Annotated in this window: 50 protein-coding genes and 1 tRNA gene (1 of these 51 running past the window's edge); 16 read left to right on the top strand and 35 right to left on the bottom strand. The window is 72.0% G+C overall.

What is annotated here, in order from left to right:
- Positions 1-943: the 5' portion of an SMI1/KNR4 family protein gene (locus tag ACIQV3_RS37190; RefSeq protein ID WP_403720765.1), read on the bottom strand. The gene continues 107 nt to the left of window position 1, outside the view; 943 of the gene's 1,050 nt are visible here — the first part of the coding sequence; the start codon lies at positions 941-943; its stop codon lies beyond the left edge, outside the window.
- A gap of 48 nt (positions 944-991) precedes the next feature.
- The gene (locus tag ACIQV3_RS37185; RefSeq protein WP_403720763.1) at positions 992-2,944 is read right to left on the bottom strand and encodes a zinc ribbon domain-containing protein; all 1,953 of its coding nucleotides are present in this window, start codon (positions 2,942-2,944) and stop codon (positions 992-994) included.
- 446 nt (positions 2,945-3,390) lie between these two features.
- Here ACIQV3_RS37185 and ACIQV3_RS37180 point away from each other — a divergent pair, with 446 nt between their 5' ends.
- Positions 3,391-3,858: a YwqJ-related putative deaminase gene (locus ACIQV3_RS37180; protein ID WP_403720786.1), complete on the top strand. Its 468-nt coding sequence runs from the start codon at positions 3,391-3,393 to the stop codon at positions 3,856-3,858.
- 5 nt (positions 3,859-3,863) lie between these two features.
- Positions 3,864-4,388, top strand: a complete 525-nt coding sequence (locus ACIQV3_RS37175) for an SUKH-3 domain-containing protein (RefSeq protein WP_403720762.1) — start codon at positions 3,864-3,866, stop codon at positions 4,386-4,388.
- Positions 4,389-4,395: 7 nt separating this feature from the next.
- Here the strand turns inward: ACIQV3_RS37175 and ACIQV3_RS37170 are convergent, their stop codons facing one another.
- From ACIQV3_RS37170 to ACIQV3_RS37160, 3 genes are read right to left on the bottom strand one after another with little or no spacing between them, the layout of a single operon-like run.
- Positions 4,396-4,944 carry a hypothetical protein gene (locus ACIQV3_RS37170; RefSeq protein ID WP_403720760.1) on the bottom strand — a complete coding sequence of 183 codons (549 nt, stop codon included), beginning with the start codon at positions 4,942-4,944 and terminating at the stop codon, positions 4,396-4,398.
- A 28-nt stretch (positions 4,945-4,972) separates the two neighbouring features.
- Complete coding sequence (locus ACIQV3_RS37165) at positions 4,973-5,518, bottom strand: hypothetical protein (RefSeq protein WP_403720758.1); 546 nt, start codon at positions 5,516-5,518, stop codon at positions 4,973-4,975.
- Positions 5,519-5,524: 6 nt separating this feature from the next.
- Positions 5,525-6,790, bottom strand: coding sequence for a sensor histidine kinase (locus ACIQV3_RS37160; RefSeq protein WP_403720752.1), 1,266 nt, complete (start codon positions 6,788-6,790; stop codon positions 5,525-5,527).
- A gap of 154 nt (positions 6,791-6,944) precedes the next feature.
- On the opposite strand from ACIQV3_RS37160, the gene ACIQV3_RS37155 reads away from it, so the two are divergent.
- The 5 genes from ACIQV3_RS37155 to pth all read left to right on the top strand — a co-directional run bounded on the left by ACIQV3_RS37155 (position 6,945) and on the right by pth (position 11,155).
- Positions 6,945-7,016: transfer RNA gene (locus tag ACIQV3_RS37155), tRNA-Gln, on the top strand.
- Positions 7,017-7,125: 109 nt separating this feature from the next.
- The gene (gene glmU, locus ACIQV3_RS37150; protein ID WP_403720751.1) at positions 7,126-8,574 is read left to right on the top strand and encodes a bifunctional UDP-N-acetylglucosamine diphosphorylase/glucosamine-1-phosphate N-acetyltransferase GlmU; all 1,449 of its coding nucleotides are present in this window, start codon (positions 7,126-7,128) and stop codon (positions 8,572-8,574) included.
- A 133-nt stretch (positions 8,575-8,707) separates the two neighbouring features.
- Positions 8,708-9,685, top strand: a complete 978-nt coding sequence (locus tag ACIQV3_RS37145; protein WP_403720748.1) for a ribose-phosphate diphosphokinase — start codon at positions 8,708-8,710, stop codon at positions 9,683-9,685.
- Positions 9,686-9,897: 212 nt separating this feature from the next.
- A complete protein-coding gene (locus ACIQV3_RS37140) occupies positions 9,898-10,473 on the top strand; it encodes a 50S ribosomal protein L25/general stress protein Ctc (RefSeq protein ID WP_403720745.1) in 576 nt (191 codons plus the stop codon).
- Positions 10,474-10,564: 91 nt separating this feature from the next.
- Positions 10,565-11,155 (top strand): aminoacyl-tRNA hydrolase, encoded by a 591-nt coding sequence (gene pth, locus ACIQV3_RS37135; RefSeq protein ID WP_266908096.1) that lies wholly within the window; start codon positions 10,565-10,567, stop codon positions 11,153-11,155.
- A 76-nt stretch (positions 11,156-11,231) separates the two neighbouring features.
- Here the strand turns inward: pth and ppc are convergent, their stop codons facing one another.
- Positions 11,232-13,997: a phosphoenolpyruvate carboxylase gene (gene ppc, locus ACIQV3_RS37130; RefSeq protein WP_403720742.1), complete on the bottom strand. Its 2,766-nt coding sequence runs from the start codon at positions 13,995-13,997 to the stop codon at positions 11,232-11,234.
- Positions 13,998-14,360: 363 nt separating this feature from the next.
- Here ppc and ACIQV3_RS37125 point away from each other — a divergent pair, with 363 nt between their 5' ends.
- Both ACIQV3_RS37125 and ACIQV3_RS37120 read left to right on the top strand, forming a co-directional pair.
- Positions 14,361-15,341, top strand: a complete 981-nt coding sequence (locus ACIQV3_RS37125) for a fatty acid desaturase (RefSeq protein ID WP_250737447.1) — start codon at positions 14,361-14,363, stop codon at positions 15,339-15,341.
- On the top strand, positions 15,338-16,012 hold the full coding sequence (locus tag ACIQV3_RS37120) for a TetR family transcriptional regulator (RefSeq protein ID WP_403720738.1): 675 nt from the start codon (positions 15,338-15,340) through the stop codon (positions 16,010-16,012). Before ACIQV3_RS37125 ends, ACIQV3_RS37120 begins: the two co-directional genes overlap by 4 nt.
- A gap of 75 nt (positions 16,013-16,087) precedes the next feature.
- On the opposite strand, the gene ACIQV3_RS37115 is transcribed toward ACIQV3_RS37120, so the two are convergent.
- Positions 16,088-16,537: a VOC family protein gene (locus ACIQV3_RS37115; protein ID WP_403720736.1), complete on the bottom strand. Its 450-nt coding sequence runs from the start codon at positions 16,535-16,537 to the stop codon at positions 16,088-16,090.
- Positions 16,538-16,539: 2 nt separating this feature from the next.
- Positions 16,540-17,412, bottom strand: a complete 873-nt coding sequence (locus ACIQV3_RS37110; RefSeq protein ID WP_403720734.1) for a trans-aconitate 2-methyltransferase — start codon at positions 17,410-17,412, stop codon at positions 16,540-16,542.
- 161 nt (positions 17,413-17,573) lie between these two features.
- On the opposite strand from ACIQV3_RS37110, the gene ACIQV3_RS37105 reads away from it, so the two are divergent.
- Positions 17,574-18,071 carry a MarR family winged helix-turn-helix transcriptional regulator gene (locus ACIQV3_RS37105; RefSeq protein ID WP_254385882.1) on the top strand — a complete coding sequence of 166 codons (498 nt, stop codon included), beginning with the start codon at positions 17,574-17,576 and terminating at the stop codon, positions 18,069-18,071.
- Here the strand turns inward: ACIQV3_RS37105 and ACIQV3_RS37100 are convergent.
- From ACIQV3_RS37100 to rsmI, 14 genes are all read right to left on the bottom strand, one after another.
- The gene (locus tag ACIQV3_RS37100; protein WP_403720730.1) at positions 18,030-18,815 is read right to left on the bottom strand and encodes a LuxR C-terminal-related transcriptional regulator; all 786 of its coding nucleotides are present in this window, start codon (positions 18,813-18,815) and stop codon (positions 18,030-18,032) included. The genes ACIQV3_RS37105 and ACIQV3_RS37100 overlap by 42 nt on opposite strands.
- Positions 18,816-19,281: 466 nt before the next feature.
- Positions 19,282-20,229 carry a UDP-glucose 4-epimerase GalE gene (gene galE, locus ACIQV3_RS37095; protein WP_403720727.1) on the bottom strand — a complete coding sequence of 316 codons (948 nt, stop codon included), beginning with the start codon at positions 20,227-20,229 and terminating at the stop codon, positions 19,282-19,284.
- A 171-nt stretch (positions 20,230-20,400) separates the two neighbouring features.
- Positions 20,401-21,090 carry a response regulator transcription factor gene (locus ACIQV3_RS37090; RefSeq protein ID WP_403720784.1) on the bottom strand — a complete coding sequence of 230 codons (690 nt, stop codon included), beginning with the start codon at positions 21,088-21,090 and terminating at the stop codon, positions 20,401-20,403.
- A gap of 168 nt (positions 21,091-21,258) precedes the next feature.
- Positions 21,259-22,395, bottom strand: a complete 1,137-nt coding sequence (locus ACIQV3_RS37085; RefSeq protein WP_403720782.1) for a PQQ-binding-like beta-propeller repeat protein — start codon at positions 22,393-22,395, stop codon at positions 21,259-21,261.
- Between the two features lie 715 nt (positions 22,396-23,110).
- Positions 23,111-24,814, bottom strand: coding sequence for a PQQ-binding-like beta-propeller repeat protein (locus ACIQV3_RS37080; RefSeq protein ID WP_403720724.1), 1,704 nt, complete (start codon positions 24,812-24,814; stop codon positions 23,111-23,113).
- 132 nt (positions 24,815-24,946) lie between these two features.
- Positions 24,947-25,477: a GNAT family N-acetyltransferase gene (locus ACIQV3_RS37075; protein ID WP_403720722.1), complete on the bottom strand. Its 531-nt coding sequence runs from the start codon at positions 25,475-25,477 to the stop codon at positions 24,947-24,949.
- 87 nt (positions 25,478-25,564) lie between these two features.
- Positions 25,565-27,364 carry an ABC-F family ATP-binding cassette domain-containing protein gene (locus ACIQV3_RS37070; RefSeq protein ID WP_403720717.1) on the bottom strand — a complete coding sequence of 600 codons (1,800 nt, stop codon included), beginning with the start codon at positions 27,362-27,364 and terminating at the stop codon, positions 25,565-25,567.
- Positions 27,365-27,404: 40 nt separating this feature from the next.
- Positions 27,405-28,709, bottom strand: a complete 1,305-nt coding sequence (locus ACIQV3_RS37065) for an acyltransferase (RefSeq protein WP_403720715.1) — start codon at positions 28,707-28,709, stop codon at positions 27,405-27,407.
- Between the two features lie 153 nt (positions 28,710-28,862).
- Positions 28,863-29,759, bottom strand: coding sequence for a 4-(cytidine 5'-diphospho)-2-C-methyl-D-erythritol kinase (locus tag ACIQV3_RS37060; protein ID WP_403720713.1), 897 nt, complete (start codon positions 29,757-29,759; stop codon positions 28,863-28,865).
- Positions 29,756-30,595: a 16S rRNA (adenine(1518)-N(6)/adenine(1519)-N(6))-dimethyltransferase RsmA gene (gene rsmA / locus ACIQV3_RS37055; RefSeq protein ID WP_403720780.1), complete on the bottom strand. Its 840-nt coding sequence runs from the start codon at positions 30,593-30,595 to the stop codon at positions 29,756-29,758. Before rsmA ends, ACIQV3_RS37060 begins: the two co-directional genes overlap by 4 nt.
- Before the next feature lie 125 nt (positions 30,596-30,720).
- Positions 30,721-31,929, bottom strand: a complete 1,209-nt coding sequence (locus ACIQV3_RS37050) for a ubiquitin-like domain-containing protein (RefSeq protein ID WP_403720777.1) — start codon at positions 31,927-31,929, stop codon at positions 30,721-30,723.
- Positions 31,930-32,633: 704 nt separating this feature from the next.
- On the bottom strand, positions 32,634-33,512 hold the full coding sequence (locus ACIQV3_RS37045) for a TatD family hydrolase (protein ID WP_403720711.1): 879 nt from the start codon (positions 33,510-33,512) through the stop codon (positions 32,634-32,636).
- A 10-nt stretch (positions 33,513-33,522) separates the two neighbouring features.
- The gene (locus tag ACIQV3_RS37040; protein ID WP_403720775.1) at positions 33,523-33,894 is read right to left on the bottom strand and encodes a hypothetical protein; all 372 of its coding nucleotides are present in this window, start codon (positions 33,892-33,894) and stop codon (positions 33,523-33,525) included.
- A gap of 304 nt (positions 33,895-34,198) precedes the next feature.
- Entirely contained in the window at positions 34,199-35,053 is an 855-nt protein-coding gene (gene rsmI / locus ACIQV3_RS37035; protein WP_403720773.1) for a 16S rRNA (cytidine(1402)-2'-O)-methyltransferase, read from the bottom strand.
- 166 nt (positions 35,054-35,219) lie between these two features.
- Between rsmI and ACIQV3_RS37030 the strand changes: the two genes are divergently transcribed.
- Positions 35,220-37,010 carry a dolichyl-phosphate-mannose--protein mannosyltransferase gene (locus tag ACIQV3_RS37030; protein WP_403720709.1) on the top strand — a complete coding sequence of 597 codons (1,791 nt, stop codon included), beginning with the start codon at positions 35,220-35,222 and terminating at the stop codon, positions 37,008-37,010.
- Between the two features lie 232 nt (positions 37,011-37,242).
- Here ACIQV3_RS37030 and ACIQV3_RS37025 read toward each other — a convergent pair whose 3' ends face one another.
- The 5 genes from ACIQV3_RS37025 to ACIQV3_RS37005 all read right to left on the bottom strand — a co-directional run bounded on the left by ACIQV3_RS37025 (position 37,243) and on the right by ACIQV3_RS37005 (position 41,712).
- Positions 37,243-37,719 carry a YbaK/EbsC family protein gene (locus ACIQV3_RS37025; RefSeq protein ID WP_403720706.1) on the bottom strand — a complete coding sequence of 159 codons (477 nt, stop codon included), beginning with the start codon at positions 37,717-37,719 and terminating at the stop codon, positions 37,243-37,245.
- 54 nt (positions 37,720-37,773) lie between these two features.
- Positions 37,774-38,931 carry a serine hydrolase domain-containing protein gene (locus ACIQV3_RS37020; RefSeq protein WP_403720703.1) on the bottom strand — a complete coding sequence of 386 codons (1,158 nt, stop codon included), beginning with the start codon at positions 38,929-38,931 and terminating at the stop codon, positions 37,774-37,776.
- A gap of 79 nt (positions 38,932-39,010) precedes the next feature.
- Positions 39,011-39,772, bottom strand: a complete 762-nt coding sequence (locus tag ACIQV3_RS37015) for an energy-coupling factor ABC transporter ATP-binding protein (protein WP_403720701.1) — start codon at positions 39,770-39,772, stop codon at positions 39,011-39,013.
- A 118-nt stretch (positions 39,773-39,890) separates the two neighbouring features.
- Positions 39,891-40,658 (bottom strand): cobalt ECF transporter T component CbiQ, encoded by a 768-nt coding sequence (gene cbiQ / locus ACIQV3_RS37010; protein ID WP_403720699.1) that lies wholly within the window; start codon positions 40,656-40,658, stop codon positions 39,891-39,893.
- A gap of 1 nt (position 40,659) precedes the next feature.
- On the bottom strand, positions 40,660-41,712 hold the full coding sequence (locus tag ACIQV3_RS37005; RefSeq protein ID WP_403720696.1) for an energy-coupling factor ABC transporter permease: 1,053 nt from the start codon (positions 41,710-41,712) through the stop codon (positions 40,660-40,662).
- Between the two features lie 207 nt (positions 41,713-41,919).
- Between ACIQV3_RS37005 and ACIQV3_RS37000 the strand changes: the two genes are divergently transcribed.
- Positions 41,920-42,342, top strand: a complete 423-nt coding sequence (locus ACIQV3_RS37000) for an SsgA family sporulation/cell division regulator (protein ID WP_403720694.1) — start codon at positions 41,920-41,922, stop codon at positions 42,340-42,342.
- Between the two features lie 143 nt (positions 42,343-42,485).
- On the opposite strand, the gene ACIQV3_RS36995 is transcribed toward ACIQV3_RS37000, so the two are convergent.
- Together ACIQV3_RS36995 and ACIQV3_RS36990 are read right to left on the bottom strand one after the other, a co-directional pair.
- On the bottom strand, positions 42,486-44,699 hold the full coding sequence (locus ACIQV3_RS36995) for an MMPL family transporter (protein ID WP_403720691.1): 2,214 nt from the start codon (positions 44,697-44,699) through the stop codon (positions 42,486-42,488).
- A 178-nt stretch (positions 44,700-44,877) separates the two neighbouring features.
- Entirely contained in the window at positions 44,878-45,468 is a 591-nt protein-coding gene (locus ACIQV3_RS36990; RefSeq protein ID WP_383952766.1) for a TetR/AcrR family transcriptional regulator, read from the bottom strand.
- 210 nt (positions 45,469-45,678) lie between these two features.
- On the opposite strand from ACIQV3_RS36990, the gene ACIQV3_RS36985 reads away from it, so the two are divergent.
- Complete coding sequence (locus tag ACIQV3_RS36985) at positions 45,679-48,975, top strand: S41 family peptidase (protein WP_403720687.1); 3,297 nt, start codon at positions 45,679-45,681, stop codon at positions 48,973-48,975.
- A 140-nt stretch (positions 48,976-49,115) separates the two neighbouring features.
- On the opposite strand, the gene ACIQV3_RS36980 is transcribed toward ACIQV3_RS36985, so the two are convergent.
- From ACIQV3_RS36980 to ACIQV3_RS36965, 4 genes are all read right to left on the bottom strand, one after another.
- Positions 49,116-49,274 (bottom strand): hypothetical protein, encoded by a 159-nt coding sequence (locus ACIQV3_RS36980; protein WP_403720684.1) that lies wholly within the window; start codon positions 49,272-49,274, stop codon positions 49,116-49,118.
- A gap of 78 nt (positions 49,275-49,352) precedes the next feature.
- Positions 49,353-50,237 carry an SDR family oxidoreductase gene (locus tag ACIQV3_RS36975; protein ID WP_403720681.1) on the bottom strand — a complete coding sequence of 295 codons (885 nt, stop codon included), beginning with the start codon at positions 50,235-50,237 and terminating at the stop codon, positions 49,353-49,355.
- Positions 50,234-51,226 carry an alpha/beta fold hydrolase gene (locus ACIQV3_RS36970; RefSeq protein ID WP_403720677.1) on the bottom strand — a complete coding sequence of 331 codons (993 nt, stop codon included), beginning with the start codon at positions 51,224-51,226 and terminating at the stop codon, positions 50,234-50,236. The genes ACIQV3_RS36975 and ACIQV3_RS36970 overlap by 4 nt, the downstream gene beginning before the upstream one ends.
- Complete coding sequence (locus tag ACIQV3_RS36965; protein ID WP_403720674.1) at positions 51,223-52,803, bottom strand: flavin-containing monooxygenase; 1,581 nt, start codon at positions 52,801-52,803, stop codon at positions 51,223-51,225. Before ACIQV3_RS36965 ends, ACIQV3_RS36970 begins: the two co-directional genes overlap by 4 nt.
- Before the next feature lie 145 nt (positions 52,804-52,948).
- Here ACIQV3_RS36965 and ACIQV3_RS36960 point away from each other — a divergent pair, with 145 nt between their 5' ends.
- Entirely contained in the window at positions 52,949-53,671 is a 723-nt protein-coding gene (locus ACIQV3_RS36960; RefSeq protein ID WP_403720671.1) for a MerR family transcriptional regulator, read from the top strand.
- Here the strand turns inward: ACIQV3_RS36960 and ACIQV3_RS36955 are convergent.
- The gene (locus ACIQV3_RS36955; protein ID WP_403720668.1) at positions 53,653-54,456 is read right to left on the bottom strand and encodes an exodeoxyribonuclease III; all 804 of its coding nucleotides are present in this window, start codon (positions 54,454-54,456) and stop codon (positions 53,653-53,655) included. The two genes, ACIQV3_RS36960 and ACIQV3_RS36955, sit on opposite strands and share 19 nt — an antisense overlap.
- Positions 54,457-54,494: 38 nt before the next feature.
- Here ACIQV3_RS36955 and ACIQV3_RS36950 point away from each other — a divergent pair, with 38 nt between their 5' ends.
- Positions 54,495-54,995: a GNAT family N-acetyltransferase gene (locus tag ACIQV3_RS36950; RefSeq protein WP_403720665.1), complete on the top strand. Its 501-nt coding sequence runs from the start codon at positions 54,495-54,497 to the stop codon at positions 54,993-54,995.
- A gap of 381 nt (positions 54,996-55,376) precedes the next feature.
- Here ACIQV3_RS36950 and ACIQV3_RS36945 read toward each other — a convergent pair whose 3' ends face one another.
- Positions 55,377-55,778, bottom strand: a complete 402-nt coding sequence (locus tag ACIQV3_RS36945; protein ID WP_403720662.1) for a DUF4259 domain-containing protein — start codon at positions 55,776-55,778, stop codon at positions 55,377-55,379.
- Positions 55,779-55,903: 125 nt separating this feature from the next.
- Here ACIQV3_RS36945 and ACIQV3_RS36940 point away from each other — a divergent pair, with 125 nt between their 5' ends.
- The gene (locus ACIQV3_RS36940; protein WP_403720659.1) at positions 55,904-56,527 is read left to right on the top strand and encodes a DUF6461 domain-containing protein; all 624 of its coding nucleotides are present in this window, start codon (positions 55,904-55,906) and stop codon (positions 56,525-56,527) included.
- The last annotated feature ends 202 nt before the right edge of the window (positions 56,528-56,729 follow it).

Here is a 56,729-nt window from a genome sequence, read left to right as displayed (position 1 = left end):
CGTCCACCATCAGACCGGCCACCGTTTCCAGCTCCGGCGGATTGCCCGCCAGCCGTTCCAGGAAGGCGTCGAAATCCGCACCGCACGGCAGCAGCAGCCGCTCCACGCGTTCCTGCACCGACCAGCCGTCCTGGTCGCGCGCATCGTCGTACGGAGAGAACCAGACCGAGCCGATCCCCTCCCCGCGCACCTTCACCGCGAGCAGCCCGCCCTGCACGAAGGCCACGCACAGGTAGTCCTTCGTCAGGTGGTCCCGCAGGCACTTGTTCACGTAGACGAGGTCGTTGACCGCCGCCTCCTCGCGCACCGTGAAGAACGGCTGGTCCACCAGCAGTCCCAGCTCCACGTCGAGCCCCGTGCCCACGGGAGCGCAGCCGCCCGCCGCCTTCAGGAAGGAGCGGTAGGCCTCCGGGAGCCGGTAGCCGAGGTCCTCCTCGACGCCCTGGACCTGCTGCTCGGTCACCGAGACCACCGTCTTGGGCAGTCCCAGGTGCACCGGGCGCAGCTCCTGCAACGGCCGCGTGCCGCGCTTGACGTGGTCGACCGCGGCCGTCGCCAGACCGGCGTGGTGCCTCAGCAGCGACTTCACCTCGACCGGGACCAGTTCCATGCGGCGCGTGCCGGACACGTGGTGCCAGGTCCAGCCGTGCGGGGTCGACACCGGGCCGACCGTGTCCCACAGTTCGTGGCCGGTGGCCCGCATGGCCGCGTTCGCGGACACGCAGTCCGTCAGGCGCAGCTCGTCCACGCCGAAGCCCTCCGGGGGCTCGGCGATCTCGACGGCCGCGCGGGCGTACAGCGCGAAGTCGGGGTGTCCGTTCGCGCCGATGCGGACTCCGTGGGGATGGCGCGCGGCCCGGACGGGGTCCGGGAAATGCACGACCTGCCCCGAATAAGCGGCGTTGGGTGGCGCGGCCTGATGCCCGAGCCGACCTGTCGTCATGGCGGTAGCCCCCTGCTGGATCTGGCTGGTTCACCACAGCGTCTCTGATCAGCTAAGTGATCCTGAGCCGGACTGAGTGTCTGGATCGAGGATATGTTCCCACCTTGGAGGGGTGACGTGAGCGTGCAGGTGGAATCCCGCGCCCAGTGCTGCGCCTCGTGGCCGGTGTCGGCTGGTGGTGGGTGTGCTGATCGTCGTCACGTCCTGGTGCCGGTGGGCTGCGCGAGGCAGCCGGAACCGGTCCGTGTGAACGTGCCCCTCCGGACGCTTGCCCGCCGGGCCTTGCGGTCTGGTGGGGGAGGGTGCCCTGCGTCGCCTGGGCGCGGGGCGTGTTGTCTTGTGCCGGGTGGGTCCGGTCTTGGTCCGGTCCCGCCGGCTGGTCTTCGGCGTGGTGGGTGCGACGACCGCGCCCGCTTCGAGTCTGTCCACAACCGTGCGGATGACCAGGGCGTCTGTGGCGCGGTCGGTCACGGTCTTGGCCTGGTGGGTCAGTCCGCGTGCCGCGATGCGCTGCCAGGCTCCCTGGTCACGGTCGCCCTGCCAGCCGCAGCCGGGACACAGGGCCCATTTCCAGCCGGGTGTTGTGGGCCGGTCGGGGGCTTTGCGGTGTCGCAGCGGTGTGAGGCATTGCGGGCAGTGCCTGGACGTGTTGCGCGCGGGGACGGTGACCACGGCGATGCCCGTCTCGGCGGCCAGATGCCGCATACAGTCCACGATCTGCCCGCGCACCTGCTGGGACAGTCGGGTGTTGATGGTGCGGCCCATGCCACGGGCCTCCATGGAACGCAGGTCCTCGACGTAGATGACACTCGCCCCGGTGGCGATGGCCTGATCGACCGCCCAACGGGCGGCGGCCCGGGCCAAGGCGTCATTCAGATTCGACCGGCGTGCGCAGACCCGGCTGATCTCATAGCTCAGAGCGTCGTACTTGGCAGCCAGGACATGCTGCTCGTCTCCGGCAATCAGCCGCTGATAGCGGTGGGCCTTGGCATTCAGGTACTCGGACAGCCTGCGCAGGCTGTGCTGCTTGGCGAGGACGCCTGCCGCCCGGAACATGCCACCCGCCCCGAGGGTGGTGATCCGCCCGTCGTCGTGGAGCCGGGCCACGCCCGCGCTGAGCAGGGTGTTCAGACCCCAGTCCACACCCAAAGCGACCGTGTGCCCGCTGTGGGCCGCCTTCGGCACCGGGTGGGTGTAGGCGAGATCGACGCGGACGCGGCCTTGGTGCAGGCGGAGGGTGGGCAGGTGCAATACCGCACCTGTGGGGACCATCGGGGGCAGCTTGATGGGGCAAGCCACCCATGTCCAGTCCCGGTACGACCGCGGGTCGGGCCGGATGGGGAGCTGCAAACGCAGAAGCGCCCGGCCTGCCGTGTCCGCCCGCTCGATGGTGGCCTGCTGCCCGTCGCAGGCCGACAACAGCAGCATCCGCGCAGCTTTGGGCGCGCTTTCCACCTCGAACACATCAGCCGGCATCCGGTCGTGCTTGTTGGCGTACGCAGCGATCTGCCGGGTCCGGGATGTGATGACGCTGGACGGCAGATGCTGCCCGCCCGGCACCGCGGCGCGCACCGCATTCCATTCCTCGGCCGTCCGGTTGGCGGGGGCGACAGGCCAGGTCGAGATGACCGCCCCGGTCAGGTCGACGCGCCACTTCACCGACCGCAGAACGCGCCCGGCCTGCTCCTGCGCCATCCGAACGATCCGGTCATTGACCCGAAGGCCCCCTTCCGGCACGACGGTCCAGCCCAGACGGCGCAGCGCCATCCACGCGCTCGACGGCAGCTTCCGGCCCCCACCGTCCTCCTCCGATGCGAGCGCATCCACATCGACGGCATTCCAGTACGCAGCCAGCAGGTCACCAGCCATCCCGGACACCAGATCGGCTGCCCAGCCGACGCGCTCTGCCACCACGGAGACCGCCAACAGCTCACCGTTCGCCTCATCCACCCCCGACCGCAACAGGCCACGGGCGCAAGCGGTCCGGGCGGCCTCGCCCACGGCGAGCTGCACCTTCCGACTCACGCCCCCCCTTCCGCCGGTGCTGTCATCCGATCAACGACACCCCACGCGAAAGGTCACCCATTCGACCCACGAACTCACATCCGGCACCCGCGGGACGGCCGGGAAGATCCGAATTGATACGAATATTCGACCCCGCTTCCACATGCCACGGGACATTTGACAGGCTGTCCCCACAGCACGGGGGCGTGCGCGACAGCGGCCAGCACCGCGGCCACGGGAGGGAAAGCGCAACCATGCAGAACACGGCAACACGCACAGACGCGGCCGACGCCCACTCAGGAGGGGCGGGAGCCCAGGTTTCCGCGGGCCCCGCGGGCGCCCGCGGCCCCGGGGACAGCGCCGGTCCTACGGGAACCAGCGGCCCGGCGGCCGTCCCCGCGCAGGCCCGCACCGCGGCCGACCAGGGCCCCGGCGATCCCCGGCTGCGCTGGGGCGGCGGCGGGGACGCCCGTCCCGCCGTGCCGACGCTCCGCTTCCGCCGCGACGGGATCCTGCCCACCGTGGCCGCCGCCCTGTCCGTACGCGGCGAAACCCTCACCGGGACCGCCGGCAAGGCCGATCTGCCCCCCGTCCTGCACGCCCTCGTACAGGATTTCCTCGACACCCTCACGAGCGGCCAGCGCGAACGCTTCACCGGCCGGTGCCCGGAGGCGATCCTGCTCTCCCGCCACCTCGCCACCGTCGAGGGCGCCCGCAGCAAGCGCGCCTCGCGCAAGCCCCTGACGCCCAGCGAGGCGCGCCGCTCGCTGAAGCACTCCAAGATCACCGCCCGCCGCATCCGCGAGGACGGCGACCCGCTCCACGGCAGCTACGCACCTCCCTGCCGCTCCTGCGAGGCCCTCCTCGCCCACTTCGGCGTACGCCCCGTCGACCTCACGCACCCCGAGTAGCCGCCATGACCACGACCTCCGCTTCGTACGCCCGTTCCTCCGCGACCCGCTTCCCCGTCGCCGTGGACTCCGCCCTGCGCACCGCCGGCTGGGAGCCGGGCCGCTGGGACATCAAGCAGGCCGAGTACTGGGCCGACGCCCTGCGCGACCACACCACCCCCGCCGGGCACCGGCACACCGTGTTCCCGGCCGCCGTCGAAGCCTGGGCGGAGTTCGGGAACCTCACCGTCACCGCCCCGGGCCCCGGCCGCCAGATCGCGCCGACCGCGATACGCCTGGACCCCCTCACGGGCCTGCACCTGGCCCGCACCTTCGCGGACCTCGGCCGCGCCCTGTCCACCCAGCTCTGCCCGCTCGGCGTCGAGGCCGACACGGACCCGGCCGGGGGCGGCTCCCACTTCGCCCTCGACCGCGAGGGCCGCGTCTACTGCGTGGACCACACCGGCGACTGGTACCTCGGCGCGAGCCTCGACGAGGCCCTCACCCTCCTCCTGACCGGCCTCCAGCCGACCCGCCTGACGACGGCCTAGGCAGGCTTCACCCCAGCTCCGGGAGCCGCTCCCCGTCCCCGGGGTAGCGGCCCTCCTCCAACCGGAAGAGGTACGCCCGCAGATCGGTGGCGAGCCCGCCCTCCAGGTACGCCCGGAACTCCCGCGCCCCCTCGGCGGCGTCCCGGTCGGCGGGATGGACGCTGTCCGCGTACTCGGCCAGCGTGAGCGCCAGGTGCTCTTCGACCCGGCTCCGCCCGGCCCACCACCGGCGCACCGCCTCCGGGGTCCACCAGCGGTCCCCGTCGTACGCGTACTCCTGGAAGGGCTCCTCGTCCGCCGCGTTCACCACCTCGCGCACCTCGGCCGGGCTCCGCGGCTGCCGGAAGACGTACTCGAGGGTGCCCTCGGTGCTCGCCGCGTACATCACGTTGCCGGGCGCGTTCAGCCGCCCGGTCCAGCACGTGTCCGTCTCGCCCGTATAGAAGGGCCCCGGCACGTTCAGCCAGAGCCGCTTCTCCCACCGCCCCTGGAACAGCTTGCGGTCCTCGTCCGTCAGCTCCGCCACCGGATCCCAGCCCACCCTCATCCCCGTCATCCCACCCTCCCCTGTTCGCCGCCGTGCCTCAGAGCTCCGGCAGCCGCTCCCCGACCTCCGGGTACCGGCCTTCCCCCAGCCGGAAAACGTACGCCCGCAGATCAGCCGCGAGGCCGCCACTGCCCAAGTACGCGCGGTACTGCCGCACTCCGGCGGCCGCGTCCACGCTCTGCGGATCCCGCGACTTGGCGAGCTCGGCGGAGGCCGCCGCCAGATCCTCCTCGCTCCGCGCCCTGGCGGCCCACCACTCGCGCACCAGTCCGGGCGTCCACCCCACGTCCCCGTCGCACGCGTAGCCCGCGGTGACCTCGACCGCCGCGGCCCGGGCCAGCCCCCGCACCTCGGCCGGACTCCGGGGCTGCCGGAACACGTACTCGGTGAAGTGGTCACCCCCGTACAACACGTTGTCGGGCGCCTCGATCCGCCCGGTCCAGCAGTTGTCGTTCTCCCTCGTGTAGAACGGCCCGGGCACGTTTCTCCAGAGCCGCTCCTCCCAGTACGGCCAGTGCGCACCGTAGGTCCCGAAAGACCGACGCTCGTCGTCCGTCAGCTCCGCCACCGGATCCCACGCCATCCGCCCCTACCCCCGCTCGCTCGGCAGGACCGCCGAGACCTTGAAGCCGCCCCCGTCCGTCGGACCGGACACGAACACCCCGCCCAGTGCGAGCACCCGCTCGCGCATTCCGACCAGGCCGTTCCCGCCGCTCGGCAGCCCCGGCTCGGCCGCCTTGCCGTCGCAGGGGCCGTTCTCCACCTGCATGGCCACCTCCCCCTGCCGGTGCGCCAGCCGTACGACGACCCGTGCGCCCGCCGCGTGCTTGTGGCAGTTGGTCAGCGCCTCCTGCACCACCCGGTAGGCGGTCTGCTCGACCTCCGCCACGTACGCGCGGTACTCGCCTCGCACATCCAGCTCCACGACCATCCCGGCCGCCCGCGACTGTCCGACCAGCGCCTCCAGCTCGCCCAGCGTCGGCCCGTCCTCGAAGCTCCCCACCAGCGCCACCGGCACGGCCACGGCCGCCGGCTTCGGCGTCTGGGCCCGCAGCACACCGAGCATCTCGCGCAGCTCGGTCAGCGCCTGCCGTCCCATGTCCCCGACCAGCGCAGCGTTCTTCGCCGCCTTCACGGGGTCCTTGGCGGCGATCGCCTGGAGCGCCGCCGCGTGCACCACCATGAGCGACACCCGGTGCGCCACGACGTCGTGCATGTCCCGCGCGATCCGGGTCCGCTCCTCCGTACGGGCCCACTCGGCCCGTTCCTCCGCCCGGTCCGCGAGCAGTGACAGCTCCCGCTCCAGCGAGTCCGCCCGCTCCTGCAAGCTCTCCATCAGCCGTCTGCGGGCCGCCGTGTACAGCCCGAAAAGCACCGGCGGCACGGTCAGCGCCACCGCCACGAACACGGACAGGGTGATGACGAGGGTGAGGGTGACCTCGGGGTCCGCCGCCCGGGTGCGCATGTACATCGCCACGAAGGTCGCGGCGAGCGACATCGACGCCAGGGTCGCGGTGATCCGCCGGGGCACCTCGGAGGCGGCCAGCGTGTACAGCCCGACCACCCCGAGCAGGAACCCCATGGCCGCCGGCGACACCGCGATGCCGACCAGCACCACGACGATCGGCCAGCGCTGCCGCAGGACGAGCACCGACCCGACCAGTAGCCCGAACAGCACCCCGGTGAAGACCGGGATCCCCGCCTCGCGGGCGAATCCGACGCCCTCCACCCCGCACTCGACGGCGGACACCGCTCCGAGCCCCACGTCCCACAGGGCCGACCTGCGCCGATCCCACCACAAGGGCCCGTCCCGCCCGGCCCCCGCCTTTCCCTGCTCTTCCCCCGTACTGGTCATACGGTCCAGCCTACGCAGCGGCCCCGGTCCGGAGGCGACCGGAAATCCCGGTGAAGGGCTCGGATTTGTACCGTCGCATTCAGGGCGCCTGGTGCGGCATAGTAGGTCCCGTCGGCTCGACCACCAGGGCGCAATGTCTGGTTTAGTCGATTAATCCCCTGTGGTGTAATTGGCAGCACTGAGGCTTTTGGTGCCTTATGTTCGGGTTCGAGTCCTGACAGGGGAGCTTCACGGTCCGGGTCCTGGCTTTCGCAGTCGGGACCCACCCTCGTTTAGGGCCCTAAACCCCCCGGTATCCTTCACGGGTCCACCACCCGAAGCCGAAGGGCACACCCGTGAGCGCCAACCGCCCGGCAGCCGTCGTCGTACTCGCAGCGGGTGAAGGCACCCGCATGAAGTCGGCCACACCCAAGGTTCTGCACGAGATCAGCGGGCGCTCGCTCGTCGGTCACGTCGTCGCCGCCTCCCGCGAGCTGGACCCCACCCACCTCGTCGTCGTCGTCGGGCACGCCCGCGAGCAGGTCACCGCGCACCTCGCCGCGATCGACGCCGACGTCCGCACCGCGGTCCAGTACGAGCAGAACGGCACCGGGCACGCCGTCCGGATGGCCCTCGAAGAGCTCGCCGCCGACCGTCCCGCCGGCACCGTGGTCGTCGTCTGCGGCGACACCCCGCTGCTGACCGGCGAGACCCTGGCCGCGCTGACGGCCACGCACGAGACCGACGGCAACGCCGTCACCGTGCTCACCGCCGAGGTCCCCGACTCCACCGGGTACGGCCGGATCATCCGCGGCGCCGACGGGGCGGTCACCGCCATCGTCGAGCACAAGGACGCCACCGACGCCCAGCGCGCCATCCGCGAGATCAACTCCGGGGTCTTCGCCTTCGACGGCGCCCTCCTCGCGGACGCCCTCGGCAAGGTCCGCACCGACAACAGCCAGGGCGAGGAGTACCTCACCGACGTGCTCGGCATCCTGCGCGAGGCCGGCCACCGCGTCGGCGCGGCCGTGGGCGCGGACCACCGGCAGATCCTCGGGATCAACAACCGGGTCCAGCTCGCCGAGGCCCGCGCGCTGCTGAACGCCCGTCTGCTGGAGAGCGCCATGCTCGCCGGCGTGACGATCGTCGACCCGGCGAGCACCCTCGTCGACGTGACGGTGACTTTCGGCCAGGACGCGATCGTGCACCCCGGCACCCAGCTGCTCGGCACCACGCACATCGCCGAGCGGGCCGAGGTCGGCCCCAACACCCGTCTGAAGGACACGCACGTGGGCGCGGGCGCCCGCGTGGACAACACGGTGGCGGACACCGCGGTCGTCGGTGCATCGGCGAGCGTCGGCCCCTTCGCCTACCTGCGTCCGGGCACGAACCTGGGCGCGAAGGCCAAGGCCGGCACGTACGTGGAGATGAAGAACGCCACGATCGGCGAGGGCACCAAGGTCCCGCACCTGTCCTACGTCGGCGACGCGACGATCGGCGAGTACACGAACATCGGCGCGGCCAGCGTGTTCGTGAACTACGACGGCGAGCACAAGCACCACACGACCGTCGGCTCACACTGCAAGACGGGTTCGGACAACATGTTTGTGGCTCCCGTCACCATCGGGGACGGCGCCTACACCGCCGCCGGCTCCGTGATCACGAAGGACGTGCCGCCCGGCGCCCTGGCCGTGGCCCGCGGCCAGCAGCGGAATATCGAGGGCTGGGTGGCCCGCAAGCGTCCGGGAAGTGCCGCCGCGACAGCGGCTCAGTCGGCGGTCCGCGAGGACTCCGGCGAACGCTGAGGTGAACTGACCGGAAACGGCTACGCCCGATACGGCGTACCGTGATAGGTGAACGCAATTCGGCTGGCTCACCGTGTGCGGGACGGACGCACATGGGGGCGAGCAGCTTTCCCACGTCTGAGGAGACAGTGCTGTGACCGGGATCAAGACGACCGGCGAGAAGAAGCTGATGCTCTTCTCCGGCCGCGCCCACCCCGAGCTGGCCGAGGAGGTCGCGCACCAGCTCGGTGTCGGCCTCGTGCCGACCAAGGCTTTCGACTTCGCGAACGGCGAGATCTACGTCCGCTTCCAGGAGTCGGCGCGTGGCGCGGACTGCTTCCTGATCCAGAGCCACACGGCTCCGATCAACAAGTGGATCATGGAGCAGTTGATCATGATCGACGCGCTCAAGCGCGCGTCGGCACGCTCCATCACCGTGATCGTCCCGTCCTACGGGTACGCCCGCCAGGACAAGAAGCACAAGGGCCGCGAGCCGATCTCGGCCCGCCTGGTCGCCGACCTGCTGAAGACCGCGGGCGCCGACCGCATCCTCACGGTCGATCTGCACACCGACCAGATCCAGGGCTTCTTCGACGGCCCGGTCGACCACCTTTCGGCCCTGTCGGTCCTCGCGGACTACGTCGGCGCCAAGGTCGACCGCTCCAAGCTGACGATCGTCTCCCCGGACGCCGGCCGCGTACGCGTCGCCGACCGCTGGTGCGACCGCCTGGACGCCCCCCTGGCGATCGTGCACAAGCGCCGTGACAAGGACGTCGCCAACCAGGTGACGGTCCACGAGGTCGTCGGTCAGGTCAAGGGCCGCGTCTGCGTCCTGGTCGACGACATGATCGACACCGGTGGCACCATCTGCGCCGCCGCCGACGCGCTCTTCGCGCACGGCGCCGAGGACGTCATCGTGACGGCCACGCACGGCATCCTGTCGGGCCCGGCCGCCGACCGCCTGAAGAACTCCAAGGTCAGCGAGTTCGTGTTCACGAACACCCTGCCGGACCCGTCCGACCTGGAGCTCGACAAGATCACGGTGCTCTCCATCGCCCCGATGATCGCCCGCGCCGTGCGCGAGGTCTTCGAGGACGGCTCGGTCACCAGCCTGTTCGAAGAGCAGCAGTAAGAGAGCAGAGCAGCAGCAAGCACGTCCCCTGTGCGCTAGATCATTTTTGGGTACGGCCTCCCCGCCGGGTACACTCCTCGAGTTGCTCGGCGAGGGAGGCCGTACCTGTTTCAGACGGGTATGGGTGCTCCGTTATCGACGCGCTCTTCGTAGCAGGCCGTGTTCCGGCCGGGTGACTGTCGTCCATTTCCGTCACCCCACGAGGAGTGAGCATGTCCGAGATCAAGCTTGCCGCGAAGGTCCGCGAAAACTTCGGCAAGGGCTCTGCCCGCCAGGCCCGCCGTGACGCCCTGACCCCCGCGGTCATCTACGGCCACGGCACCGACCCGAAGCACGTCAACGTGGACGCCCACGCGCTCCAGCTGGCGCTGCGCACCCCGAACGTCCTGCTCTCCCTGGACATCGAGGGCGCCGGCACCGAGCTGGTCATCCCGAAGGCCGTTCAGAAGCACCCGCTGAAGCGTTCGGTCTCCCACGTCGACTTCCTGATCGTCAAGAAGGGCGAGAAGGTCACCGTCGACGTCGCGATCGTCACCGAGGGCGAGCTGGCCCCGGGCGGCAACATGCTGGAGACCCTCCAGAACACCATCTCCGTCGAGGCCGAGGCCACGCACATCCCGACCGAGGTCACCGTCTCGATCGCGGGCCTGGAGGCCGGTGCCACCATCACCGCCTCCGACCTGGTCCTGCCGGCCGGCACCACGCTGGCCGTCGACGGCGACATCGCCGTCCTGCAGGTCATCGGTGCGTCGACCGAGGAGCCGGCCGCCGAGGGCACCGAGGCCTGAGCCTCACCGCTCACCCTCAGCACTTGCTGAACGACCGCCGTCCGGCTCCACTGGAGCGGGACGGCGGTCGTCTTCGTATAAGGAGCTTTTGATGTCGGACGACGCGGCGCCCTGGCTGATCGTGGGTCTCGGGAACCCGGGTGCGGAGTACGCGGGCAACCGCCACAACATCGGTTTCATGGTCGCCGACCTGCTGGCGGAGCGGATGCGCGGCAAGTTCAAGGCGCACAAGGCCCGCGCCCAGGTGGTCGAGGGCCGGATGGGCCCGCCGGGACCGCTGAACCGGCGCGTGGTGCTGGCCAAGCCCATGTCGTTCATGAACCTGTCCGGCGGCCCGGTGACGGCGCTGCGGGACTTCTACAAGGTGCCGCTGGACCGGATCGTCGCGGTCCACGACGAGCTGGACATCGACTACCCGACGCTCCGGCTGAAGCTGGGCGGCGGGGACAACGGCCACAACGGCCTCAAGTCCATGACGAAGTCGATGGGCCCCGACTACCACCGGGTGCGCTGCGGCATCGGCCGCCCGCCCGGCCGGATGCAGGTCGCGGACTTCGTGCTGAAGGACTTCTCCTCCACGGAGCGCAAGGAGCTGGACTGGTTCGTCGACCGTTCGGCGGACGCCGTGGAGTGCCTCATCCAGGAGGGCCTGGAGCGCGCGCAGTCCACGTACAACAGTTGAAGGATCCTGATCGAAGGGGCCCGATACACGAGGGGCCCGTGCACCATCGGTGCACGGGCCCCTCACGCATGTGTCGTCAGCCGGTGTTGCGCAGACCGGCGGCGACGCCGTTGACGGTCAGGAGCAGGGCCCGGGACAGGATCGGGTCCGCCTCCTCGCCGCGCTCGGCGGCCGCCCGCTGGCGGGCCAGCAGGGAGACCTGGAGGTAGGAGATCGGGTCCAGGTAGGCGTCGCGGACCGAGAAGGTCTGCTGGAGCACCGGGTTGGAGTCGAGGAGCTTCTCGCCGCCGGTGATCCGCAGGACCTCGCGGACCGTGAGCTCGTGCTCGGCCTCGATGCGGGCGAACACGTGCTTGAGCTCGTCGGGCACCAGGGTGTCGACGTAGTGGCGGGCGATCCGCAGGTCCGTCTTGGCCAGCGTCATCTCGACGTTGGACAGGAAGTTGCGGAAGAAGTGCCAGCGCTCGCCCATCTCGGCCAGCGCGTCGCCCTGGCCCGCCTCGCGCAGGGCCTTCAGGCCCGAGCCGACCCCGTACCAGCCGGGGACGATCTGGCGGGACTGGGTCCAGCCGAAGACCCACGGGATGGCGCGCAGACCGTCGAGGCCGGCGCCCGAGTCGGGGCGGCGCGAGGGGCGCGAGCCCAGGTGCAGGTCGGCGAGCTGGTCCACGGGGGTGGCGGCGAAGAAGTACGCCGGCAGGTCCGGGTCCTCGACGAGCTCGCGGTACGCGTCGTGCGCGGCGTCCGAGACGGTGTCCATGGCCGCGTCCCAGCGGGCCAGGTCCTCGTCGGACTGGCGCGGGGCGGTGTGCAGGGCGGAGGCCTGGAGGGTGGCCGCGACGGTCAGCTCCAGGTTCTCGCGGGCCAGCGACGGTACGAGGTACTTGTCGGAGATGACCTCGCCCTGCTCGGTGACCTTGATCTCGCCCTCCAGGGTGCCCCAGGGCTGCGCGAGGATCGCGTCGTGCGAGGGGCCGCCGCCACGGCCGACGGTGCCGCCGCGGCCGTGGAAGAGGCGCAGGCGCACCCCGTAGCGGTGGGCGACGTCGCGCAGCCGGCGCTGGGCGCGGTGGATCTCCCACTGGGAGGTGGTGATGCCGCCGAACTTGGAGGAGTCGGAGTAGCCGAGCATGACCTCCTGGACGTCGCCGCGCAGCGAGACCAGGCGCCGGTACGAGGGGTCGGCGAGCATCTCGTCGAGGATGACGTCGGCGGCCTTGAGCTCGTCGGTGGTCTCCAGGAGCGGCACGATGCCGATCTTGGCCCAGCCGCCGTGCAGGTCGATGAGACCGGCCTCGCGGGCGAGGACGGCGGCGGCGAAGACGTCGTCGGCGCCCTGGCACATCGAGATGATGTAGGACTCGATGACCTCGGGGCCGAACTTCTCGAAGGCGTCCTTGATGGCGCCGAACACGCCGAGCGTCTTCTGGCCGGCCGCGTCGAGCGGGGCCGGGGTGGGCGCCAGCGGGCGGCGCGAGCGCAGCTCCTTGGCCAGGAGCCGGCCGCGGTAGTCGCGGGGCATGTCCGCGTAGCGCCAGGACTCCTCGCCGAGCCGGTCGAAGAGCTGGCCCAGCGCGTGGTGGTGGGCGTCCGCGTGCTCGCGCACGTCCATCGTGGCGAGCTGGAGGCCGAAGGCGGCCAGCGTGCGGATGGTGCGGTCCATGCGGCCGTCGGCGAAGAGCGCGCCGCGGTGCTCGCGCAGGGAGGTCTGGATGAGGGTGAGGTCGGTGAGCAGCTCGGCGGTACCGAGGTAGTCGCGGCCCTCCTCGTGCGGGATGCCCTTGGCGAGGCGCTCGCGGGTGTTGAGGAGCTTCTGCCGGATGCAGGTGGCCTTGAGGCGGTACGGCTCCTCGGCGTTCAGCCGCTTGTAGCGCGGGCTGATCTCCGGGAGGCGCTCCAGGTCGGCCTGGAGGGAGGTGAGGAGCTCCTCGGTGGCACCGGTGTAGCGGATGGAGTTCGACAGCAGTCCGCGCAGGAAGTCGATGAGTTCCAGGGCGTCGGTGATGCCGTGCTCGTGCTGGAGGATCAGCACGTCCCGGGTCACGTCGGGCGTGACGTTGGGGTTGCCGTCGCGGTCGCCGCCGATCCAGGTGCCGAAGGTGAGCGGGCGGGTGCCGGCCGGGATCTCGATGCCGACGCGCTGGAGCTCGGCGGCGAGGTCCTCGAGTACGTCGCCGACGGCGCCGGCGTGCAGCTCGTCGAGGTAGTAGATCGCGTTGCGGGCCTCGTCGGCGGGCTCGGGGCGGACCACGCGCAGTTCGTCGGTCTGCCAGACGAGGTCGATGTTCTCCGCGAGGCGCAGGTCGTGGCGGCGGCGCTCGCCGGCGCCCGAGACGGGCTCCTCCAGGAGGGCCGCGATGCGGCGCAGCTTGTTCAGGACGCTGCGGCGGGCCGCCTCGGTGGGGTGCGCGGTGAAGACGGGGCGGACGTTGAGGTTCTTGACCGTCTCGCGCAGGTGCTCGGGGTCCGCGTCCTTGAGCATGTCGGCGGTGCGGGCCAGCAGGCTCCCCTCGGCGGCGCGGTGGGCGCGCAGCTCCTTGCCGCGGTGCACCTGCTCGGTGACGTTGGCGAGGTGGAAGTACGTGGAGAAGGCGCGCACCAGCTTGGCGGCGGTCTCCAGGTCGGTGTCGCCGAGCAGCTCGGCGGCCGCGATGCCGTCGGTGCGCGTGAGGGCTCGGACGCGTTCGACCAGGTCGAGGAGGTCCTGGCCCTCCTGGCGTACGAGGGTCTCGCCGAGGAGGTCGCCGAGGCGGCGGATGTCCGCGCGCAGCTCGGCGTTGGCGGCGCCGGCGGAGGACGTCGCCGGGGCGGTGGTCGAGTGGGCCTGGTCGGCACTGCTCACAGGTGCGGCTCCTTGCAGTGTTTCGAGCGCTACTGGGAGGTGGGCTCCGGTTGCGCGCGGTGGTGCCCGTCCGGACCTTCGTCCGGCGGTGCCACCGCTCCTGATGCGCAGCTCGGGCTGCCCGTGCGGACCGCGCTGTCCGACGACACCAGGATAGGTGGCCCGTACCGGTGGCCAGGCCCCTGTGTCACCAGGCGGGACGACGACCCTGCCGGCGGGGCCGTTGGACCCGGCCGGCAGGCGCGCTCCTCTTGCCGCGCGGGGGACCTTTGCCATACTTACGTTGCCGTAGGTTACGCACCCGTAGGGATGTGTGGCCCGGCGGCGCGCCTGCCGACTCCCTCACCCTCAGGGGACACACCTATGACCATCAGTCCCGACGTGATCGAGGACGCCTCGGCGTCTTCCGGCGCGTCCGTGCCGTCCGCGACCCTCGGCGGTGAGAACAAGCGGTCCGTGGAGCAGATCGCGCTGCTGCTGTTCATCACCGTCCCCTTCCTCGCCCTGTTGGTGGCCGTTCCGCTCGCCTGGGGCTGGGGGGTGAGCTGGCTGGACGTGGGCCTGATGGTGTTCATGTACTTCCTCGCCTGCCACGGCATCACCATCGGCTTCCACCGCTACTTCACGCACGGTTCCTTCAAGGCGAAGCGGCCGCTGCGCATCGCCTTGGCGGTCATGGGGTCGATGGCGGTCGAGGGGCCGCTGGTGCGCTGGGTGGCCGACCACCGCAAGCACCACAAGTACTCCGACCACGAGGGCGACCCGCATTCGCCGTGGCGCTTCGGCGAGACGCTGCCGGCCCTGATGAAGGGCTTGTGGTGGGCGCACATCGGTTGGCTCTTCGACGAGGAGCAGACCGACCAGCAGAAGTACGCCCCGGACCTGATCAAGGACCCGGCGATCCGCCGCATCTCGCGCGACTTCATCTTCTGGACGATGTTCTCGCTGGCGCTGCCGCCGCTGGTGGGCGGTCTGGTGACCATGTCGTGGTGGGGCGCATTCACCGCGTTCTTCTGGGGCTCCCTGGTCCGGGTCGCGCTGCTGCACCACGTGACGTGGTCGATCAACTCGATCTGCCACGCGGTGGGCAAGCGCCCCTTCAAGTCCCGCGACCGCTCCGGCAACGTGTGGTGGCTGGCGGTGCTGTCCTGCGGCGAGTCCTGGCACAACCTGCACCACGCCGACCCGACCTCGGCCCGGCACGGTGTGCTGCGCGGCCAGGTCGACTCCAGTGCGCGGCTGATCCGCTGGTTCGAACAGCTGGGCTGGGCGTCCGACGTCCGCTGGCCGTCCGAGGCCCGCATCGACGCCCGGCGCAAGGAAGAAGTGTCGAACGCGGCATGATGGGGGACGTGGGAAACGACGGCAGCAGTTCCAGCAGCGAGAAGCCCAGGCGCGGCCGCCGGGTCCGGATGACGGGCGCGGAACGGCGTCAGCAACTGCTGGACATCGGCCGCACCCTGTTCGCCGAGAAGGGGTTCGAGGGCACGTCGGTGGAGGAGATCGCGGCGAAGGCCGGAGTCTCCAAGCCGGTGGTCTACGAGCACTTCGGCGGCAAGGAGGGCCTCTACGCGGTCGTCGTGGACCGCGAGATGCGCCAGCTGCTGGACGGGGTGACGGGCGCGCTGACGGCCGGGCACCCGCGGGAGCTCCTGGAGCAGGCGGCGTTCGCGCTCCTGGACTACATCGAGAACTACACGGACGGTTTCCGGATCCTGGTCCGGGACTCCCCCGTGGCCCAGTCGACGGGCACCTTCGCCTCGCTGATCAGCGATATCGCCACGCAGGTCGAGGACATCCTGGGCCTGGAGTTCAAGGCCCGCGGCTTCGACCCGAAGCTGGCCCCGCTGTACGCGCAGGCGCTGGTCGGGATGGTCGCGCTGACCGGGCAGTGGTGGCTGGAGACGCGCCAGCCGAAGAAGGCCGAGGTGGCGGCGCACCTGGTGAACCTGTCCTGGCACGGACTGGAGAACCTGGAGGCGAAGCCGCGGCTGGTGGGCCACCGCAAGAAGTGAGCCCCCGTACCGCGCGCGCGTACGACGGCGCCCCGTCACCGGAGATCCGGTGACGGGGCGCCGTCGTGTGTGGCATCAGAGGTGTTCCGGGCCGTACCGCTCCGCGCTGTGCTTCTCCGCGCTGTGCTTCTCCACGCTGTGCCGCTCCGAGCTGTCTCGCTCCAAGCTGAGCCGCTCCAAAAACTCGATCCGGTTCCCGACCGGATCCTGGGAGTAGAAGCGCCGGTGTCCCGGCAGGTCGTCGTCCCAGACGACGGTGGCGCCGCGCGCCCGAAGTCTGTCGGCGTAGGCCTCGATGCCCTCGACCCTGAGTCCCGGGTGCGCCTTGCGGGCGGGGTGGAAGTCCTCCTCCACGCCCAGGTGGAGCTGGACCGGCCCGGCGGCGAACCAGCAGCCGCCGCGCGCCGCGAGCACGGGCGGTTTGGGGATCTCGGTCATGCCGAGGACCTCGGTGTAATAGGCGCGGAGCCGGTCCTCCGAGCCGGGCGGTGCGGCGAGCTGGACGTGGTCGACTCCGGCGAGCATGCTCAGGACTCCCTGCGGGCGACGGCGAAGATGCGGCGGAACGGGAAGACGGTGCCGCGGGGGCCCGTGGGGTAGGCCGCGCGGAGCAGGGCGCGGTACTCGGCGAGGAAGGCCTCGGCGGCCTCCTCGTCATCGGCAAGCGCGGTGAGCACGGGCCGCAGGGCGGTGCCCTTCACCCAGTCCAGTACGGGGTCGGGGCCCTGGAGCAGCTGGTGGTAGGTGGTCTCCCACACGTCGGCGGCGCAGCCGAGCTCGGTGAACCGCTCCAGGTATCCGGAGGGTTCGAGGATGTGGATGTAGCGGGCTCCGTGTCCGGCGAGCCGGTTCCGCCAGCGCGGGGCGTCGCACAGGTCGGCGAGGATCCGGTGGCTGGGGGCGGTGAAGTTGCCGGGGATCTGGAACGCGAAGGTGCCGCCCGGGCGCAGTCCGTTGATCCAGGGGGCGAAGGATCCGGCGTGGCCGGGGACCCACTGGAAGGCGGCGTTGGAGACGATCAGGTCGTACGGCTCCTCCGGGAGCCAGTCGGCCAGGTTTCCGTGGCGGAATTCGAGCTTGCCCCCGCCACCGGTGGGACCTGCGTACTCGCTGTCGGCGCGGTGGAGCATCTCAGGGGAGAGGTCGTAGCCGGTGATGTGCGCTTCGGGCCAGCGGTCCGCGAGGAGCGCGGTGACGTTGCCCGGTCCGCAGCCGAGGTCTGCGATGCGGGCGGCCCGGGAGGGCAGCTCGGGTATGCGGGCCAGAAGGTCGAGAAAGGGCCTGGCCCGGTGGCCGGCGTGCCGGAGGTACTGCTGCGGGTCCCAGGTGGGGGCGTCATCCGTGGGGTTCGTGGGGGATGTCGGCGCCGGAATCCTGGCCGGCGCGGTATCGGAATGCATGTTCGAGCCTCCCTGCTGGCGGTGCGGTCGGAATCGGAAGCTGCTCCGGCCCCCTCCATGCCCCATGGTGGCGGAAAATATATCTCGATGTCAAGATACTCGAGATCGAGATACTTGATTTAAAGAGACTTCATGTCGACAGACCCTTTACACTGATCCGCATGGAGGACGAGGTCGACCGACTGGTCGCGGCATGGCGGCGGGAACGCCCTGACCTCGACGTGGAACCGCTCGAGGTGCTCAGCCGCGTCAGCAGGCTCGCGCGGCACCTCGACCGCGCCCGCCGGCTGGCCTTTTCCGAGCACGGTCTGGAGCCCTGGGAGTTCGACGTCCTGACCTCGCTGCGACGGGCCGGCGCGCCCTACCAGCTCTCCCCCGGCCAGTTGCTGACGCAGACCCTGGTGACCTCGGGCACCATGACCAACCGCATCGACCGGCTCGCCAAGAAGGGCCTCGTCGAACGGCTGCCGGACCCCAACGACCGCCGCGGGGTCTTGGTGCGCCTCAGCCCCGAGGGCCGTGACCGCGCCGACCAGGCTCTCGCCGGCCTGCTGGCCCAGGAACGGGCGATCCTGGCCCAGCTCTCGCGGACGCAGCGCGCCGACCTCGCGGGCCTGCTACGCCAGTTGACCGCTCCGTTCGACAACATCCCCGGCTAGTCCCTGCCCCGGAAGTCCGGGCAGGTCCGCGGGCCGTACGCCGGCCCGCCGGGCCAGGGCGACCGCCGCGAGCGTGGAGTGCACGCCCAGCTTGCCCAGCACGTTCTGCATGTGGGTGCGGACGGTGTGCGGGGAGAGGAACAGCCGCGCGGCCACGTCCTTGCGGCCCAGCCCCGCCACCATGCAGCGCAGCACCTCGTGCTCCCTGGGCGTGAGGGACTCCACCAGCCGTTCGCTGTCGGTACGGTGCTTGCGCGCCGCGGTCAGTTCGCGGAGCACTCCGGTGAGCAGCGCGGGCGGAAGGTGCGTCTCCTCGCGCAGGACTCCGCGGATGACGGCCAGCAGCCGCGACAGCGAGCAGTCCTTGGCCACCCAGCCCGAGGCTCCCGCCTGCAGTGCGAGCGCGGCCCGGCGTGCGTCGTCGCGCTCGGCGAGGACGACCGTACGGACCGCGGGATGGGACACCCGTACGCCCGCGACCAGCGCGATCCCGTCGGCGGCGGGCGGGGCGGAGCCGGACTCCCGCTGGGCGGGGACGCCCGCGGGGACTGCGGCCAGGTCGGCGTCGACCAGCAGCACGTCGAAGCGGCGGCCCTCGGCCACCGCGCGTTCGAGGCAGCGCAGCGCGGCGGGGCCACTGCCGGCCGCGGAGACGTCCACGTCCGGTTCGGCCGCGAGCGCGGCGGCGAGAGATTCGGCGAAGATGCGGTGATCGTCGACCACGAGTACCCGGATACGGACCACAAAACCCCCAAGGGTCGGGGAACGGACGACTGCGGGTACGACGCCCGGACCGGGTGATCCGCAGGCGCCGCGGCCGCCGCCGTGACATCTCTGCACTACCCCGGACCGGACGTCGTACCCGACTTGTCTCGACCCCTGAATCAACACCGGCCCCCACCGGTGTCACGCATCAGCGTAGGGCCGGGGTCGGCCCGTGGTTGGCCGAATTGCAGAAGTTTTCCGAGCGATTTTCCGGCGAGGCGCTTCCGTAGGGGCTCCGGTGTGGCTGGAAATCGCCCGCATGCCGCCCGGGCGGCGGCCCGATCCGTCCGGTCGCGTGCCACAGGCAGTTGCTCGGAGGGTATTTCACTCGGCGTGCGCACGCCGGGCGCCCGCGCGCAGCGCCCGCGGGCGGCGCGCCCGCGACGCACGCGCGCCCCCGCCCTGGTCGGGGCGGGGGCGCACGGGTCAGGCGCTACCGGTGGGCTCAGCCGCGCCGGGCGCGGGTGAAGTTCCAGGCGTCCGTCACGATGCCCGTGAGGTCCGAGCGGGTCGGGGTCCAGCCGAGGCGCTCGTGGGCCCTGCGGGCCGACGCGACGAGGAAGGCCGGGTCGCCCGCCCTGCGGGGAGCCACCACCTCGGGAATCTCCTTCCCGGTGACCTTGCGGACGGTCTCGATGACCTCACGGACCGAAAACCCGCTGCCGTTGCCGAGGTTGCACACCAGGTGCTCCCCCTCGGCGGCGACCCGGAGCGCGGCCAGGTGGGCCTCGGCCAGGTCGGCGACGTGGATGTAGTCCCGTACGCAGGTGCCGTCCGGGGTGGGGTAGTCCTCCCCGAACACCGAGATCGACTCCCGTTCGCCGAGGGCCACTTGCAGCACCAGCGGGATCAGGTGGGTCTCGGGGTCGTGCAGTTCGCCGAACTGCCCGTAGGCGCCGGCCACGTTGAAGTAGCGCAGCGAGACCGCCGCGAGGCCGTGCGCCGCGCACTCCCCCGCGATCATGTGGTCGACGGCCAGCTTCGAGGCCCCGTACGGGTTGGTGGGGGCGGTCACCGAGGACTCGGTCAGCGGCCCGTCGCCGGGCTCCCCGTAGGTGGCCGCGGTGGAGGAGAACACCAGGCGGCGCACGCCCGCTCCGCGCATCGCGGCGAGCAGGGCCAGGGTCCCGCCGACGTTGTTCTCCCAGTACTTGCCCGGGTTCACCACGGACTCGCCGACCTGTGAGGAGGCCGCGAAGTGCAGGACCCCGTCGTAGGAGGGGTCCAGGTGCTCGGCGGCGTCCTGGATGCGGCCCTCGATGAACGCGGCGCCGGCCGGCACCCCCGAACGGAAGCCGGTGGAGAGGTCGTCGAGGACGGTGACCTCGTGGCCCGCCCGGAGCAGGTGGGCCGCGACCACCCCGCCCACGTATCCGGCTCCGCCGGTGACCAAGTACTTGGAAGACCTGGATGTCTTGGAAGACTCGAATGTCTTGGAAGCTCGGGAAGACGCCGTCTCGCTCACGTGCCTACTGCCTCTCGCCGGGAAACGCACGCACCGTGCGCGTGCTGGTGACCGGCATACCGGAATCCGCTCCGCCGGGGAAATCCGGCCCCGCCCCGATCAGGGCCGGGCGCCCCCGGACGGCGGCAGTGCGGCCCGGTCCAGCAGACCCGTACGGGCGGCCAGCGCGGCCGCCTCCAGCCGCGAGCCCACACCCAGCTTCATCAGGACCCGCTGGACGTGCGTGCGCGCGGTGCTCGGCGCGATGGCCATGCCGGCGGCGATGAGCCGGGTGTCCTCGCCCTCGGCTACCCGGACGAGCACCTCCACCTCGCGAGGGGTGAGCAGGTGCAGCAGCCGGCTGCCCTCGTCGTCGGGCTGGGCGGCGGGGTTGAGCAACTCCGCGAAGGCCCCCTGCAACAGTTGCGGCGCGATGGCCACTTCCCCCGCCCGCGCCTTGGCCAGGGCCCGCTCCACGCCCTCGATGCGCTCGTCGTGGCGTACGTACCCCGAGGCGCCGGCCGCGAAGGCGGCGGCGATCCCGCGCGGGCTGGGCACCGGGCCGAGCACGACCACGGCGATCTGCGGACGCTCCCGCTTGATCCGGACGATCGGCTCGAAGACCCCGGGCTCGGCGGGCGTGGCCGTACCCAGCAGGCAGACCTCCGGGGCGCGGCTGATGACCAGCTCGGCGGCGCCCGCGGCCGGCGCGGCGGCCGCCAGCACCCGGTGGCCGCGCAGTTTCAGGGCCGAGGCGAGCGCCTCGGCCAGCAGCCGGTGCTCGTCGACCACCATGACCCGTACGCCCATTGAGGCACCCACCCCCGCCCTTCTGACCCGGCAAGCTACACGCTTGTTCGACGGCGCGGTGCGGTAACCGCGCAGAAGCCCCCGGAAGGACGGACCTTCCGGGGGCTTCCGGGCTCTCCTGCGGCTTCCCTGCGGCTTCCCGAGGTGCTGCGCGGGTGGCGCCGCCGGTCAGCCCGTCGTGAAGGAGACGAAGTTGTAGTACGGGTCGCTGGACACGGTGGACTTGCGGTGCACGGCGGTGCGCGCGATGAAGTACTTCCCGTTGCCGTAGAGGAACTCGGCGGAGTCCGGCAGGAACTGGGTCTCGGCGCGCTGCGACTCCTTGGTCGCCGGGTTCTGCATGAGCAAGGTCTCCTTCATCGTCTTGCCGTCGATGGAGACGACCTGGCCGCCGCCGTCGTAGGGCGGGACCTTGTGGGCGATGAGGTTGGAGCCGTCCATGCGCAGCGGGTAGATCGAGTAGCGCTCGCCGGCGTCGGCGCGGTCGGTGGTCAGCTTGCCGGTCTCCAGGTCGAAGGAGACGATCTCGTTGGTGCGGCCGACGTCGGCCGAGCCCTGGTGCTCCTGGGTCGGCAGGTAGAGCTTGCCGTTGCCGACGACCATGTTGACGCAGTCCTCGACCTCGGTGCCGCACTCGGGGTTGTAGTTTCCCGAGGTGAGCGGGATGCGCGTCTTGAGCTGGCCGCCTTCGTCGAGGACGAACAGGTCGCTGACGCCGATGGCGTTCTTGGAGGTGTCGTTGATGTCCGCCGCGACGATCAGCGGCTTGGTGGAGACGATCTGGGCGTACTCCACACCCGGGGGCAGCTTGTACGAGGACTTCTGCGCGCCGGTGACCGGGTCGAGGCTCTGGGCGGACACCACGTAGTCCGGTGACTGGCCGCAGCGGCGGATCACGGCGAGGGCCGGGCCGCCGCCGTAGCCCTGGTCCTTGCAGTCGTCCGCGTCGACCTTGGGCGTCCACAGGGGCTTGCCGTCGGCGAGGTTCCAGGCGGAGCCGCCGTACAGGCCGCCCGCGGCCACGGTCTGGCCGCTGACGGTGACCTCTGCGAATTCGATCGGCTTCTCGCCGCCGCCCTGGACCTTGGTGGAGGCCTTCCACAGGAGCTTGCCGGAGTTCAGGTCGATGACGCCGACCTGGTTGCACGGCTGGTGCTTCTTCTCGGCCGTCGGCAGCGCCGCGTCGAAGAGGATCGCCGTCTTGTTGTCCGAGACCCAGCGGCTCGCGGCGCAGACGTTGGCGCCGAGCGGGATCTCCCACTTCTTGGCGCCGTCGGCCACGTTGTAGCCGACGACCTTGCCCATGTCGGACTTGGCGTAGGTGGTGTCGGTGAGCCAGGAGCCGGGGATCTGGACGATCTCGGCCGACTCCGGCATCGGGAGGTTGACCAGGGTCTTCGACTTGGTCTTGGCCGGCACCTTCTCGGAGCCTCCGCCGCCCGGCGCCTTGTCGCCGCCGGTGCCGGGGCTCGCGCCGCCGCCGGCCACGGCCTGGCTGCCGGAGCCCTCGTCCTCGCCGACGTACCAGAAGCCGCCGCCGACGATGAGGACGATGGCCAGGAGGGCCGCGCCCACGATCATCAGCTGGGTACGGACCTCGTTGCCACCGCTGCCGGCGGGCGCCGCCGGGCCCTGGGCCGCGTACATGGGCGCGGTGACGGGCTGCGGCTGCTGCTGCGGGTAGCCGTAGGGCTCCTGCGGATAGCCGTACGAGGCCTGCCCCGCGGGGACCGTCGGCGGCATGGCGGGCGGCGTGGGCGGCATGGCCGGAGGCGGCGGAGGAGGGCCGGCCGGCATGGCCGGGGGTACCGGCGGGGGCCCGCCGAACCCGCCGGACGGCTGGTCCTTGGGCGCGCCGAAGCCGCCCGGCGGCGGGTCCTGCGGGGCGCCGAACCCGCCCGACGGCGGCTGGCTGGGGGGCGGCGGGGTACTCATCGGTGCTACTGCCTCTCGGTGGGCGGTTCGGCGGACTGCACGGCGGACTACTCGGCGGACTGCTCGTGCGCTGGGGGGCGGGCTCTCACTTGCCGAAGACCATCAGGAACTTCTCGCTCTTGTTCTTGGCCTCCAGACGGGAGGACGAGATGAACAGCCGGCCGTCCACGTAGTCCACGTTCGGGGAGTAGAAGGAGCTCTCCACCGGGGCCGCGGGTCCGGACGGGTTGCGCAGGACCGCGGTGGGCGTGCCTCCGGCGGCCGGGATCGTGAGGACCTCGCCGCCCTTGTCACTCTCCGCCTCGCGGTAGACGACGACCTGGCCGCCCGCCGCCTTCAGCGGGGTGAGGGTGCGGCCCTCGCCCGCCGGGGTGCGCCACTTGACCTTGCCGGTGCCGAGGTCGAAGGCGACGATCTCGTTCGGCTTGCCGATGTCGGCCTTGGTGGGCAGGTAGAGGGTGTTCGCGTCCACGTAGGAGGAACCGCAGCTCTGGATCGAGCGGTTGAGGCCGAAGAGGCCGCTGCAGCCGACCGGGAAGCTGCCTTCGCCGGAGACGGTGGCGCGCTGCTTGCCGTCGGATCCGAGGACCACGATGGAGCGCTCCTTGCCCTCGCTCTTGCCGAGGTCGAGGACGATCGGGTCGAGCGAGTAGACGTTCTCGACGTCGAAGCCCTTGGGGAGCTTGTAGATCCACGTGTTCTTGCCGGTGGCCGGGTCGGCGTCCATGACCTGGACGGTCTTGTCCGCGTCCTGGCAGGTCGCGATGGCAAGCATCTTGCCGTTCATCGCGACGAAGTCGCCGGGCTGGCAGCCCTCGTCCCGCTTGTTGTCGAAGAGCTTGTCCCCGGTGCTGACCTTGAACGCGCTGCTCGTGCCCATCCGGTTGACGACGAGGGCGTCACCGGTGAGGGCGAGGTCCGGGGAGGTCATGATGTCGAAGAGGCCTTCCTTCGGCACCTCCTTCGACCATCCCTCCTTGCCGGCCTTGAGGTCGATCATCCGCATCATGTTGCAGTCGGCGCCGCTGGACTCGCCGTTCTCGTACATGACGACGGTCTTGCCGTCCGCGGTCATGTCGGTGACCCCGCAGATCTTGGCGGGGAGGGTGAGGGTCCACTTCTCCTTGCCGTCCGTGACGCCGTAGCCGGTGACCGACTTCCAGACGGTCTTGACGACGGTGTCCCCGACGATCCACTGGCCCTTGGAGTCGACGCCCGAGCCGGGGCCGTCGATCTTGCTGCTCTTGAGCCAGAGGACCTTGCTCTCGCCCTGCTTGCGGCCGGCGTTGAGGTCCTCTTCCGCCTCACCGCCGTTGCCGCTGCCGTCGCCCTTGTCCACGGAGGCGGAGGGCGAGGCCTTGCCGTCGGCGGGCGGCGGAGTGGTGTCCTGCCCGATGACCTTGTCGTTGCCCTTGTCGTCGCCGGAGAAGAGCAGGAAGTAGCCGCCGGTGCCCAGGACGAGGACGCCTGCGACGGCGGCCGCGATCAGTACGGCGAGCTTCTTCTTCGGCCCGCCGGGCGGCGGCATGCCGGGCCCACCGGGGGCGCCGGGGGGCATGTGCGGGGGCGGCGGCGGGAAGCCGTAACCCCCGGGCGGCTGCTGGCCGTACGGGCCCTGCGGCTGCTGACCGTACGGGCCCTGCGGCTGGGGCTGCTGCGGCTGCTGCTGCTGCGCGTACGGGTTGTCGCCCTGCGGCGGGAACCCGTAACCGGGCTGCGGGGGACCGGGCAGGTGCCCGTAACCGGAAGGGTTCGGCGGCTGGTTCGGCGGCTGGGGCGGCTCGGTCATCAGCGCATACCTTCGGCTTCGGGTGTGGGAGGAAGCCCTTTCTATCACTGCTGGCCGGAACCACGCCGGGCCGGTCCGGCCCCTGTTCCCAAGGGAGGACCGGCCCGTGATGCCGCCGTTATCGCCCCGTCGTTATCGCCCCGTCGGGAACGCGGCGTCCGACTCACCGGGTCCGGTCCAACTCACCGCGTAGTACACCAACCGCGCGTCCTCGCCGGCCGGAAGCATGCCGGCGGCCGCCATGACGTGCTGCGAGGCCGTGTTCTCCCGGTCGGTGTCGCCCGACACCGTGACCGCCCCGTGGGCGCGGGCGTGCTCCAGCAGGGCCCGGAGGGCCTCGGCGGCGTAGCCCCGGCCCCGTACGGCGGGCACCAGCCCGTAGCCCACGGTCACCCGGCCCTCCCCGTCGGCGGGGCCGTGGAACCCGGCGCCGCCGATCAGCAGCCCGTCTGAGCGGCGCTGGATCTCGAACGCCCCGTACGGTGCCGGGTCGCCCGTGTCGGCCAGTACCCGCAGGTACCGCTGCGCCCCGGCCCGGTCCCCGGCGGCCGGATACCCCTCGGCCCAGCGGTCCGCCGGACCGGGTGATCCGGCGGCGAGCCGACGGGCCCGGCCGGCGTCGAGCGGGAGCAGGAGCAGGCGTCGGGTGCGCAGTGGTTCCATCCATCAGGAGATAGCAGCCCCGCGCCGGGGGCCGCACCCGGATTTGGCTGCGCGCCTCGGCTGTGCGCCTCAGCTGCGCGCCCTCGGCTACGCGTCCTCGGCGAGCTCCAGCCAGCGCATCTCCAACTCGTCCCGGTCCGAGATGAGTTCGCGCAGCTCGGCGTCGAGCTTGGCGACCTTGTCGAAGTCGGTGGAGTTCTCGGCGATCTGGGCGTGCAGGCTGCTCTCGCGGTCCGTCATCTTGTTGAGCTGCCGCTCGATCTTCTGCAGCTCCTTCTTCGCGGCGCGCGCGTCCCCGGAGGCCGAGGACTTTCCGGCGGCGGCCGCGGCGGGTGCCGGGGAGGCCGCGTCGATCATCTTCTGGCGGCGCTCCAGGTACTCGTCGAGGCCGCGGGGCAGCATCCGCAGGCTCGCGTCGCCCAGCAGGGCCATGACCGTGTCGGTGGTGCGCTCGATGAAGAACCGGTCGTGCGAGATCACGATCATCGACCCGGGCCAGCCGTCGAGGAGGTCCTCCAGCTGGGTCAAGGTCTCGATGTCGAGGTCGTTGGTGGGCTCGTCGAGGAACAGGACGTTGGGCTCGTCCATCAGCAGGCGCAGGATCTGCAGCCGGCGCCGCTCGCCACCGGAGAGGTCGCCGACGGGCGTCCACTGCTTCTCCTTGGTGAAGCCGAACTGCTCGCACAGCTGGCCCGCCGTCATCTCGCGGCCCTGGCCCAGGTCCACCCGGTCACGGACCCGCTGCACGGCCTCCAGCACCCGCAGGGACGGGTCGAGTTCGCCGACTTCCTGAGAGAGGTAGGCCAGCTTGACCGTCTTGCCGACGGTCACGGTGCCGGCGGCCGGCTGGACCTCGCCCTGCGTACGGGCGGCCTCGCCGAGGGCGCGCAGCAGGGAGGTCTTGCCGGCTCCGTTGACGCCGACGAGACCGACGCGGTCGCCGGGGCCCAGGTGCCAGGTGAGGTGCTTGAGGAGGGTCTTGGGGCCGGCCTGGACGGTCACGTCCTCCAGGTCGAACACCGTCTTGCCGAGGCGGGCGTTGGCGAACTTCATCAGCGCGGACTTGTCGCGCGGCGGCGGCACGTCGGCGATCAGCTCGTTGGCGGCCTCGATGCGGTAGCGCGGCTTGGAGGTACGGGCCGGGGCGCCGCGGCGCAGCCAGGCCAGCTCCTTGCGCATGAGGTTCTGCCGCTTGGACTCCTCGGTCGCGGCGATGCGGTCGCGCTCGGCGCGGGCGAAGACGTAGTCGCTGTAGCCGCCCTCGTACTCGTGGACGTCGCCGCGCTGCACGTCCCACATGCGGGTGCAGACCTGGTCAAGGAACCACCGGTCGTGGGTGACGCAGACGAGCGCGGAGCGGCGTTCCTGGAGGTGCTTGGCCAGCCAGGAGATGCCCTCGACGTCCAGGTGGTTGGTGGGCTCGTCGAGTACGAGGAGGTCCTGGTCGGCGATGAGCAGCTGGGCCAGCGCGATGCGGCGGCGCTCGCCACCGGAGAGCGGGCCGATGACCGTGTCGAGGCCCTGCCCGAAGCCGGGCAGGTCGAGCCCGCCGAAGAGGCCGGTCAGCACGTCGCGGATCTTGGAGTTGCCGGCCCACTCGTGGTCGGCCATGTCCCCGATGATCTCGTGACGGACGGTGGCCTTGGGGTCGAGGGAGTCGTGCTGGGTGAGCACGCCCATGTGCAGGCCGCTGTTCTGGGTGACCCGGCCGGTGTCGGGTTCCTCCAGCTTGGCGAGCATGCGGATGAGGGTGGTCTTGCCGTCGCCGTTGCGGCCTACGACACCGATCCGGTCCCCCTCGGATACGCCGAGGGAGATGCCGTCGAGCAGGGTACGGGTGCCGTACACCTTGCTGACTGCCTCGACATTGACCAGGTTGACGGCCATCAGGAGCGCTCCAGGGAAGGGGTGTGGATCAGCCCTCAGCCTAACTCCGCGAAGTGCCGGACCGTTCCACCAGCAGCCAGCCGCCCAGCGCCATGCCGATCGCGGCGGGCGCGGTGACCGGGAGGGCGATCAGGGTGGCGCTGTGGCCTTCCAGGAGCCCGCCGAGGCCGGTCGTGGAGAGCCCGAGGACGCCGAGCAGGCACAGTGCGGTGCCGAGGGCGGCGCGGGGGCCGGAACCGGGGTCCGCGCCACTCGCACCGGGCGCCTCGAAGCGCCGGAAGACCGCGACGAGTACGCAGGTCAGCGCGGCGGCGGCGGGGAACCGGACCGGGACCTGGGCCCACCAGGCCGCCCCCGCGGGCTCGGGCAGGGCGATGCCGAGGCCCAGCTGGGCGGCGTAGACGGCGAGCATCGCGGTGAGGTGCCAGAGGAAGGCCGTCATGGCGATCCCGTTGGCGGCGACCACCCCGCGCCAGACCCGGGGGCGGGCCAGCCAGGCGCCGGCCGGGGCCCTGAGCAGCTCCACGGCGCCCACGAGCCAGATCCCGTGCGCGAGCAGGGCGAGGGTGGGCGGGGCCATGTTGGAGACCTTCTCCCCGGGCATCCCCACCATGGACAGCGGGTACGGCCCGTACGCCACCAGCGCCACGGCCCCGGCGAGCCCGGCGGCGGCGAGGGCGCCTGGGCGGCGGATGCGCCCGTCGGCGCGCAGGAAGCCGAGCTGGTGGACGGCGAGCCAGACGAAGGCGAAGTTCAGGAACTCGGCGTACGGGACACCGCCCGCGAAGCGCAGCAGATCCACGGCGGCCGCGGCCGCGGCCAGCGCCCCGAAGGCGGCCCAGCCGTGGCGCTCGTGGAGCTTCAGCAGGGGCGGGGTCAGGGCGACCATCGCGAGGTAGATCCCGATGAACCACAGCGGCTGCGTGACCAGCCGCAGCGCCGCCCCGGACAGCCGCCCGCCGCCGGTGCCGAGGAGCTGCGCGAGGAGGGCGACGGCGGTCCAGACGGCGACGAACACGAGGGTGGGGCGCAGCAGCCGCCGCAGGCGGGCCCGCACGAAGGCGGCGTAGACGGGGCCCTCGGTGCGGCGCGCGAGGGACCGGTAGGACAGGGCGTGCGAGAACCCGCCGACGAAGAAGAACACCGGCATCACCTGCAGCGCCCAGGTGAGGACCTGGAGCGGCGGGACGACGGCGAGCAGGTTCCCGATGCCTTCGGTGCTGACGGCGGCCATCAGCCAGTGCCCCGCGATGACGGTCCCGAGGGAGGCGACCCGGAGCAGGTCGACGTAACGGTCCCGCGTGGCGGGGGTGACTGCGGCGATGTCGCTTGCGCTGGCTCCCATGGGCCCTACGCTCCCGCGCGGGCCCGCTGGGCAACAGGGCGCGGGTACTCACTCCCGCCTAGGTACCCGGGGCTCCGCCCCGGGCCCCCTCCGCTGAGCGGGGCGGCCGCCCGCAGGGCACGCCCGGGCCCGCCGGGCCCGGGGCCGGCCCGGTCAGACGACGGTCGCGCCCGGGGCCGGGCCAGTGGCCGCGTGGGTGCTGCGGCAGGTGCCCGAGGCGGCCAGGGCGGAAGCCACCTTCGCCGCCGACTCGGCATCGCGGACCAGGAAGGCCGTCGTGGGGCCGGATCCGGAGACCAGCGCGGCCAGAGCTCCGGCCGCCGTACCCGCCGCCAGGGTGTCGGCGAGCGACGGGCGCAGCGAGAGGGCCGCGGGCTGGAGGCCGTTGGCCAGGGTCGCGGCCAGCTCCGAGGGGTCCCCGGAGGCCAGCGCCGCGAGGAGGGCCGGGGAGGCCTGCGGGACGGGCACCTCCGTACCCGCGGTGAGCCGGTCGAACTCGCGGAACACCGCCGGGGTGGAGAGGCCTCCGTCGGCCACCGCGAACACCCAGTGGAAGCCGCCGGCCGCGACCGGGGTCAGGATCTCCCCGCGCCCGGTGCCGAGCGCCGCCCCGCCGACCAGGCTGAACGGCACGTCGCTGCCCAGCTCGGCGCACAGGGCGAGGAGTTCCTCCACCGGGGTCTTCAGCCCCCAGAGGGCATCGCAGGCGAGGAGGGCGCCCGCCCCGTCGGCGCTGCCGCCCGCCATGCCGCCCGCCACCGGGATCCGCTTCTCGATGTGGAGATGGACGTCGGGGCGCAGCCCGGCCCGCTCCGCCAGGAGCTCCGCCGCGCGGGCCACCAGGTTGGTGCGGTCGAGCGGCACCTTGTCGGCGTCCGGTCCGGCGCAGGTCACGGTCAGTTCGTCGGCGGCGGTCGCGGTGACCTCGTCGTAGAGGGAGACCGCGAGGAAGACGTTCGCCAGGTCGTGGAAGCCGTCGGGGCGGGCCGCGCCCACCGCCAGCTGGACGTTGACCTTCGCGGGGACCCGTACGGTGACCGACTCGCTCACAGCGCGGGCCTCTCCGCGGCGGGCTTGTGTTCGGCGATCGCCGCGAACTGCTCGACGGTGAGGGATTCGCCGCGGGCCTGCGGGGAGACCCCGGCCGCGACCAGCGCCGCCTCGGCGCCGGCCGCCGACCCGGCCCAGCCGGACAGCGCCGCGCGCAGCGTCTTGCGGCGCTGCGCGAAGGCCGCGTCGACGACCGCGAAGACCTCGGCCTTGGTCGCGGTGGTCTTGACCGGCTCCGCGCGGCGGACCAGGGAGACGAGCCCGGAGTCGACGTTCGGCGCGGGCCAGAAGACCTTGCGGCCGATGGCGCCGGCCCGCTTGACGTCGGCGTACCAGTTGGCCTTGACCGAGGGGACTCCGTAGACCTTGTTGCCGGGCTCGGCGGCCAGCCGGTCGGCGACCTCGGCCTGCACCATGACCAGGGTCCGCTCGATGCTCGGGAAGCGGTCGAGCATGGTGAGCAGGACCGGCACGGCCACGTTGTAGGGGAGGTTCGCGACGAGCGCGGTCGGCGGCGGGCCGGGCAGCTCCTTGACCAGCATCGCGTCGGAGTGGACCAGCGCGAAGCGGTCCTTGCGCTCCGGCATCCGCGCCTCGATGGTGGCGGGCAGCGCGGCGGCCAGGATGTCGTCGATCTCGACGGCGACGACCCGGTCGGCGGCCTCCAGCAGTGCGAGCGTCAGCGAGCCCAGTCCGGGGCCGACCTCGACGACCACGTCGTCCGGCCGGACCGCGGCGGTGCGCACGATGCGGCGCACCGTGTTGGCGTCGATGACGAAGTTCTGGCCCTTCTGCTTCGTCGGCCGTACACCGAGTACGGCGGCCAGCTCCCGGATGTCGGCCGCCCCGAGGAGGGCGGAGGTCTCGGGCGCGGACGTCCCGGGTGCGGACGTCTCCGGCGCGGAGGTCTCCGGCGCGGAGGTCGCCGGTACGGCGGGTTCGGGCTGCTGCTCTGCGGTGCTCACCGATAAAGGGTACGGCCGCAGTGCGGCCAGGGACTCGCCCCCCGCTGCACGTACAGCTTCTTGGCGCGGTACGTCTGTTCCGGGCCCGGAGCGTCCTGCGGGCGGCCGCTGCCGCCGAGGGCCTGCCAGGTCTGTACGTCGAACTGGTAGAGCCCCCCGTACGTGCCCGAGGGGTCCGTGGCACCGGGCCGGCCGCCCGACTCGCAGCGGGCCAGCGCGCCCCAGTCGAGGCCGTCCGCGCCCTGGACGGAGGACGGCAGCGCCTTGGTGCCGACCTTGACGAGCCGGCTGACGGGCTCGCGGACGGTCTCCTCCGCGATCCGGCGGGGCTTTTGCCGGACCCCGTTGACAGTGCGCAGGCTGTACGTGACCCTGCGCGCCCCGGGCCGCCCCGAGCGCTCGACGACTTCGGTGCCGGCGAAGACGGAGGAGTCCTTGACCCGCTCGGTCGCGTACGGGATGCGTTCCTCGCGGATCTCGCGGGTGCCGGTGATGCGGAGCACGGTAACGGTCTGGCCGTCGCGCGGGAAGGAGCCGGCGGGTACGGAGATGGCGTCCTGGCCGTGGAGGGTGATCCCGGCTTCGTCGAGGGCCTCCCGCACGGTGGCGGCGTTGGTGCGGATCGCCCGCTCCCGGCCGTCGGCCATGAAGGTGATGCTGCGTTCGGTACGGACGGCGAGGGTCATGCCGGTCCGGGGGACGGGGGCGGTGCGGGATGCGGAGAGGTAGGCGCCCTCGGCCCGGATGCCGAACTGGCGCAGTGCGCCGTCCACGGTGCGGGCGGTGGTCCACACCTCGCGCCGCTGTCCGTCGAGGGTCAGGCTCAGCGGGCGGCCGTAGCGCAGGACGATCTCGTCCCCTTCGTCGAGGACCTCCGCCCCGGCGGGGGCGACGAGGTCGTGGGGGCCGACGCCGAGTCCTTCGGCGGCCAGCAGTTCGTCCACGTCGCCGGCGAAGGTGTGCAGGGTCCGCGGGACCCCGTCGACGGTGAGGCGTACCGCCTTGTCGGCGGCGACGAAGGCGGTGGTGCCGCCCGCCAGGAACGCGACGACCAGGGCCTGCGGCACGATGCGCCGCCAGGTGTCGCGGGGAGCGGGGGCGGCCCCGCGACGCCGCCTCGGACCGGGGGCGGGGGCGACACCGGGGGCGGGGGCGACACCGGGGTCGCCGCCGACACCGGGGCCGGGGCCGCCCGGTGCGGGCACCGTGCCGAGTCCGCCTCCGCCCCGGCGCCGCCCGGTCCCCGCGGGGGGCGGTCCCGCCGGGGCGGGGGCGGCGTCCGGGGGCGCCGCCGGCGCGCCGCGGCGACGGCGGCCGGTGGCCGGGGCTTCCGGCTCGGGGTCCGGAGCGAGGGTCCGTACGGAGCCCGCGTCAGGGGCCGCCGCGGGGGCGGGGCTTCGGCCGTGCGCCCGGCGGCCCGTCCCGGACTCGGCGGCCGTCCGCCGGCGCCCGCCGCCCCGGGGCGCCGGCACCCCGGGCTCCGGGTACGGGCCCGGGGCGGGGTCCGGGTCCGGCTCCGCCCCGGGGTTCGGGAAAAGTTCCAGGCCCGCGTCCGCCGCCGGGTCCGGGAACCGGTCCGCGTCCCGGCCTGACCCCGCCGGGAAACCGTCCGCGTCCGGGCCCGCTCCCGCTCCCGAACCCGGGTACGGGTCCGCGTACGGATCAAGGTCCGGCTCCGCCCCCGGGGCCGCGTACGGGTCCGGGTAGGGCCCTGGTTCCGCGTCCGGGTGCGGGGCCGTGGCCCAGGGGTCGCGTCCACCGGCCGGCCAGGCCACATCGCTCATCGCGCTCGCTCCACTGGTCCGTCCGGCTGCTTCGGGCACGGCACCCTAGCGGAGCGGTCGTCACGCTACAAAGCGGAACGACTACGGAACGTGGCGAACGGGTGAGGGCGTCCGCGCGGGCGTGCTCAGTAGGCGAAGGCGCGGGCCGTGTTGGCCGCCAGGGCCGTCGCCATGGCGTCCTCGTCGATGCCCCGGACCGCGGCCATGGCCCGTACGGTCAGCGGGATGAGGTACGGCGCGTTGGGCCGTCCGCGGTACGGGGCCGGGGTGAGGTACGGGGCGTCCGTCTCCACCAGGACCAGTTCCAGCGGGGCCACCGCCAGGGCTTCGCGCAGCGGCGCCGCGTTCTTGAAGGTGACGGTCCCGGCGAAGGACATGTAGTAGCCGGCGGCGGCGCACTCCCGGGCCATCTCCGCGTCGCCGGAGTAGCAGTGGAAGACGGTCCGGTCGGGGGCGCCCTCCTCGCGCAGGACGCGCAGCACGTCCGCGTGCGCCTCACGGTCGTGGATGACCAGGGCCTTGCCCTGCCGCTTGGCGATCTCGATGTGCGCGCGGAAGGAACGCTCCTGCGCGGCCATGCCCTCCGGGCCGGTCCGGAAGTAGTCGAGGCCGGTCTCGCCGACGGCCTTCACGTGCGCGAGGGCCGCCAGGGCCTCGATCTCGGCGAGCGCGTCGTCGAGCGCGGCCTCGCCGCCGCCCGTCCGGGCGCCCTGGCGCGACCAGCCGTCGGGGTCCCCGTGGACGATCCGGGGGGCTTCGTTGGGGTGCAGGGCCACGGCCGCGTGCACGTTCTCGTGCGCGGCGGCGGTCTCGGCGGCCCAGCGGGAGCCCTTCACGTCGCAGCCCACCTGGACGACGGTCGTCACCCCGACGGAGGCGGCCTTGGCGAGGCCCTCCTCGACGGTGCCGGACTGCATGTCCAGGTGGGTGTGGGAGTCGGCGACCGCCACCCGGAGCGGCTGCGGCAGCGGGGGCGGTGCGTCGTTCGGCGTACTACGGCTCATGCGGCCGATCTTATGACCGGCGGAAGAGCCCCAGCAGCCGGGCCATCAGCCCGGGCCGTTCCACCGCGACCGGCCCGGGGGCGTCGTGCAGGGCCGCCTTGCGGGTCTTGGGGGCCCTCTCGAAGTACCCGGCGGGCACCGGGCCGGCGATCCCCGGGGCCGCGCGGTGGTGGTAGAGCTGGTCGAGCATGCCGATGACGGACTTGACCTGGCCCTCCCGCATGATCCGCACCACGTGGCCGCCGCAGTTCATGCAGGTCGGGTTGGACAGGGGGGAGGGGACCCGCTCGCCGTCCGCCGTGTAGACGATGAACGGCATGCCCCTGCCGTCGGTGTGGTGCTCGATCTCGTACCCCTGCTCCCAGCCGTAGCCGCATTTCATGCAGGCGAAGGAGTACGCCTCGTGCACGGTCGGCACGGCGGCGGGAGCCGGATCCGCGGCGGCGGCCGGGGCGGTGACGGGAGTAGCGGTGACGGTAGAAGCGGTGGGTACGGAGACGGGTTGGGGTTCGGCGATCTCACTCATGCCAGCTCCTCTTGTTCCACTGGTGCCCTTGCCAGTGGACGCCTCTTCGGGCGGGAGCGCATCAGGCCCTGTCTACTGTTGGACGGTCCTTGGGCTAGTCATGCCCAAAGCGCCCGGTGCGCGGTCTGAGCTTTGCTTTTCAGGTTAGCTCTTTACCGTCTCACGGCGACTTCTGTGCCGCGTTCTTTGCCGCGACCACCGCGTCGAAGACCTCGCGCTTGGGTACTCCGGCCGCGGCGGCGACCGCCGCGATGGCCTCCTTGCGCTTCTCCCCCGCCTCCTCGCGCACCCGTACCCGGTTCACCAGCTCCTCGGCGTCCACATCGCCGGGGACCGCGGCCGGGGCGCCCTCGACGACCACGGTGATCTCCCCGCGCACGCCTTCGGCGGCCCAGGCGGCCAGCTCGCCGAGCCCGCCGCGCTTGATCTCCTCGTAGGTCTTGGTCAGCTCGCGGCAGACGGCGGCGCGCCGGTCGGCGCCGAAGACCTCGGCCATGGCGGCCAGGGTGTCGTCGAGCCGGTGCGGGGCCTCGAAGTAGACGAGGGTGCGGCGCTCGGCGGCCACCTCGCGGAGCTTGCCGAGGCGCTCGCCGGCCTTGCGCGGCAGGAAGCCCTCGAAGCAGAAGCGGTCCACGGGCAGCCCGGAGAGGGCGAGCGCGGTGAGGACGGCGGAGGGCCCGGGTACGGCCGTGACCTTGATGTCCTTCTCCACGGCGGCGGCGACGAGCCGGTAGCCGGGGTCGGAGACCGAGGGCATGCCGGCGTCCGTGACCAGCAGGACCCGCTTGCCGGCCTCCAGGGCCTCGACCAGTTCGGGGGTGCGCGCGGACTCGTTGCCCTCGAAGTACGACAGGACGCGGCCGGTGGTGTACACGCCGAGCCCCTGCGTCAGCCTGCGCAGCCGCCGGGTGTCCTCGGCGGCGATCACATCGGCCCGCTCCAGCTCGGAGGCGAGCCGCGGCGGGGCGTCGGTGAGGTCTCCGATGGGGGTCCCGGCGAGGACGAGGACACCCACCCCGTGCGCGTCCGTGGACGACGCCGTGGAGGGGGCCGGGGAGGGGGCTTCGGCGGTGCGGGGCTGCTCAGTGGTCACCGCCCCATCCTCTCAGCCGCCCCAACCGCCGCGCCCCACACTCCCGTCCCCCTGGGTCCGGCACAGGGTCGTTCCCTACGATGTGCCGGTGACCAGTACCGCGACGCCGCCGCCCAGCCCTGCGGGGGCCCCGCCCGCCACCGAGGCCGGGCCCGGCCCCGACCCCGCCGACCCCGCCGACCAGCCGTCCGCCTGGCTCCGCCGGCTGCGCGGCTTCGGCTACGTACCGCCCTCCGGGGCGAAGCGACAGTCGGACGTCGGCACCCGCCTGGTGCCCCCGTACGCGCGGCCGTCCGCGCAGCTGTGGGCGCAGATCGGGATCGGGCCGCACGCGGCGGTGCGCTGGGAGAGGGTGCTGGCGTGGGCCGGGCCGCTGCTGGTCGCGCTGGTCGCGGGGGTGCTGCGGTTCGCCCATCTGGGCACTCCGAAGGCGGTGATATTCGACGAGACGTACTACGCCAAGGACGCCTGGGCCACCGTCAAGCAGGGCTACGAGGCGAGCTGGCCCAAGGACATCGACAAGTCGATCCTCGCCAACCCGCACGGGGTGCCGCTCCCGCTGGACCCGGGCTACGTCGTGCACCCGCCGGTCGGCAAATGGGTGATCGGCCTGGGCGAGTGGATGTTCGGCTTCGACCCCTTCGGCTGGCGGTTCATGACCGCGCTGCTCGGCACCCTGTCGGTGCTGATGCTGTGCCGCATCGGCCGTCGCCTCTTCCGCTCCACCTTCCTGGGCTGCCTGGCCGGCCTGCTGCTGGCCGTGGACGGCCTGCACCTGGTGATGAGCCGGACCGCCCTGCTCGACCTGGTGCTGATGTTCTTCGTGCTGGGCGCCTTCGGAGCGCTCGTCATCGACCGGGACAAGGCGCGGGCCCGGCTCGCGGCCGCGCTCCCGGTGGACGAGGAGGGGCGGACCCGGCCGGACGCCCACATCGCGGAGACGCTGAAGCTGGGCTGGCGCCCGTACCGGCTCCTGGCCGGGATCAGCCTCGGCCTGGCCTTCGGCACGAAGTGGAACGGCCTGATCGTGCTCGCCTTCTTCGGCGTGCTGACCGTCCTGTGGGACGCGGCGGCCCGCCGCACGGCGGGCGCGGGCACCCCGTACGCGGCGATGCTGCGCCGCGACAGCCTGCCCGCCTTCGTCTCCCTCGTCCCGGTGGCGATCTCCGTCTACGTGGCCTCGTGGCTCGGCTGGATCCTCTCCCCCGACAACGGCAAGGGCGGCTACTTCCGCGACTGGGCCGCCAAGAACGACCAGCACAGCTCGTGGTCCTTCGTGCCGGAGTGGCTGCGGAGCCTGTGGCACTACGAGACGGAGGTCTACAAGTTCCACGTGGGCCTGACCTCGGGCCACACCTACGAGTCGAACCCGTGGAGCTGGCTGGTCCTGGGCCGTCCCGTCTCCTACTTCTACGAGTCCCCCGCCCCCGGCACCGACGGCTGCCCGGCGACGGAGACGGCCAAGTGCGCGCGCGAGGTGCTGGCGCTCGGCACGCCGCTGCTGTGGTGGGCGGGCTGCTTCGCGCTGCTGTACGTGCTGTGGCGGTGGATCTTCCGCCGCGACTGGCGGGCGGGCGCGATCGCGTGCGCGCTGGGCGCGGGCCTGCTGCCCTGGTTCAACTACCAGGAGCGGACCATCTTCTTCTTCTACGCGGTGGTCTTCGTCCCGTACCTGTGCCTGGCGGTGGCCATGATGATCGGCGCCCTGCTCGGCCCGGCCGGCTCCTCGGAACGCCGCCGCGCCCTGGGCGCGGTGGCGGCGGGCGTCCTGGTGCTCCTGATCGTGTGGAACTTCATCTATTTCTGGCCCATCTACACGGGCCAGACCATCCCGATGGACTCCTGGCAGAACAGGATGTGGCTGGACACCTGGGTGTAGCGGGACCGCTGTGATCCCGGTCGCGCCCGGGCAACCAACGGCCGCGACCGGGCCGGCGGCGGCCGCCGCGTACACCGGCCAGGGCCAGATCCAGATGAACCCGCTGACCATGACCTCCATCACGGCGACCGCCCGCACCGGGGTGTTCCGCCAGCCGGTCGTGGTCAAGGCCTCGCTGGACGACCGCGAGCTCGACAAGGCCGCCCGGCGGATGAAGCCCTCGGTGGCGGGGTCAGTTCTCCCGTACGTCGGCCAGCGCGGCCCCCGCGTGCCGGATCAGCTCGCGCGGCTCCATCGGGAACACCGTGTGCGGGGTGCCCGCGGCCGCCCAGACCACCTCGTGGGCCAGCAGGGAGCGGTCCGCCAGGACCCGGGTGCGGGTGCGGTGCCCGAAGGGCGGCACCCCGCCGATGGCGTAGCCCGTGGTCTCCCGGACCAGGGCCGCGTCCGCCCGGGTCACCGCGCCCGCGCCGAGCTCGCGGCGCACCGCCTCCACGTCGACCCGGGAGGCCCCGTCCATGAGGACCAGCACGGGAACCCCGTCGGCGGCGAAGATCAGCGACTTCACGATCTGGCTGAGCTCGCAGCCGATCGCGGCGGCCGCGTCGGCGGCGGTCCGGGTCCCGTCGGGGAAGCTCCGTACGTCCGGCTCCAGATCCAGTGCGGCGAGGGCTTCGGCGAAGAGGGGGTGCACAGTGGTGGTCGTCATGGAGGCACGCTAGCGCTCCCGCACCGGCCTTCGCGACGCCCTTTCGCGGCCCGGCTAGAGCGCCGCGCGGACCGCCCGGACCAGGGCCTGGGCGCGCGGGTCGGCGGTGACCGACTTGGCGAGGGCGTTGGTGACGTAGCCGAAGCCGATCCCCGCCTCCGGATCGGCGAAGGCCAGCGAGCCGCCGCGGCCGGGGTGCCCGAAGGAGGCCGGGGACAGCAGCGGGGAGGCCGGGCCGTGCAGCATGTAGCCGGGCCCGAAGCGGGTGTTGACCACCAGGACGCGGTCCGGTCCCGACGAGAGCTCCCGGGCGGCGAGCGCGGTGGTCTCCGGGGTGAAGATCCGGGCCCCGTCCTCCACCAAGCCGATGGTCGCCGCGTAGAAGCGGGCCAGGGCGCGGGCGGTGCCGATGCCCGCGGAGGCCGGCAGTTCGGCCGCCCGGTAGGCGGGGTCGTTCTCGTCGGGCAGCGGGTCGATGGCCGCGAAGGCGCGGCGGGTGAGGGAGTCCGGGTCGGCGTAGGCCTCGGAGACGCCCCGTCGCGGCCGGGTCCTGAGCAGGCCCGCGCCCTGCGGCGGATCGACCGGCGCCACCCGGCCCACCCGGTGGGCCTCGCTCTCCGGCAGGCCGATCCAGAAGTCGATGCCCAGCGGCTCCGCTATCTCCTCGGCCAGGACGGAGCCCAGCGTGCGGCCGGTCGCCCGCAGCACCAGCTCGGACAGCAGCCAGCTGAAGGTCTGCGCGTGGTAGCCGTGCGCGCTGCCGGGCTCCCAGAAGGCCTGCTGGGCGGCGATCGCGCGCGGTCCGCTGACCCCGTCGGCGGCCTCGGCCGCGGTCAGCCCGCGGTCCAGGGCGGGGACCCCGGCGCGGTGGGCGAGCAGGTCGCGCACCCGGGTCCGCTCCTTGCCGCCCGCCTTGAACTCCGGCCAGTACGAGCCCACGGGCGCGTCCAGGTCGAGCAGTCCGCGCTGCTGGAGCAGCAGCGGTACGGCGGCGGCCACGCCCTTGGTGGCGGAGCGGACGAGCTGCGCGGTGTCCTGGGCCCAGGGCTCGGTGCCGTCGGCGTCCTTGGTGCCGGCCCACAGGTCCACGACCTTGTGCCCGTCGCGGTAGACGGCCACGGCCGCGCCCCGGTCGCCGAGCACCTGGAAGTTGCGTACGAACGCGTCCCTGACGGGCTCGAAGCCCTCCGCCACCACGCCCTTGATGTCCACGGGGTGTGCAACAACCTCCGACCGGTGCTTATGCCACCGCTGTGCTTATGCCACCGCTGTGCTTATGCCACCGCTGTGCTCATCCCACCGATACGGAGCGCGGATCGAAGCCGAAGGGCAGCTCCAGGCGGTGCGCCCGCATCAGCGCCTCGTCGCACAGCACGTCCTGGGTGCGGCCGTCCGCCACCATGGTCCCCTCGCTGAGGATCACCGCGCGCGGGCAGAGCTCCAGCGCGTAGGGCAGGTCGTGCGTGACCATCAGCACGGTGACGTCCAGCGAGCGCAGGATGTCCGCGAGTTCGCGGCGCGAGGCCGGGTCCAGGTTGGAGGACGGCTCGTCCAGGACGAGGATCTCGGGCCGCATGGCCAGTACGGTCGCCACCGCGACCCGGCGGCGCTGTCCGAAGGACAGGTGGTGCGGGGGCCGGTCCGCGAAGTCGGCCATCCCGACCTGCTCCAGGGCGTCCCGTACCCGTTCCTCCAGCTCGGCGCCGCGCAGTCCGGCGGCGGCCGGGCCGAAGGCCACGTCCTCCCGGACGGTCGGCATGAACAGCTGGTCGTCGGGGTCCTGGAAGACGATGCCGACCCGGCGGCGGATCTCGGCGAAGTTGCGCTTCTCCACGGGCAGCCCGGCCACGCTCACGGTGCCGACGCCGCCGGTGAGGATGCCGTTGAGGTGCAGCACCAGGGTGGTCTTGCCGGCGCCGTTGGGACCGAGCAGCGCCACCCGCTCCCCGTGCCCGACCGTGAGGTCGACCCCGAAGAGGGCCTGGTGGCCGTCGGGGTAGGCGTAGGCGAGGCCGGAAACCTCCAGCGAGGCCGGCTTCTTCAAAGCGTCCATTCGCATCTCCTTGCGGTGCTACTTCCACTATGGTCAGTTACCTGCGAGAGCAGCGGTCAGGGCTTGGCCGTCACGAACCTCCTCGGAGGCAAGGGAGAAGCCGCCCCAGGCGGAGGAGTCACCCCATCAGACAGACGGCCGTCAGCAAGACGGCCAGTGCTGTCAAAGGGAGCGCGGAGGCGCGCGCCCACTCTGTGGGCGTTGCCGCCACCTCGTCGATCACCGGCATGGAGCCGGCGTAGCCGCGGCTGACCATCGCGAGGTAGACCCGCTCGCCGCGCTCGTAGGAGCGGATGAACAGGGCCCCGGCGGTCTTCGCGAGGACCCCCCAGTGCCGGATCCCGCGCGCTTCGAAACCGCGGGAGCGCCGGGCGATGGACATCCGGCGCAGCTCGTCGCTGATGACGTCCCCGTACCGGATCATGAAGGAGGCGATCTGGACGAGCAGCGGCGGCAGCTTGAGCCGCTGGAGGCCCAGCAGCAGGGCACGCAGTTCGGTGGTGGAGGCCAGGAGCACGGACGCGGCCACGCCGAGGGTGCCCTTGGCCAGGACGTTCCAGGCGCCCCAGAGGCCGGAGACGCTCAGCGACATGCCGAGGACCTCCACCCGCTCGCCCTGGGCCACGAAGGGCATCAGGACGGCGAAGGCGACGAAGGGCACCTCGATCAGGAGGCGGCGCAGCAGGTATCCGAGCGGGATCCGGGCCACCACGGCGGCCGCCGCGATGAGGACGGCGTACAGCCCGAAGGCCCACACCGCCTCGCGCGGTGTGGACACGACGACGATCACGAATCCGAAGGTCGCGGCGAGTTTGCAGTGCGGCGGCAGGTCGTGGACCGGGGAGCGCCCCGGCCGGTAGAGCTTGTGGGCGTGGCCCGCGCCCATGTCAGGCGGCCGGTACGGCCGTGGAGGCGGCCGTCAGGTCGGCGGCTCGGCGGCGGCGCACGGTCCAGAACACGCCGGTGCCGACGAGGACGGTCGCGCCCACGCCGATGACTCCGGCGAGGCCGCCGGACAGGCGGGCGTCGGAGACGTCCTTGACGCTGTAGTCGGCGAGCGGGGAGTCCGCGGCCGCGTGCTCGGTGACCTTCTGGTCGATGCCCTGGTCGGCGGCGACCTTCTCCAGTCCGTCCGGGCTGGAGGAGGCGTAGAAGGAGACGATGCCGGCGAGCGCCAGCGCGGCGACCAGACCGGTGATCCACACGGGCTTGGTGGAGCGGGCGGCGACCGGCACGGCGGCGGGGGCGGGGGCGTCGACCAGCTCGCCGCCGACGCGCAGCTTCAGCGGGGCGGACAGGCCGCGGGCGCCGTGGACGAGGTCGGGGCGGACGGCGATGACGGCGCCGACGGTGGCGGCGGTGATGACGGCCTCGCCGATGCCGATGAGGACGTGGACGCCGACCATGGCGCCGAAGACCTTGGCGATCGGCACGTCGGTGGTGCCGCCGACGGCGAAGAGGAGGGTGAAGAAGGCGGCCGCGGCGGGCACGGAGAGCAGGGCTCCGGCGAAGGCGGCGACGGTGACCGAGCGGCGGCTGTCGGGCAGCAGCTTGACCAGAGCGCGGAAGACGGCGTAGGCGACGACCACGGTGACGACGCCCATGGTGACGATGTTGACGCCGAGGGCGGTCAGGCCGCCGTCGGCGAACAGGAGGCCCTGCATGAGCAGGACCACGGACACGCACAGCACACCCGTATAGGGGCCGACGAGGATCGCGGCGAGCGCGCCTCCCAGCAGGTGGCCGCTTGTTCCGGCCGCGACGGGGAAGTTGAGCATTTGCACGGCGAAGATGAAGGCGGCCACGAGGCCGGCGAGCGGCGCGGTGCGCTCGTCGAGCTCACGGCGGGCGCCCCGGAGGCTGACCGCCACGGCTCCGGCGGCGGCGACACCTGCGGCAATGGAGACGGGGGCATCGATGAAACCGTCGGGCACATGCATGGTTCTGCTCCGCTTCCTGCGGTCCGGCGAACGGTCCGGCGAACGGTCCGTTGAGCTGACAAAGTCTTTAACCGTTCAAGAATAGGGCCTTCTTGCGAACAGTTGGCAAGAGCGGCGGCGTCACAAATAGCCCCGTGCGGATTCGTGGGAATGTGCGAGGCTGGGGTCAATACGGACGTAATTGTTCCGATTTGAGGAGTCTTGTCGATGTCATCCGCCGCCGAGAATCCATCCGCAGGTGCCACCGCCACCCGGGCCGCGACCGCCACGGCCCCCCTCGTCGAGGAGCGGGTGCGGGCCCGGGTGATCACCGACGACCCCCTCTACCGGGCCATCCCGGTCGCCCTGCGCTTCGTCCCCGACGAGCCGCTGGCCGTACGGATCGTCTTCCCCGCCGGCCTCTCCCCCGAGGGCACCGACAACGAGTGGGTCTTCCCCCGCGCCCTCCTGGAGGCCGGCCTCCAGGCCCCGACCGGGACCGGCGACGTACGCGTGTGGCCCTGCGGGCGCGTCCAGGCCGTCGTCGAGTTCCACTCCCCGGAGGGCGTCGCGGTGGTCCAGTTCGACATCGCCGCGCTGCGCCGCTTCCTGCGCCGTACGTACGCGCCCGCGCCCGCGGCCACCCGTTAGGCCCAGCCGGACCCGCCCGATCCGGACGACCCGATCCGGACGACCCGGTCCGGACGACCCGGTCCGGACGACCCGGGCACGCGGAACGGCCCCGCACCTTTCGGTGCGGGGCCGTTCTGCTTGCTCACTACCGACCCACGGGGTCAGGCGTTGACCAACTCGCGGTCCTTGTCGGGACCGGAGCCGTGCTCGGAGTCGCCGAGGTGCTTGCGCAGGCTCTCGCCCTCCACGTCCACGTTCGGCAGGATCCGGTCGAGCCACTTCGGCAGCCACCAGGCCTTGTGACCGAGCAGCGCGAGGACGGCCGGGACGATGGTCATGCGGACGATGAAGGCGTCGAAGAAGACGGCGATGGCCAGCGCGAAGCCGATCATCTTCACCATCTGGTCGCTGGCGCCCATGAAGCCGGAGAACACCGCGATCATGATGACGGCCGCGGCCACGACCACCCGGGCGCTGTACTGGAACCCGGTGACGACGGCCTGGCCCGGCCGCTCCCCGTGGACGTACGCCTCACGCATGCGGGTGACCAGGAAGACCTCGTAGTCCATGGCCAGTCCGAAGACCACGCCGACCATGAAGATCGGCATCATCGACATGATCGGGCCGGTCTGCTCCACCCCGAAGAGCGAGCCGAGCCAGCCCCACTGGAAGACCGCCACGACGGCGCCGAGGGCGGCGACCACCGAGAGCAGGAAGCCGAGGGCCGCCTTGAGCGGTACCAGGATCGAGCGGAAGACGAGCATCAGCAGCAGGAAGGCGAGGCCGACGACGAGTGCCAGGTAGGGCAGCAGCGCGTCGTTCATCTTCTGCGAGAAGTCGATGTTCATCGCGGTCGCGCCGGTGACGAGCACCTTGCCGCTGTCGCTGCCCTCGCGGATCTCGTGGACCAGGTTCTCGGTCTCCACGGAGGACGGGCGGTCCTTCGGGACGACCGTGATGACGGCGGCGTCCTTGGCCTCGTTCTGGGTGGCCGGCATGACCGCGGCCACGCCGTCCAGGCCCTTGATCCGCTCGACGGTCGCGTCGGCGAGCGCCTTGTCCCCGTTCACGACGACCATCAGCGGGCCGTTGAAGCCGGGGCCGAAGCCGTCGGAGAGCAGGTCGTACGCCTGGCGCTGGGTGGTGGACACCGGCTGGGCGCCGTCGTCCGGCAGGCCCATCTCCAGCTTGCTCGCCGGGACGGCGACGATGCCGAGGCCGATCACGCCCGCGAGCAGCACCATGACGGGGCGGCGCAGGATGAAGCGGGCCCAGCGGGTGCCGCCGTTGGGCTTGGCCTCGGCGCCGTCTGCGGCCGCCGTGCCCTTGCCCTTGCCCAGGAAGCGGGACTTGGTTCCGGCGGGCAGCACCTTCTTGCCGGCGAATCCGAGCATGGCCGGGACCAGCGTCAGGGCGACGAGGACGGCGATGACCACGGTTCCGGCGGCGGCGAAGCCCATCTTGCTGAGCATGGGGATGTTGACGACGGCCAGGCCCACGAGGGCGATGACCACGGTCAGACCGGCGAAGACGACGGCGGAACCGGCGGTTCCGACGGCGCGGCCGGCGGCCTCGTCGCGCTCGCGGCCCTCGGCGAGCTCCGCGCGGTAGCGGGAGACGATGAAGAGGGCGTAGTCGATGCCGACGGCGAGGCCGATCATCATCGCGAGGGTGGAGGTGGTGGAGCCGAGGTCCAGCACGTTGGCGAGCGCGGTGATGGAGGAGATGCCGATACCCACGCCGATGAGCGCGGTCAGCAGCGGCAGGCCCGCGGCGATGAGCGAGCCGAAGGTGATGACGAGGACGATCGCGGCGATCGCGATGCCGATGATCTCGCCGGAGCCCGTTTCGGGGGCGGCCTGCAGGGCGTCGCCGCCGATCTGGACGTTCAGTCCGTCGGCCTTGGCGGCCGTGGTGGACTCCGTGAGGGCCTCGCGGGTGGCGTCCGTCAGCTCCATGCCGCTGACCTTGTACTTGACGCTCACGTAGGCGGTGGAGCCGTCCTCGCTGACGGCCTTGGCCTCGTACGGGCTGGTGACCGAGGAGATCTGGTCCTTGCCCGGACCGTCCTTCAGCTCACCGACGATCTTCTCGACCTGCGGCTTGACGGCCGCGGAGTCGACCTTCTCGCCGGCCGGGGCCTTGATCACGATGCGGGCGGTGGCGCCGTCGGCGGCCATCCCCGGGAAGCGCTGGTCCAGCAGGTCGAAGGCCTTCTGGGCCTCGGTGCCGGGTATGGAGAACGAGCCTGAGGTGGGTGCGGACGCGGATGCCGCGCCGAAGCCGGCGACGAACAGCAGCGCCACCCAGACGAGGGCGACGAATCGGCGGCGCCGGAAGGCGCCCCTGCCGAGTCGGTAAAGGAAGGTGGCCACGTCGGTGGTTCTCCCGTTCGGGTCGTGGGATGGATCAGGGCATGGAATGCCGTTCCGACGACGAGAGCGGCGTGTCAGGGCAGGCAGGAATTCGAACGCGGGGACAGCGCGGGCGGGCGGCTGCGCGGGTGAGCAGCCGGGCAGGTGAGCAGCCGGGCAGGTGAGCGGCCGGGCGGGATCAGACGCCGAGGGCGGGGAAGACCACGGCGTCGATGAAGTCACCGAGGAAGGTCCGGTCGACGGACCGGTCCTCGATGAGCGGAAGGGCGATGAACGCCCCGATGAGCATGTGCGGAACGAAGGCCAGGGCCGGACAGTCCGGGGCGATCTCGCCCCGGGCGACCGCTCTTTGCAGCATCTCCTGCAGACCGTTGATCTCCGGATCGACCAGCAGGTCCCGTAGCGCCTTGTGGAGCTCGGGGCTCTCGTGCACCGCGTGGGTCAGGCCCCGCATCAGCGCGGTGTCCTTCGCCATCTGGGCGTCGTCGGAGTTCTCGATCATGACCCCGAAGTCCCCGCGGATGCTGCCCGTGTCGATCTCCCGGAGGGAGACCGGCTGGGTGCAGCGCAGGGCCTTCGCGACCAGCTCGGGCTTGCTCCCCCACTGGCGGTAGAGGGTGGCCTTGCTGGACTTCGTACGGGCGGCGACCGCGTCCATGGTCAGCGCCTCGTAGCCGACCTCGCGGAGCAGGTCGAGGACCGCTCCGTGCAGTTCGGCTTCCCGTTCGGGGGTGATCCGGCTGCGACGCGACATGACCTCTTCGACCATCCCGGCATCTCCTCCCGACCTTGCCCAACCGAACGAAACCGTTTCGTACGGATCGACCATACCCCGAACCCCAAGCGAAACGAAACCGTTCCGTTTCGCTTGGGGCGTGGTGTCGGTCACGTCCCCGAGGCCTCCCGCCACCCCCGCGGGGGGCCGCATGGATCACCTGTACGAGTTGCCAGCCCCCCTCCGCGCGGAAAGCATTGGGGGGTGAGTCACGACGCGGCGTACCTCCGGTTCCCCCATCTCCACGACGATCTGCTGTGCTTCGCCACCGAGGACGACCTCTGGGTGGCGCCCCTGGTGCCTCCCGGAGAGCCCGCGGGCCGGGCCTGGCGGATCACCGTCGACCGGACCCGGGTGGGCCACCCCCGGTTCTCCCCCGACGGCAAGCACATCGCCTTCACCACCTGGCGCAGCCTCGACCCCGAGATCCACCTCGCCCCCGTCTCCGGCGGCCCCGCCCGCCGCCTCAGCTACTGGGGCGCCACCGACACCCGGGTCTGCGGCTGGACCCCGCCCGACAAGGACGGCCGCAGCGACATCCTGGCCGTCTCCTCGCACGGCCAGCCCTTCTCCTACTTCGCCTGGGCGTACACCCTCCCCACCGACGGCAGCCCCGGCGGCCGGCTCCCCTGGGGCCCCGTCTCCGACATCGCCGTGCACGACGAGGCCCCCGACGGGGAGGAGCCGGGCGAGCGCCGCACCCTGCTGCTGACCGGCAAGCCCCCGCACGAGCCCGCCGCGTGGAAGCGCTACCGCGGCGGCGCCACCGGCCGGCTGTGGCTGCACGGCGAGCGGCTGCTGGAGGGCGTCGAGGGCCACCTGGACTCCCCGATGTTCGTGGACGGCCGGATCGCCTTCCTCTCCGACCACGAGGGCATCGGCAACGTCTACTCCTGTCTGCCCGACGGCACGGACCTGCGCCGGCACACCGACCACGAGGACTTCTACGCCCGGCACGCCTCCAGCGACGGTTCCCGGATCGTCTACCAGTGCGCCGGCGACCTGTGGATCGTGGAGTCACTGGCCCCCGGCGCCGCTCCCCGCAAGCTGGAGGTCCGCCTCGGCGGCCCCCGCGCGGGCCGCCGCACCTACCAGGTCCCGGCCGCCAGCCACGTCGACTCGCTCTCCGTGGACGCCACCGGGCGGGCCAGCGCCGTCGTCGTGCGCGGCAGCCTGTACTGGCTCACCCACCGCGACGGGCCCGCCCGCACCATCGCCGACACCCCGGGCGTACGGGTCCGGCTGCCCGAGATGCTCGGCAGCGGCGGGCAGGTGGCGTACGTGACCGACGCCGAGGGCGAGGACGCGATCGAGATCGCCTACCTGCCCCGTGCCTCGGGCGACCGCGAGCCCCGCCGGCTCGCCTCCGGCGCGCTGGGCCGCGTACTGGAACTGCTCTCCGATCCGGACGGGGAGCGGCTCGCGATCGCCTCCAACGACGGGCGGCTGCTCCTCATCGACGCCACCGAGGAGTCCAACGGGGAGGCCAGCGAGCTGATCCGGTCCGAGAACGGGCCGGTCACCGACCTCGCCTTCTCCCCCGACGGCGACTGGCTGACCTGGTCGCACCCGGGCATCGGCCGCTCGCTGCGCCAGATCAAGATGGCCCGGATCTCCGGACCCGGCGCCCGCACGGTCATCGACGTCACCAACGGCCGCTTCGAGGACGAGAGCCCGGTCTTCACCCGGGACGGCCGCTACCTCGCCTTCCTGTCCTGGCGCGGTTTCGACCCCGTCTACGACGTCCACACCGGCGACCTGTCCTTCCCGCTGGGCTGCCGCCCGTACCTGGTGCCGCTGTCCTCGGCCACCCCCTCCCCCTTCGCCTTCTCCCCCGACGGCCGCCCCGCGGCGGGCGGACTCGACCCGGTCGAGGGGGACTCGGAGTCCGGCGACGGCGCGGTCACCGTGGAGGTGGAGGGCCTGGAGAGCCGGGTGACGCCCTTCCCGGTGTCGGCCTCCAAGTACTCGGCCCTCCACCCGGTGAGCGGCGGCGGGCTGGTGTGGCTGCGCTGGCCGATCTCGGGCGCGCTCGGCGAAACCTTCGCCAATCCGGCCGACACCAGCGGCAAGCCCACCCTGGAGTACTTCGACCTCACCAAGGCCCGCAAGACGGAGCTGGCCTCCGGGCTGGACTGGTTCGCGGTCAGCGGCGACGGCACCCGGCTCGTGGTCAACGACGACGGCGACCTGCGCGCCGTCCCGGCGACGGAGTCCGGCGACTCCGACTCCACCGTGTACCTGGATCTGCGGCGCATCCTGCACGAGGTGGACCCGGCCGCCGAGTGGCGCCAGGCCTTCGAGGAGGCGGGGCGGCTGATCCGCGCCTACTTCTGGGAGCCGAAGATGTGCGGCATCGACTGGGACGGGGTGCTGCGCCAGTACCGCTCCCTCGTCGAACGGGTCGCCTCCCCCGACGAGTTCGCCGACCTGATGCGCGAGGTCCTCGGCGAGCTCGGCACCTCGCACGCGTACGTGTCCCCGGCCCGCCGCAACGAAGGCCCCCCGCACTACCAGCGGGCCATCGGCCTGCTCGGCGCCAACCTCTTCCCCCGCGACGGGGCCTGGGTCGTCGGCCGGATCCTGCCCGGCGAATCCTCCGACTCCAAGGCCCGCTCCCCGCTCGCGGGCACCGGCATCCGCGAGGGCGCGGTCCTCACCCACGTCGACGGCCGCCCGGTGGACCCGGTCACCGGGCCGTACCCGCTGCTCTCGGCGGCCGGCGGCACCACCGTGGAGCTCACCTTCGAGCCCGCCGAGGGGCAGGGCCGCTCGCGCCGGGTCGCGGTCGTCCCGCTGATCGACGAACGGCCGCTGCGCTACCAGGACTGGGTGGCCAAACGCCGCACGGTGGTGCGGGAGATCAGCGACGGCAAGTGCGGCTATCTGCACATCCCCGACATGGGCGGCTCGGGCTGGGCGCAGTTCAACCGCGACCTGCGCGCCGAGATGTCCAAGCCGGCCCTGCTCGTGGACGTACGCGGCAACGCCGGCGGGCACATCAGCGAGCTGGTGGTGGAGAAGCTGACCCGCTCGATCCTCGGCTGGGACCTGACCCGCAACGCGCAGCCCGTCTCCTACGCCTCCAACGCGCCCCGGGGCCCGATCGTGGCCCTGGCCGACGAGGCGACCTCCTCCGACGGGGACATGATCACGGCCGCCTTCAAGCTGCTGGGCCTCGGGCCGGTCGTCGGCCAGCGCACCTGGGGCGGGGTGGTCGGCATGACCGGCCGGCACACCCTGGGCGACGGCACGGTGATCACGGTGCCGATGAACGCGGCCTGGTTCCCCGAGTACGGCTGGTCCGTGGAGAACCAGGGAGTCGAGCCCGACCTGCCGATCCTGCGCACCCCGCTCGACTGGGCGGAGGGCCGGCACGCGCAGCTCGACGACGCCGTGCACCTGGCGCTGGAGCTGCTGGAACAGGACCCGGCTGCGGTCCCGCCCGGCTACACGGACGTACCGGACCGGCGCCGGCCGCAGCTGCCGCCGCGGGGGTGAGCCGGCCGGGCCGGCGACCGTAGGGCATGCGAAAGGGGTGCGACCCGGGACGGCGGGTCGCACCCCTCGGTACGAGCCTTACGTGTCTTACGTGCCTTACGTGTCTTACGTGTGCATGTCCTACGTGTCGCTACTGGTCGCTACTTCTCGGAGGATTCTTCGAACGTGTCGCGGGCCCTGTCCTTGGCCTGGTCGACGGTCTGCGAGGTGCGCTCGGACACCTCGTCCTGCTTGCCGGAGGCCTTCGCCCGCTCCGCGAGTTCCCTGGCCTTGTCCTGGAACTGGTCCCTGATGCCCATGTGTCCTCACTCCTGTAGCGGTGTTCGGTAAGGGGAACCCGACCAGTCTCGCCCAGGTGGACATCCAGCGCATTCCGGTCAGCCGCTCTGGCTGCGCTCCTGCTCGTCCGCGGCCCCGCCGGCCCCCACAAGTCCCTTGGAGACACCGGCCAGTCGCGGTTCGAACCGCTTCATCTCGCGCTGTCCGACTGCCGAGATGATCCCGGGCAGGTACCCGCGGATCCCCTGCATGCCCCGCAGCCACCACTGCGCGTACACGTGCGCGGAGCGCCGCTCGATGCCCGCGACGATCCGGTCGACGGCCGGCCCCAGCGGGTACGTCTGATTCGACGGCCACGGCAGCCGCTGGCGCAGCTCGCGCATGACCTCGTCCTGGTCCGCGCCGCGCACCATGTCGGTGTCGGTCCAGGACAGGTAGCCGACGCCGACCTTCACCCCCTTGTAGCCGACCTCCGAGCGGAGGCAGTGCGCGAAGGCCTCGACCCCGGACTTGGAAGCGCAGTAGGCGGTCATCATCGGCGCCGGGGTGATCGCCGCGAGGGAGGCGATCTGCAGGAAGTAGCCGCGGCTCTCCATCAGTACGGGCAGGAAGGCGCGGGCGGTGACGGCGCCGCCGATCAGGTTGACCTCGATGACCCGGCGCCAGGCGTCGGGGTCGGAGTCGGCGAAGGGCCCGCCGGAGGCGACGCCGGCGTTGGCGACGACTATGTCCACCTTGCCGAAGCGCTGCTTGACCTCCTGCGCGACCCGGGCCATGGCCACGTGGTCGGTGACATCGGCGTACCAGTGGTCGCTGTCGGTGTGCAGCCGCGCGGAGACCTCCTTGAGGGCCTCGGGCTCCAGGCCCACGAGGGCCACCTTCGCGCCGCGGGCGGACAGTTTGCGGGCGAGCAGTTCGCCGACCCCGCGCGCGGCCCCCGTGACGACGGCGACCTGACCTTCCAGACTCCTACGGGCACTCACGCGGTCTTCTCCTTCGCGGGACGATCGGTGGCGGAACGGTCGGTGGCGGAACGGTCGGTGCCGGAACGGCTGGCGGCGGAGCGTCCGACATACGCCTCGGCGAGCTCGCGCACGGCGGCGGTGACGGCTTCCGGGGCCTCGATCGGGCTCATGTGCCCGATCCCGGTCAGCTCGGTGAGGCCCACGCAGTTCGGCAGCGCGGCCGCCAGCCCCCGGGCGTGCACGATCGGTGTCAGCCGATCGCTCTTGCCGCCGATGACGGCGGTGGGCACGGTGAGCGCGGCCAGCCGCGCGTCGAGGTCCAGGGCGGCCAGCACCCCGGACCAGGCGTGCCGCACCGGGGTCGGGCAGGCGTGGACGATCCGCGCGCAGGCCTCGACCTTGTCGGGCGCGGAGCCGGGGCCCATCGTGGCGTACTTCAGCATCTTGCGGGCGACGGGGGTCACGGGCCCGAGCGGGGCCCGGGCTCCCAGGACCGCCCCGGTGATACGGGTCCTCGCGCGGCCGGCCCGCCACGGCAGGACCCGCGCCTCCTCGACCAGCCGGCCGCTGCCCGTGCTGCACAGCAGCGCGGCCGCGGCGTGCTCGGCGAACTCCGGCCGGGCGGCGGCGGCCATGACCGTCATCCCGCCCATGGAGTGGCCCGCGACGACGGCCTTCTCGCCGGGGGCGAGGGTGGCCCGCAGGACGGCGACCAGGTCGTCGGCGAGGGCCTCGGTGCCGTAGCCGGAGCGGACGCCGGCGGGGCTGCGGCCGTGGCCCCGCTGGTCGTAGGCGATGACCCGGTGCCCGGTGGACAGGGCCCGTATCTGCGCGGCCCAGAAGGCGGTGGAACAGGTCCAGCCGTGCGCGAGCACGACGGCCGGGGCCCCCTCCTCCCCGTGCACCTCGACGTGCAGGCGGGCACCGTCGGCGGAGACGGCGACCAGCTCCCGGCGGGCCGCCGGCGGGGCGTAGGGCCCGGCGGTCACGTGCGTCAGGCGGCTCACGCGGCCCCCTCGCGCACCGCTTCGGCCGTACCGGCCGTACCGGCCGCCGGGACCCGATCGCGCTCGCGCTCGCGGCCCCGTACGACCTCGTACTCGCTCAGGTCCACGCCGAGGGTCTCCTTGCGGAACTCCCCCGTGGTGCCCGGCCAGACCGTGGTGTTGCGGCCCTGCGCGTCCAGGTACCAGCTGGTACAGCCGCCGGTGTTCCACACCGTGCGCTCCATGCGGGTCTGGACCTGCCGGTTCCAGGCGTTGACCGCGGACGGCCGCGCCGCGAGGGCGACCTTCCCTCCCAACACACCCAGCTGGCGCATGTAGTCCGCCATGTAGTTCAGCTGCGACTCGATCATCAGGATCATCGAGCTGTTCCCGAGCCCGGTGTTCGGCCCGATGATCGTCATCCAGTTCGGGAAGCCCGCCGCGGTGGCCCCGCGCAGGGACTGCATCCCGTCCTTCCAGACCTCCGCGAGGGTCTTGCCGTCCACGCCCACCACCCGGTCGGCGATCGGCATGTCCGTGACGTGGAAGCCGGTGCCGAAGACGATCGCGTCGACCTCGGTCTCGGTCCCGTCGGCCGCCACCAGCACCGAACCCCGGATCTCCTTGAGCCCGGAGGCCACGAGATCCACATGGGGCCGGGCCAGCGCCGGGTAGTACTCGCTCGACAGCAGGATCCGCTTACAGCCGATGCGGTACGAGGGCGTCAGCTTGGCCCGCAGCTCCGGGTCCTTGATCGAGCGCGCCATGTTCGCCTTGGCGAGGGACTCGATCAGCCCGAGCTGGCCCGGCCGCTTGGTGAAGGCGCTGACCTGGAGCTCGCGTATCCCCCACAGCAGCCCGCGGCGGGCCGCCCGGGTGAAGGGGAGCTGGCGGTGCAGCCAGCGCTCCACCGAGGTGATCGCCCGGTCGGTGCGCGGCATCACCCACGGCGGCGTGCGCTGGAAGAGGGTGAGCCGGTCCACCTCGGGGGCGATCGCGGGCACGATCTGGATGGCGGAGGCGCCCGTACCGATCATGGCGACGCGCTTGCCGCGCAGGTCGTAGTCGTGGTCCCAGCGGGCCGAGTGGAAGACCTTGCCGGGGAAGCCGGCGAGTCCGGGTATCTCCGGCATCTTCGGGTCCGACAGCGGCCCGGTGGCGGAGACGACCACGTCGGCGGTGAAGTCGCCGCCCGCGGTCTCGATCTCCCACCGCATCCCGTCCGCGTCCCAGCGCATCATCCGGACCTCGTGGTTCAGCCGGATGTGGCGGCGCAGCCCGAAGGTGTCGGCCACGTGCTCCAGGTACTCCCTGATCGCGGGCTGCCCGGAGAAGGTGCGGGGCCAGTCGGGATTGGGGGCGAAGGAGAAGGAATACAGGTGGGAGGGCACGTCGCAGGCGCACCCGGGGTAGTTGTTGTCCCGCCAGGTGCCGCCGACGGAGTCGGCGCGCTCCAGGACGACGAAGTCCGTGATCCCCTCGCGCCGCAGCCGCACCGCGGCGCCCAGCCCGCCGAACCCGGAGCCGATCACCGCCACGCGTACGTGCTCGCGTTCCTGCTCGCGCCCGTCCATGCCACCGCCCACGCCCATGCCCATGCCAGCCACCTTCGGATGCCGATGCCAACGCCCACTCAGATGCTGCCAGCAATCACTGGCACAATCGGGAGAGTAGAGCAGCTCCGTACTCATGGGTAGGGGTCGCGCCGGGAAAGTTACCGGGAGTACGCCCTAGGCTGCCCACGTGCCGCAGAATGCGACGCAGGACGCGGCTCCACCCACCCACGCCACAGGAGCAAGGACCACAGTGCGCGAATACCGCACGGAAGAGCTGGCCGAGGCCGCCGGCATACCCGTACGCACCCTGCGCTTCTACCGTGAGCGCAAGCTCCTGCCGCCGCCCCGCCGCGAGGGCCGCATCGCCTGGTACGACGACCACCACCTGTCCCGGCTGCGCACCATCGCCGCCCTGCTGGAGCGCGGCCACACCCTCGGCGGGATAGCCGAGCTGACCGTCGCCTTCGAAAACGGCCGCGACGTGGGCCAGCTGGGTGAGCTGCTCGGCATCGGCTGGTCGGAGGAGACCCCGGTCCGCCTCACGCCCGAGGCCCTCGCCGACTACTTCGAGGGCGAGGTCACCCCGGAGAACCTGGCGGCCTCGCTCGACCTCGGCTACCTCGCCACCGACGGCGAGGAGATCGTCCACGTCAGCCGCCGGCTCCTGGACGTCTCCTCGGCGCTGGTCCGCGAGGGCGTACCGCTCTCGGCCGTCCTGGAGGCGGGCCGCCGGGTCCGCGAGCACACGGACGCGATGGCGGCCCTGTTCACGGAGCTCATCTCCACCCACATCTCGGAGGAAGCCGTGCCGCGCCTGCGCCCCCTGGCCAAGAGCGTGGTCGAGGCGGAACTCACGATGTCCATGGACCGCCTGCGCCCACCCGCGCCGGGTCAGACGCCGAGCTCGTAGACCACGGTCACGGGCGCGTGGTCGGACCACCGCTCGGGGTGCGTCTCGGCCCGCTCCACGAACGCCTTGACGGCCTTGGCCGCCAGCCCCGGCGTGGCCACCTGGAGATCGATCCGCCAGCCGGCGTCGTTGTCGAAGGCCCGCCCGCGGTAGGACCACCAGGAGTACGGCCCCTCGGTGTCCGGGTGCAGGCCGCGCACCACGTCCACGTACCCGGCGGTGTCGTACACCTGCCCGAGCCACTCGCGCTCCTCGGGGAGGAAGCCGGCGTTCTTCCGGTTGGTCTTCCAGTTCTTCAGGTCGGCTTCCTGGTGGCAGATGTTCCAGTCGCCACACACGACGACCTCGCGCCCGTCCGCGGCGGCCCGCACCTTGAGCTCCTGCAGGTACAGGAGGAATTCACCCATGAACCGGTACTTCTCGTCCTGCTTCTCGGTCCCCGCCTCCCCGGAGGGCAGGTAGAGACTGGCGACGGTCACACCCGGCAGGTCGATCTCCAGGTACCGCCCGCTGGTGTCGAACTCGTCACTCCCGAAGCCGACCTGCACCCGCTCCGGCTCCCGCCGCGTGTACACCGCGACCCCGGCCCGCCCCTTGGCGGCGGCCGGCGCGAACACGGTGTGCCACCCCTCGGGCGCCCGCACCTCGTCCGGAATCTGCCCCTCCTCGGCCCGCACCTCCTGCAGGCAGACGACGTCGGCATCCGACCCGGCGAGCCACGGGGAGAACCCCTTCTTGGCGGCGGCGCGGATTCCGTTCACATTCACAGAGGTCACAGAGAACATCCCTGCACGATAGCCGGAGCGTTCCGTAGGCTGTTCCGATGTCTCAGGAGATCCAGCTCCGCGCCGTGTCGTACGACCACCCGGACGCGGTCAAGCTCAACGACCAAGTACAGATCGAATACCAGGAGCGCTACGAGGGCGAGGGCGACGAAACCTTCCTCGACCCGGCGATGTTCGACCCGCCCAAGGGCCTCTACCTCCTCGCCTATGACGCTTCGGGCGCGCCGGTCGCCAGCGGCGGGTGGCGCGGCCACGAGGCGAACGACGAGGGCTACGCCGACGGCGACGCCGAGCTGAAGCGCATGTACGTGATACCGGAGGCCCGCGGCCGGGGCCTGGCCCGCCGCATCCTCGCCGTCCTCGAAGCGGACGCCCGCGCGGCCGGCCGCGTGCGCATGGCCCTGGAAACCGGCGACCAGCAGCCCGAGGCCATCGCCCTGTACCTCTCCGAGGGCTACACCCTGACGGACGCCAAGTTCGGCCACTACCGCTTCCACGACTCCAGCCGATGCATGACGAAGCCCCTGAACCCGGCATGACCGGGCCCGGGCACCCCGTCGGCCCCTGAACTCTCCGCCGCCACGTTCGTCCTCCGGCCACCACTCCCACACTGGCCCGAGGACGACACCACGCCCCGGCGGGGGGCGCGCACACGGATCCGAACCTCTACGAACTGGCCCACCTGGCCGCCCCCAACGCGTAGCCAAAGCCACATTGGTCGCCCTGCGCGCCGCTCTCCTCGCGCGGGCGCGACCGTCCGCGAAGCCCCGAAACCCCGAAACCCGAGGACATCCCCCGCCGGCTCCGCGCCCTCGCCCTCCTCACCCGCACCCGCACCCCGACGGTCCTGGACCGCCTGCGGCCCCGCCCCCCGGCCCTGGATCGCGACCTCAACGGCACCTTCGGCTCGGGCCAGGACTTCAGCAGCTTCGGCGGAGCACGTCCTGCAGGCGGCAGATGTTCGCGCGCCAGGGACCGCCATCCGCCTCGGCCCATAGATCCATCAGCTCGGAAGGCGCGCTCATGACGCGGTCGAGGGCCTGAAGGGCGAGATCGCGCAGACCAGTGAGATCAGGAAGAGGCTCTTCCGGCCCATAGACGGGATCGGCAGGCTCACCCCCGGGGCACTGTGCGGCCACAAGGGCTGCCGCGGCTACGGCTTCCTCGGATTCGGGTGCTTCGAGACAGCCCGCGGTGTCGATCACGCGCGCGAGAGCGCCGCGGACGATATGTCCGCGTTCCTCTGCAGTTGCCTCGTCAAGGTCGCCGCCGAAGTCCGCTGCAGTGTCGTTGTCGAAGGGGCCGACGTCCCAGGTGCCCATGGTCTCTCCTGATCATGATGTTGACCGGGGCATCGTCCCAGAGGGCACCGACAGCGGGCTTTCGGTTCCCTTCGGCGGCCACGGCGTGCTGTCCACTGTCAGCGGCGGGAGCAAGGATGGACGCCATGACGAAGACCGGGGTGGACTACGCGTGGTTCGAGAACGACTTTCCCGACATCGCCGAGGCGTACTGCTTCACGCTGGTGCGGGGCCTGTCTCCTGCCGAGCTGGTGTCCCGGCTCGAAGGACGACCGGAGTCGCCCCTGCGGGGCATAGCCGCCGTCGTCGATGCCGCTTTCGCCCAGTACGAGCTGGGGGACGGTGACCGTCAGGTGGTTGCCATGACGACCGTCGGCGCTTGGACGCTGCTGATCGAGCCCAACGGCTACCTCGGAGTCACCGAAGAGCGAGCGCTTCCGGCCTCCGCCGGCACGAGCTGGGTCTCTCACTTCGTCAACGTCAATGCCCTTGGCACGTTCCTCTGGGCCGAGGACCGGGCCCTGCGACTCTGCTTCGACCCCATGTTCCCCGAAGACCGTCGGGGCACCACACCCGACGAACTCCTCGACGCCATGACGCGCATCGGCTTCCATGTCGACGTTCCCGCACCGGAAACCGCACCGGAAACCGAGAGGGACCTTTCCTCACCGGCCGCCTTCGCTCTGGCGGAACACCTCACCGGCGTCGCCATCACTCCCGAACTGCTCCAGGACACGACATTCACCTGTGCCACCGTCCGGATCCGGTGAACATCGTCCATCCCCGCACCCCCTGTCCGGACCCGAAGACGACGTGTGGACGATGGCACGGTGACGAACATCAGCGATGACCACGTGAAGGTCCACTTCCGGATGGACCTAGACGAGTCATTCCGAATGATCAGTGGTCGTAGGCGATCAGTGATCGTGTGACCGGCTGGCGGGTCTTGTGGTTGTGCCAGATCGCGGCGGC

Origin of the sequence: Streptomyces sp. NPDC099050 (assembly GCF_044759865.1) — a bacterium.
Lineage (GTDB): Bacteria > Actinomycetota > Actinomycetes > Streptomycetales > Streptomycetaceae > Streptomyces.
This window is presented reverse-complemented; position numbering and strand designations above follow the sequence as displayed.

Bases quoted from the DNA above. Each gene is read 5' to 3' on its own strand.
- ACIQV3_RS37175 (WP_403720762.1), top strand. From the start codon at position 3,864: ATGACCACGACCTCCGCTTCGTACGCCCGTTCCTCCGCGACCCGCTTC.
- ACIQV3_RS37170 (WP_403720760.1), bottom strand. From the start codon at position 4,944: ATGACGGGGATGAGGGTGGGCTGGGATCCGGTGGCGGAGCTGACGGAC.
- ACIQV3_RS37165 (WP_403720758.1), bottom strand. From the start codon at position 5,518: ATGGCGTGGGATCCGGTGGCGGAGCTGACGGACGACGAGCGTCGGTCT.
- ACIQV3_RS37160 (WP_403720752.1), bottom strand. From the start codon at position 6,790: ATGACCAGTACGGGGGAAGAGCAGGGAAAGGCGGGGGCCGGGCGGGAC.
- ACIQV3_RS37140 (WP_403720745.1), top strand. From the start codon at position 9,898: ATGTCCGAGATCAAGCTTGCCGCGAAGGTCCGCGAAAACTTCGGCAAG.
- pth (WP_266908096.1), top strand. From the start codon at position 10,565: ATGTCGGACGACGCGGCGCCCTGGCTGATCGTGGGTCTCGGGAACCCG.
- ACIQV3_RS37125 (WP_250737447.1), top strand. From the start codon at position 14,361: ATGACCATCAGTCCCGACGTGATCGAGGACGCCTCGGCGTCTTCCGGC.
- ACIQV3_RS37120 (WP_403720738.1), top strand. From the start codon at position 15,338: ATGATGGGGGACGTGGGAAACGACGGCAGCAGTTCCAGCAGCGAGAAG.
- ACIQV3_RS37115 (WP_403720736.1), bottom strand. From the start codon at position 16,537: ATGCTCGCCGGAGTCGACCACGTCCAGCTCGCCGCACCGCCCGGCTCG.
- ACIQV3_RS37110 (WP_403720734.1), bottom strand. From the start codon at position 17,412: ATGCATTCCGATACCGCGCCGGCCAGGATTCCGGCGCCGACATCCCCC.
- ACIQV3_RS37105 (WP_254385882.1), top strand. From the start codon at position 17,574: ATGGAGGACGAGGTCGACCGACTGGTCGCGGCATGGCGGCGGGAACGC.
- ACIQV3_RS37090 (WP_403720784.1), bottom strand. From the start codon at position 21,090: ATGGGCGTACGGGTCATGGTGGTCGACGAGCACCGGCTGCTGGCCGAG.
- ACIQV3_RS37085 (WP_403720782.1), bottom strand. From the start codon at position 22,395: ATGGGCAAGGTCGTCGGCTACAACGTGGCCGACGGCGCCAAGAAGTGG.
- ACIQV3_RS37080 (WP_403720724.1), bottom strand. From the start codon at position 24,814: ATGACCGAGCCGCCCCAGCCGCCGAACCAGCCGCCGAACCCTTCCGGT.
- ACIQV3_RS37075 (WP_403720722.1), bottom strand. From the start codon at position 25,477: ATGGAACCACTGCGCACCCGACGCCTGCTCCTGCTCCCGCTCGACGCC.
- ACIQV3_RS37070 (WP_403720717.1), bottom strand. From the start codon at position 27,364: ATGGCCGTCAACCTGGTCAATGTCGAGGCAGTCAGCAAGGTGTACGGC.
- ACIQV3_RS37065 (WP_403720715.1), bottom strand. From the start codon at position 28,709: ATGGGAGCCAGCGCAAGCGACATCGCCGCAGTCACCCCCGCCACGCGG.
- ACIQV3_RS37045 (WP_403720711.1), bottom strand. From the start codon at position 33,512: ATGAGCCGTAGTACGCCGAACGACGCACCGCCCCCGCTGCCGCAGCCG.
- ACIQV3_RS37040 (WP_403720775.1), bottom strand. From the start codon at position 33,894: ATGAAATGCGGCTACGGCTGGGAGCAGGGGTACGAGATCGAGCACCAC.
- ACIQV3_RS37025 (WP_403720706.1), bottom strand. From the start codon at position 37,719: ATGACGACCACCACTGTGCACCCCCTCTTCGCCGAAGCCCTCGCCGCA.
- ACIQV3_RS37015 (WP_403720701.1), bottom strand. From the start codon at position 39,772: ATGGACGCTTTGAAGAAGCCGGCCTCGCTGGAGGTTTCCGGCCTCGCC.
- cbiQ (WP_403720699.1), bottom strand. From the start codon at position 40,658: ATGGGCGCGGGCCACGCCCACAAGCTCTACCGGCCGGGGCGCTCCCCG.
- ACIQV3_RS37005 (WP_403720696.1), bottom strand. From the start codon at position 41,712: ATGCATGTGCCCGACGGTTTCATCGATGCCCCCGTCTCCATTGCCGCA.
- ACIQV3_RS37000 (WP_403720694.1), top strand. From the start codon at position 41,920: ATGTCATCCGCCGCCGAGAATCCATCCGCAGGTGCCACCGCCACCCGG.
- ACIQV3_RS36990 (WP_383952766.1), bottom strand. From the start codon at position 45,468: ATGGTCGAAGAGGTCATGTCGCGTCGCAGCCGGATCACCCCCGAACGG.
- ACIQV3_RS36980 (WP_403720684.1), bottom strand. From the start codon at position 49,274: ATGGGCATCAGGGACCAGTTCCAGGACAAGGCCAGGGAACTCGCGGAG.
- ACIQV3_RS36965 (WP_403720674.1), bottom strand. From the start codon at position 52,803: ATGGGCATGGGCGTGGGCGGTGGCATGGACGGGCGCGAGCAGGAACGC.
- ACIQV3_RS36955 (WP_403720668.1), bottom strand. From the start codon at position 54,456: ATGTTCTCTGTGACCTCTGTGAATGTGAACGGAATCCGCGCCGCCGCC.
- ACIQV3_RS36950 (WP_403720665.1), top strand. From the start codon at position 54,495: ATGTCTCAGGAGATCCAGCTCCGCGCCGTGTCGTACGACCACCCGGAC.
- ACIQV3_RS36945 (WP_403720662.1), bottom strand. From the start codon at position 55,778: ATGGGCACCTGGGACGTCGGCCCCTTCGACAACGACACTGCAGCGGAC.
- ACIQV3_RS36940 (WP_403720659.1), top strand. From the start codon at position 55,904: ATGACGAAGACCGGGGTGGACTACGCGTGGTTCGAGAACGACTTTCCC.